Source organism: Sphingobacterium paramultivorum, assembly GCF_014109745.1.
Classification (GTDB): domain Bacteria; phylum Bacteroidota; class Bacteroidia; order Sphingobacteriales; family Sphingobacteriaceae; genus Sphingobacterium; species Sphingobacterium paramultivorum.
Map to the genome: position 1 here is coordinate 173,015 of NZ_CP058555.1, position 57,671 is coordinate 230,685.

Consider the following 57,671-nt stretch of genomic DNA (forward strand, 5'->3'; position numbering starts at 1 on the left):
TAAAAACTTCATCGCCAGCGGCACAACCATTGCTATCCTCTTCGAGAATCAGCAGGCAATTGGCCTGTGCGTACGATTGGAGGCGATAAGATTCTTGCGCGTGTAAAGGTTCAACAGCATGTCCATCGTATCGTGCCTTAAGGAAATGAGTTAAACCGGGCTTTTTACTATAAGCATGTGTTGTATGGGTTTTGATGGAACGTGTTCGTTGTGGAAGCTGCATCATACGTTCCAATGCGGGGGCCACATAGAGGTAAAAACAGGTTAGGGCAGAGGACGGATTGCCCGGTAGCCCAAACACCAGCTTTTCATTTTGTGTGCCAAAAAAGAGTGGTTTTCCCGGTTTTTGACGGATACGATGAAAACGCTGTTTAATACCGCAGGCCTTAGCCACATCCACGACATAGTCATAGTCGCCCACGCTAACACCACCAACTAAAAGAACAATATCTGCTTCATCCAATGCATGCTCCAAAGCTGCCTGGAGTTGGCTTCTGTCATCTGGTACATGACGACTTTCAACATGTAGTATGCCTTGCTGCTGCAATGCAGCTTTAAGCTGATAGGAGTTAGACTCATAAACTTCTCCATATCCAAGTGCCGTACCAATAGGTTTCAGTTCGTCTCCGGTGAGAATAAGTTGTATTCGTGGTGGCGCGGTAACAAGAACATCCCTGCATCCGATGCTTGCGAGATAGCCAATAGCAGCCGGAGTCAATGATGTTCCTTTGAGCATGGCGATACTGTCAGCCTGCACTTCTGACCCTTGGGGACGTACATTGTCCCCCAATTGGAGAGCTTCATCGCGAATCTGGATTGTATTTGCATCGCTCAAATCTACTTTTTCCTGCATCACTACTGTATCTGCGCCTTGAGGCAGAGGGGCTCCGGTATAAATGCGCATTGCCTGTCCTTCTGTCAATATTTTTTCGACCGTGGTGCCTGCAGGAATTTTGTCCACGACAGGAAGTTCCCCCTCTTTGTCGCTATAACGAATAGCGTAACCATCCATTGATGACTGCGGAAAAGCAGGGATTGACTGCCTGGCAACAACAGTTTGGGCCAAGGTATAGCCTAAGGCTTCCTCGAGGGGGAGCTGTATCTGTTTTGGCGCAGGCAGATGGTGATGGATAATATCTTTAGCCTGCTGAACACTGATAAACTGATGGGGGAGATTGAAATAATCGTCTTGTGTATCGATATCATACTTTGCGTCCTCATAATAAAATACTACACGATCTTCGGGAAATTGCTCGGCTACTTTTTTAGCCCCCTGTTGTCCCTCCAGACACATCAGATGCTCAAAATATTTTCTGTCAAAAAGTACCGGAGCGCCCCATATTCCTGAAAAACCGGTTGCTACAATACCTTTATCAGTACTATCGGCCAATTGAATAAGCTGCTGAAAGACATGTCGGTCCACGAAAGGCTGATCGCATAGACTGATTATACAACGATCCAGATTGGGATGATGTTTTAGCAGATCCCTTAAGCCTAAACCAATAGAGGTAGACATTCCTGTTGTCCAATGTGGATTGATTACCACAGCGACATTACTGTCCTTCAGAGCTGTGTTGATAGGGTCGGGATAAGCACCTATCACGACAGATACCTTGGCATTAGGTATCGCCAGCGCTTCCCTGCTGATACGGCGCAATAAAGTCTCACCTTCAAACTCGAGCAGCTGCTTCGGGAGGCCGAGCCGCGAAGAATTTCCGGCCGCCAATATGACTATACCTGTTTGCTTTATCATCCACCAATCGTTATCATACTCCGATTCTTGAGAAAATCGGTGTCTATATGTTCAAAATCTGTTGTTAATTGTCCCCCCAATTCCTTTGCTTTGGCGCTAATGGTAGCCTGGATCAATGGAAGCACTTCATCACCTGCGCGTAATGCTGTCAACAGATCGGTTTCACCTGTAGAGAATAGGCAATTTTTGAGTTTTCCATCTGCTGTAAGCCGTATCCGGTTACATCCTGCGCAAAAAGGGGCCGTCATTGTACTTATAATAGCAATACGCCCAACGTGTCCGGCAATCGAAAATGCTTTAGCGGTATCGTGTGGACCTGCAGTGATCGGTTCTATGGGATAGCTCCGCTGAATAGTCGCTAGAATATCGGCCTGTGTATACACCTGGTTGCTGCTCCACTTGTTCCCACTGAATGGCATAAATTCGATAAAACGGATTTCTATCGGCTTCCTCGCTGTCCATGCAACAAAATCTAAAATCTCATCGTCATTGATGCCTTTCATTACCACCATATTGATCTTGGTATGAATTCCATGTTCGAGCAAAAGGTCTATATTGGCACGTACACGGTCAAAATAATCCCTTCGTGTGATCTGAAAAAACCTTCCGGATTGCAAGGTGTCCAGGCTGATGTTGATGCTTTTGAATTTTGCGTCCACAAGCTGAGGCAACATGTCGTTGATACGGATTCCGTTGGTGGTCATATGAAGTTCAACCGGAAGTTTGGACAAACGTGCTATAATATTGGCTGCATCCTTGCGAACCAAGGGTTCACCTCCTGTAAGGCGGATTTTGCTGATTCCTTGATCGACAAACAATCGAGCCAATTGCTCAATTTCGTCCACCTGCATCAATTTCTCATTCGGGGTAAAGCTATACTCTTCCTCCGGCATGCAATAGAAACAACGGAGGTTGCAATTATCGGTAAGCGATATGCGTAGGTAGTTGTGTATCCGTCCAAATGTATCCGTCAGCATGATGTCTTCTAAATTATTGTGGGGTATTCAGTATGTATTTTCGTTTTGAGGAACTTTAATGAAGTTGCCGGCCTATTATTCAACACAGCCTTGATCTCTGCAACGATTGCTATAGCGATCTCTTCGGAAGTTTCGGCACCGATATCGAGTCCTACTGGGCCGTAAATAATGTTTCGTTGACTTTCGGTAGCGGTCACACCAGCCTCTTGCATATCGTCGAACATGCGTAGTAATTTGGTCTTTGGACCCAAAGAGCCAATATAACGTGTCGATGTGTGCATCAAGTTTTTAAGGAGTGTGAGATCGTAAGCATAGTTATGTGTCATCAACACAAAAACAGTCCATGGATCTATGCTTAATTTAGCTGTGATCTCAACTGCTGGTGCGGCAATAAGCTGATGAGCTCTTGGAAAGCGTGCGGTATTGACATGGCTGGCACGTCCGTCAACCACCGTAATTTCCCAGCCGAGCAGATGGGCTGTCTCTACCACAGGTTGCGCATCATTACCGGCACCGGCAATAACCATATGAATAGTAGGAACGAGGTACTCAATGAGTACTTCACTGCTTTGCCCATTTTCCTGAAAGGATGTGAGAACCGATTTTCCTTCCCTTTTGGCAAATTGGATATGCTCATTCAGTGGCGAATAGTGAGCGTCTAGGGCAAAAGCCTGCTCCTTCAGATCTTTAATAAGTAAGCGGGTTCCTTTTTGTTCCCCCTGTTTGTCTGTAGAAAAGAACGTAATCAACAAACCTTCTTCACGCTGTTGAAGCAAGCGTTGCAGCAAGGCGATGGGATGATCTGTTCGTTGCATGTTTACATATTCAAAAAGGATATGAACTATACCGTTGCATCCCAGTTGTAACCCGATTGACGAACCTTCCTCCGTATTTGTATCATAACTGACGAGGCGATTTTTCTGTTGATGGATAGCTAAGAGCGCTTTTTTTAGTGCATCTCCTTCAAGACATCCGCCGCTGATGGCTCCCGTCATTTGCCCGTCTTCTGTTACCAGCATGCGGGCCCCTGGTCTTCGATAGGAGGAACCTTCAACTTTAACCACAGTGGCAAGCACCATCCTGATATTTTCGGAAGCAGCTGCACTGGCAGCTAAAACAATGTCTTTAATCTCTTTCATGCAAATACGGGCAAGACAGTGGAACGCGGATATAATGATTAAATCAACAGCAATTTTGATACAATGCCGTTTATCAAATTTAATGAATTAGACGTTAAAAAACACCAAAACTGTAATAATGGTAAAAACATCCGTAAAATGTATAATTATTTGATTAATTTAAATAACGATTTTGTACCACTGAATAAACTGAGCGCTAGCGTATAAATAAGAAAGCTTATCCCATTTGAACCGATAAATATCGCTTACATAAACAAGAAAAAACAACGATTATGGCAAAATATTCAATTTTAGTAAATGGCAAAAAGCACGAAGTTGATGTGCTTGAGGATATGCCCTTGCTTTGGGTACTCCGTGATATCATTGGTCTTAAAGGGACCAAGTTTGGTTGTGGAAAAGCGCTATGTGGGGCCTGTACCGTACATCTCAACGATACTGCAATCCGATCCTGTTCATTTCCGGTCTCAGCGATCGGTGAGGGCAAAATTACAACAATCGAAGGACTTTCAGCGGAGGGTGATCACCCTGTTCAGGAGGCCTGGGAAAAATATGTCGTACCCCAATGCGGCTATTGCCAAACCGGACAGATCATGAATGCGGCAGCTCTTTTGAAGAAAAATGCGAAACCTTCAGTAGCCGAGATCGAGCAAGCAATGCAGGGCAATCTCTGTCGCTGCGGTACATATAATAGAATCAAAGCAGCCATTTTAGAAGCAGCCGGTACACCCGTTACAAACGGCTAGGTATTATCAAAAATATAAACAAGATGAAAATATTAGCTCCTTTTCAAAAAAGAAAAACCGATCGGGTCAATTCGGAGATTTTTACTGTTTCTAGACGCGACTTTTTAAAAGCCAGCGGCTTGCTTACTGGTGGCTTGGTTCTGGGTGTAAGCTTCTTTAGCTGTGATGACAAAGGTAAAAAAGTGGCTACTGTGGCTCCAAATGTATATTTAACAATTGGTTCAGATGGCAAAGTGACCATTGTCGCACATCGTTCAGAGATGGGACAAGGTATCCGCACGTCTCTTCCCCTTATTATTGCTGACGAATTGGGGGCCGACTGGACGAAGGTGGAAATCATCCAGGCTGAAGGGGATGAAAAAAAATATGGTAACCAAAACACAGACGGTTCCTTTTCAGTAAGGATGTTTTATAAACCCATGCGGGAAGCCGGTGCTATAGCGCGGTTACTCCTTCTTCGTGCTGCAGCCAAAGAATGGAACGTTGACGTAGACCAATTGGATACCAAAAATGGACAGGTTATCCAACGGGAATCCAGCAAGAAAAAGGATTTTGGCGATCTGGTAGAAACTGCAAAAACCCTCCCTATTCCGAAAGCCAGCGAAGTGAAACTGAAAGACAGACAGCAGTTCAATATGATCGGCAAAGAAACCCCGATCATTGATCTGCACAATATTGTCACCGGAAAAGCCGTGTTTGGAATTGATGCCGTTGTCGAAGGGATGAAAATTGCGGTCATTAAACGGTGCCCGGTCGTGGGCGGCAAAGTAAAAGCCGTAAACGACAGTAAAGCCCTGGCTGTGCCGGGTGTTCTCAAGGTGATTACGATCAAGGGTGCTGGACTGCCAGCCACCTTATCCAAACCATTGGCTGGGGTGGCTGTCATCGCCGAAAATACCTGGGCCGCCATAAAAGCCAGGGACTTGCTGGAGGTGGAATGGGAGATGGGCCCCAATGCCGGCTACGATTCAGCCAAACAGATCGAAGAACTTAAGCAGGTGGTGGCACAGGAGGGAACAATCCGTCGTAAACGTGGCGATTTCAACGCCGCAAAAGCGAATGCAAAAAAAGTTATTGAACACACGTATATTGCTCCCTACCTGGCTCATGCAACCATTGAGCCACCCTGTGCTTTGGCTGTCGTGAAAAACGGAAGCTGCGAAGTGTGGGCCTGTACACAGAATCCGCAGGGCGCACGTGATGCGGTTGCCACCGAACTGGGTATGGCAGTGGAGAAGGTGAAAATGAACGTAACCCTCTTGGGTGGCGGTTTTGGTAGAAAGTCAAAGCCTGACTTTATCCTGGAGGCAGCTATATTGGCCAAAGAATCTGGTCTGCCGATCAAGGTTCAGTGGACACGTGAGGATGATATTCGTCATGACTACTACCACGCCATGAGTGTACAGCGTATTGTCGCCACCATCGACAGCCAAAATAAATTGAGTGGCTGGGCCCATCATATTGCTAATCCGTCTATCTCTGCGACAGAGGATTTATCAGTGGTACAGCCCAGTGACGGCGAGTTAATGTTGGGAGCTTCAGATTTCCCTTACAATGTTCCAGCAATAAATATTGCTACGCATGATGCTAAAGCCCATCTGCGGATTGGCTGGTTGAGGTCTGTACGTAATATTCCACAGGTTTTTGCCGCTGCGACAATGCTCGATGAAATTGCTGAAGCAAGAGGAATGGATGCCGTTTCGAATGCCCTGGAGCTACTAGGTGAAGACCGCTACATTACCTTTGAGCAGGAACTGATCAAGACAAGCTATCCCAATTATGGCGAAAAGATCGAAGATTACCCTTGGGATACAGCACGCATGAAAAAGGTGATCGAGCGCGTAGCCAAGCTTTCCGGATGGGGTAAATCCATGCCAGCAGGTACTGCATTTGGCTTTGCGGCACATAAAAGCTTCTTAACCTACGTTGCCTGTGTGGTAGAGGTCAATGTGGATCAGAACAAGAAAATCAGTATTCCCAATGTCTACTATGTGGTGGACTGCGGATTAGCCGTCAATGTAGACCGTATCAAATCGCAATTTGAAGGTGGCGCACAATTTTCCGCAAGTCTGGCACTCAAAAGCACGATCACGGTAAAAGATGGTCAGGTAGAGCAGGGTAATTTTGACGGGTATCAGATTATTCGAATGCCCGATTCCCCAAAACAGATCCATGTGGATATTATCGATAGCGACGCAAAACCGACCGGAGTAGGAGAGCCTCCTGTACCGCCATTTACACCGGCACTCTGTAATGCGATTTATGCGGCAACAGGGAAGCGGATCTACACCTTGCCAATTGATCTAAGTATTTAAACACAATGCATTAAAGTAAGCACCATAAATTTAGTATATTTAATCTATGTGAACTAGAAACCATGGAATCCAACGCACTGCTCAATACGACCTTAAAACAGATTGACCTTGTCAAAGTGACGGATTGTATCCCAGCACATGTCATGGATAGCATATCGGTCGAAGAACCACTGGAGATCAGAATATGTACGTCAGTTGACGGAAAGGCCGAATATAAAAATATTTCGGTCACGATGCGGACACCTGGCCATGATGCAGAACTTGCTATAGGGTTTCTATTTACAGAAGGTTTTATTTCTGTTATTAGCCAGGTAACAGCTGTGGATCGTTTGGAAGCGCCCTGCACAAGAAATAACGACAATGTCGTTATTGTGAGACTGAACGACGGATTTACCCCCATAACAAGCGCTTTGGACCGAAATTTTTACACCACTTCAAGTTGCGGTGTTTGTGGAAAAGGTTCCATCGCAGCAATCAAAACTGTTAGTATTTTCAAGGATCTTGCGCCTATATCCTGTTCGATAGCATTAGATATACTCTATTGCTTGCCGGATCTGCTCCGTGCCGCACAGGGAAATTTCTCAGCCACCGGCGGTATACATGCTGCGGGTCTATTCAATTTACAGGGACAGCTCATCGCTTTACGGGAAGATGTAGGACGGCATAATGCACTTGATAAACTTGTGGGGCACGCATTGTCCGCCAATTTGTTGCCGTTGCAAAAACATATCCTGGTTTTGAGTGGCCGGGCGAGTTTTGAATTGGTACAAAAGGCAGCCATGGCCGGGATACAGATTATTGCAGCAATCGGTGCGCCATCAAGTCTAGCGGTTGAATTGGCCAAGGAATTCGATATCACTTTATTTGGTTTTTTACGCGACCATAGATGTAATATCTATAACCTGGCAGACCATGTTAAAATAGAAGGATTAGCGGGGATGCTCGACTACCCGACAGCATTAGATCAAAAAATAGAAAGATGAAAATAAGGATTAAAGATAATTCCGTTAGACTGCGATTGACGATGTCCGAAATTGATAAATTGGGCAATACAGGCGAAGTAGCCTCCCGAACCGAATTTATCAACCAGCCCTTTGTATACCGCATCCTGCAAACGGATACTGAAGAACTCATTGCTTCTTTTGTTGAAAATGAAATTGTAATTGGACTGTCTGCCAATATGGTAAAGGAATTGGTGGCGACAGAGCGGATAGGTTTCGACGGGCAGTCGGGACCAGTTAAAATTCTCGTGGAAAAGGATTTTGCCTGCATCGACAATACCCTGGAGGATCAGAGCGACAACTTTCCGAATCCCAATCTTAAATGCTAAGCACATAGAAAAATAGTGTGAACTGTCCCAAAATCTTATGTTATGGAAGAGAACAATAAGCAAAAATTGGAGCAATCAATCAAGAAGGAGCCACAGGCAGAAAATCCTTATAAGCTCTTGGATCTGAAATTGACACCCGTAGAAAAATCTGCGGCTGGAATTCCGGCTGTATTGGCGGCCTTTGCCGATCTTATAGAAGAGAAAACGCTTATCCGGGGTACCAAGGCGCTGTTCAAAATGAATCAGGTAGGCGGCTTCGACTGCCCGAGTTGCGCTTGGCCTGATCCAGACGATGAGCGTTCGCCAGTCGGTGAGTACTGTGAAAATGGCGCAAAAGCACTGGCAGAAGAAGCTACAACAAAAAGAGTCACCCCAGAGTTTTTTAAGAACAATTCAGTGTACGATCTCTCACAGCTCAGCGACTATGAGATCGGTAAGATGGGGCGGCTGACAGATCCGATGTATCTGCGCCCGGGAGGAACACATTATGAACCGATCAGCTGGGAAGGTGCTTTTCAAAAAATCGCCGAACAGCTCAATGCCTTGGAATCGCCGCATCAGGCCGCCTTTTATACTTCAGGCCGTACGTCCAATGAGGCTTCATTTGTCTACCAATTATTTGCCAAAGAATTTGGTACCAACAATATGCCGGATTGCTCTAACATGTGCCACGAAACCTCCGGTTCGGCACTTCGCCCCACCATTGGAATCGGTAAAGGCACAGTCAAACTGGACGATTTTTATGAAAGCGAGCTTATCGTTATCATCGGTCACAATCCAGGGACAAATGCACCTCGTATGATGAGTGCGCTGGAAAAGGCAAAAAAGAATGGAGCCAAAATCATTGCTATCAACCCGCTGCCCGAAGCTGGATTAATGGGGTTTCATAATCCGCAGCAGGTCAATGGGATCATCGGCAAAGGGGTGAGTTTGGCCGACCTTTATCTTCCCGTGAAGATCAATGGCGATATGGCACTCTTAAAAGCACTGGAACTTATTTTACTGGACCTCGAAGCTAAAAATCCGGGCCTGGTTATTCATTCCGATTTTATTAACAGCAAGACAACGGGCTACTCGGACTTTTTGGCGCAATTCAGTAAAGCGGACTATAATCTGGAGCATCTGAGCCAGCTAAGTGGCATTGCAATTCCCGATATGCAAAAAGCGGCTGAACTGCTCGCTTACAGAAATAAAATTATCTTTTGCTGGGGCATGGGCCTCACCCAGCAGCCCAACGGTGTTGATATGATTCGCGAGATCCTCAATATCTTGTTGATGAAAGGAAGTATCGGTATTAAAGGGGGCGGTGTCTGTCCCGTTCGGGGGCACAGTAATGTACAGGGAAACCGTACCATGCTGATCGATGAAAAACCTACCGACGAGCAGTTAGATAGGCTGCAGCAGTATTTTGGCTTTAATCCACCCCGTGAACATGGTTATGATGTAGTGCGTGCAATTAAAGCGATGCACGCCGAAAAAATCAAATTCCTGTTTTGCATGGGCGGGAATTTTTTGTCCGCCACACCCGACACAACATTTACGGCAAATGCACTTCGGAAGCTGAATTTATTGGTCGCTGTTTCCACCAAATTAAACCGTGGCCATCTGATCCATGGCAAGGAGGCGCTTATCCTACCGACTTACGGACGCAGTGACAAGGATATTGTGAACGGTGAAGTTCAGATCATCAGCACGGAAAACTCCATGGGTGTGGTTCAATCCTCTAAAGGGGTATTGGATGCTGTTTCTAAAAATCTGGTCAACGAAACACAGATCGTTTGCCGGATGGCAATGGCAACTTTAGGAGATCGGTCGGTAGTCGACTGGAAACGTTATCATGACAGCTACGACGCGGTACGTGATGCAATTGAGCAATGTATTCCCGGTTTTGAGAATTACAATGTGAGGGTCCGTCAGCGCGATGGATTCTATCTGCCGAATGGCGCCCGTGATGCACAATCTTTTTCGCATGAACTCGGAGGGCGAGCACCTTTCACATTAACGGATATCCCCGAAAACCATCTGGATGACGATGAGTATATGATGGCAACAACGCGAACCCATGATCAGTTCAATACCACAATCTATGGGCTGGACGACCGCTATCGGGGTATAAAAAATGAGCGACGTGTGGTATTTATGAATCAGAAAGATATTGATAAAGCTGGTTTTAAGGCCGGAGAAAGAGTTGATCTGTATAATTACGATGATGGTATAGAACGCGTAGCTCCCTTATTTTTGATCGTTTCCTACGCTATTCCTGAAAAAAATACGGTAACCTATTTCCCCGAGACGAATGTTTTGGTTTCAGTCAACAATGTCGTAAAAGAAAGCAATATGCCAGCTTCCAAATATGTGAAGATTAAAATAAAACGACATGACCCTGAGGTATACAAGAAAGTGGATGAAATGCTTTATCGTGGTGCACTTCAACGACCTTAATCTTTGTTGTTGATCATGGCTTTTACACTGTCGGCCTCGGCGGGAGTGTTGACATTGACAAGGGTATTGGCACGCGGGGCTTCAATAGTTAGGGCCTGATGTTGTATCAATGCCCGGCGTGGAGAAAGTTTATGTTGAGCCTGCATCTGCCGGAGTACGGGCAGACTACTGGGTTCCCATATTGCGAACAATGGCTCGGGCAAGCTGTCCTGTTGGCTTTTAAATGCGGTGGCGATCCTTCGAGGATCGCGATGTTGTATTAAATAGGCGATAGCCTCGGGGTCGACCAGAGGTAAATCACAGGCCACAACCAACCAGGCTCGATCGGGCCGAAATTCAAAAGCAGTCAGCATTCCACCCATAGGACCAATGTCTGTATAACGATCGGAAATCCATGCGTAGGTTGAAGTCATCTCCTTGCCGTCCGCTATTTCATCAAACTGTTCTACACGACAGGAAATGTATACCTCATCGCAATAATTCCCTAACATATCGGCCAAATGATAGACCTGTTCTTTGCCATGCCAATGCATCTTTTCTTTCGCACTTCCCATGCGTTGGCTTTTGCCGCCGATAAGTACCAGGCCGTTTAATGGAGGTAAGCGATTATCATTCGGAACTATCATGTTGTATTCAATGGATCAGTTGTATTGAAGTTACGTATTTCAACGCAAATTGGAAACATTCCCATCAACTATCTCAGGCTGTTTTCAACGCTAGTCAATCCCGACTTTACCGGCGTTGTCTCTAACAGTCCGGTCTCTACGAAAGAGGTCGCTCTTGGCGATACCGTAAGGATTGATAACCAAAAAATATCAGATTGGATGTATTTAGAGAAGGGAGTATTACGAGGAGGTTATACGATCCGTGCCATCTACTATTCGTTATCACTAAAAACAATGACTAATTTAAATTATAGACCTGCTTTTGATGATGGGACATGTAATGATTAGGATCAAGTTGTCTTGTAAAATGTATTTACATGGACGGGATCAAGATTTTAAGTATTACTGTAGCAGATTATCAAATTCACTCGTATTGTTGATATATCAATAATAAATAACCAAGAAGTTATGAAAATAAATTGCAGAATCCTACTTCCAGCCATCATTATTGTCGTTCTTAGCTCTTGCAAAAAAGATGAAAAGATAGCCATTGATAACCTTATCGGTAAATGGACCGTGGCAAATGATGATCCTAAAATGGCCGTAGATGGTTCCGTTACATACAAATTCAACTCAGATATGACCTGTATTAAGAATATCTACGATGCGCTTTCAAATCGAGATACTACTATTTACAGAACCTATGTATTAAGTAATGATAAGACTTTGGTGACGCTCTACGATGAACGCAAGATATATACAGAACAGTATCTGATAAAAAAATTGAATACGAAGGAAATGAAATGGGAGAACGCTTCCCCAAATGACGGTAACGAGAATAAGAGGTTAGTTCGATCTAACGATCAATAGAGTCTATTAACTTTTCAAATGAATGCGGGGCAGGAGTCAAGAAGATAATGGCAAATATGGGCATCGGATCTTCAGTCGCAATCATGACAATACGAACGGATATACAATTATATAAAAGTAAATTTTACCTTAAAGGCCGGTATTTATATAACATTCACCTTTTATTTATATTTGAGAAATAACTGGTACAATAACTGCTTAATTACATAAATGACTTTTAGAACCGTTTCGGAATGGTATTGGGAAAGGGAATCCATCTCAAAAAATCATTCAAAGAAATGTTCAGAAATAAGACCGCAAACTGTAATTCATAGATCGAAATGAGAAAGATTATCTGGAGAGGCTTGGTTTATAAATCCTGGGAAGATTGCACGATAGAACTGAAAAATGATGCCTATTATGTAAAATCGTCTATCATTGGCAACTATTTAAACCGTATTTATAATGTAGATTATGTTTTAAAAATAGACAGAAATTGGTGCATACAGGAATTTGAAATAAAAACAGAAATTGAAGGGCACAAAAATTTAATTATCGGGACAAATGCTGCAGGTTTATGGTCGATCAATGGAATTCCTAGACCGGAGTTCAATGAATTTCTCTTTATCGATATTTCGGTTACACCTTTTACAAATACATTGCCAATCAATAATTTGTTACTGGATATAGGGCAATCAAAGTCTATTGATGTCATATACATCAACATTCTTGAAAATGAAATAAAGCCAGTCAAACAGCTTTATAGCAGAAAGAAGAAGGATGAATATCTGTATGACAATCTTGATACCGTATTTTCCTCGTCGATCACAGTAGATCAGAAAGGCATTGTAAAGAGCTATCCAGGTCTATTTGAATTAGTTTTGGAAGATTAGGGAAGATAAAATAATCCTTATTCACGTGGGCCCTAAGAATCCAGCAACAGCTTCAGATCTTCAATCACTTTTGACCAATATGCTTTCGTCACTTCACGCTGGCTTTCATTTTTTAATTTATCAACATGAAATGAAATTGTTGTTTTATCTTGATTTTTCGAAGGAATAAATCTGATCTGTAAATTGGCGTCTTCTGTGAAATCTTTGTGCCTCCACTTTGTCCGGATATGTGAATATTTATTAAAAGTTGAAAAACCCTGGTCTACACCTTCAGACCAATAACTTAATCCCCGGTCTGAAAAAAAGACATTCCACAGTGTTTCCAGGTTTGCTAGCATAGTTTTTCTGATTCCGAACTGCCAGCCTGCATCTTTTGTTAATCCTACGTTATTTTTCATGTAATTGTGTTTCTTGTTAAAGGTGATTTCGTATTTGAATATAATTATTTCTTTTCAACAGAAGCAAATGCCCTGACCGGAAAAGTCCCCACACCTTTAAATTTTGGTGTAGCGGCTGTAAACGTAAAATTCTCAGCCGGTAATTTATTCAAATTGCAGAGATGTTCAACGATTAAAATCCCGGCACCCAATAGCACCGTATGAACAGATCTTGTTCTGCCATCCGTGTCATCTATATTATGGGAATCAATACCTACAAGTTTAACTTTACAGTCCCGAAGATACATTGCCGCCTGTTCGGTAAGAAACGGATGGTTCTGATAATATAGCTCCGTATTCCAATGTTTATCCCAGCCGGTCTGTATTAATACAGCCTTATTCCTGATTTCTCTATTTTTAAGATGATCTTCTGTAATTTTCAGGGTTTCTGTAAATGGTATATGGATCATCACAGCATCCAGCTGCGCAAAATCTTTTAATACTGTTTGAGCTGTGTCTTTGCCATCCGCAAATCTATGAAATGGACAATCGATATAAGTTCCGGTGTTAGTGACCATCTCTATTTTTCCAATCTGAAAAGATGTATCGCTATCATAGTTCTGTTTTGATTGTTCCCTGGAGAGATAGTCGCAAATAATCGGTGCGGGTAGCCCCTTGTAAGTGATCAGGCCATCCTCTATTGTATGACTTAAATCTATTAAGAAATCTTCCGCTACACTTTCATCAATTGGCTTACGTTTATGGGGTTCAATGAGGATTTCTTTGTTAAGGATATTAACTTTACCTACCATGAGCAACTGCATATCTTCAACGATGTAGTCCGCCAGGGCACTGTCAATGATATCGTCTCCAGATATATCTAATCTGAAATCTTCCCCTTTGATACTACCGCCGTTCGTAAAGAATATCTCGAAGTCAAATTTCACTCTTTTTTCCATAAATGATTTCAATTTTACTATGGCATAATAATTTTAATTAAATAATGTAATCGATTATCTTCCAAATTTTATATTTTAAAAATTCAATAATTGATGCATATTCTTGACAATGTAGATAAAATCTTATTAATGAAAATAGTAAAGATTCTTCAATTGGATATATTAAATTTGTTAAACATACCCGAAATACACAAAAATGAAAATTAAACCAAATTATAGATTTTACAGTCTCCTGGTTTTATTGCTGTTCTCGGTACGGTACTTACCTGCCCAGGCTACTCGTGCCGATTACAATTATTTTATGGAGGAGTTTCAAAGACTTTTTAATGAAAAAAAATCAGACGAGATTTACGGGCAATCGTCCGCCACTTATCAATCTAAAATTTCAAAAGAAAAGTTTTCGTTGGGAATGCGGAAGTTTGTGGCAAATGTGGGCATGATGCAATATTTTTCTTTTGTTGATTCTACTAAAAACGGGTATAATTATACCATTCAATTTGAAAACTCCGAACAATTATTTTCTGTTCTGCTTGATAATGAGAAACAGGTTCTAAGGATGAATTTTAAGGAACTGCCATTTTTCATAGAAAATAAGAATTTCAAAGCAGAAAGTAATAATCCGTTAAAAGACTCCATAGATTTGCTGGTGGAAAAAATCGTCAGGCCTTATATTCAAAAGGGTGCTGCCACAGGTATTATGTTAGCGGTAATTGATGGAAAGCGACAAAGAAAATATAGTTATGGAGCTATTGCTAAGACAAGTAAACAACTTCCAGATGCTTCCAAAAGTATTTTTGAGATTGGGTCAGTTACAAAAATTTTCACCTCACTTTTATTGGCAAAAGAAGTAGTTGAAGACAATATGCAATTAGAGGATCCGATCAGTAAATACCTGCCCGATTCCATTCCTCGTTTAGCATGGGATGGTCATCCGATCACACTTGTGCAATTATCAAATCATACCGCTGGATTTCCTCGGCTCCCGGATAATATTTTTACGACTAATGCCGTTCCGGCAGATCCTTATAGTCATTATAAGGTTGATTCACTCTTCCATTTCCTTAAAAATTATCATGTTTCGTCTCAGACCGGAGTCAGATTTTCTTATTCAAATTTAGGCGCTGGGGTTTTAGGTGTAGCATTAGAACGTCATAGTAACAAAAGTTTTGGACAATTGGTCATTGATAATATTTGTTTGCCCTTGGGAATGAAAAATACATCACTAGGGGATACCGACGTGGTACAAGGATACGATGAAAAAGGTAGGCCAACGTCGTATTGGCACTTGGGATCTTTGGCGGGGTCTGGTGCCATAAGATCTACATTGGACGATATGATTATTTTTATGAAGGCACAGTTAGGCTTCAAAAATAAACTGACAAAGGCCATTCATTTGACACATCAGCTGACTTTTGCAGATAAGGATCAAACTATGGCATTGGGTTGGCGTGTTAAAAAGGCTGGAAGTAAGGCGATATTTCATCATTCTGGAGGTACAGGTGGATTTAGGTCTTTTGTGGCATTTGATGATAAATCTCAAAAAGCAATTATTATTCTGTCCAATGTTGCCTTGGATGTTACTGCTGTCGGATTTTCGATATTTGAAAATTACCTAGACCAATCTCCTATTGAAAGATAATGGCTTGCGCAATAATCAGAGACGCATTTTCAAATTTTTAAGAAGGCCTCGGTCTATGATTGAAACCTAGCGGCCATTGCTGCGTTGCCGGTACGTTTATTTTTTCGAGTTTACACCAGTGTTTGAATATGGACTTTGTCGTTACCTAGTTTTAGAAATCGGCAATAATGATCTTTTTCATGCCCATAATTTTTTTGAATGCGCCTGGTCTTTTGTTGAGTTCCGCCCAGTTTTCAGGACAAACCTGCCAGCTTAATCCGTATTTGTCTTTCAGCCACCCGCAAACGCTCTCCTGTCCTCCACCCGATGTAAGTGCTTCCCAATAGTAGTCTATTTCAGTCTGGTCTTTACATGGGATCATCAGGGAAATAGCCTCGTTAAATTTGAATATCGGGCCGGCATTGATCCCGATGAGACGCATTCCAAGAATCTCAAACTCAACGGTAAGCACCTTTCCGGCAAAATCCTTCTGGAAATCAGCCAGTCCCTCGGCTTCTGAGTTCGGGTAATACGTAATATTGATTATTTTTCCATTTTTGAAAACCGAAAGGTAGTATTCCGCGGCTTCCTGTGCGTTGCTGTCAAACCAAAGGTTTGGAATTATCTTTTGCATAGCTTTATATTTTTTGGTTATTTTTTTCTTTTTCAGTATAGTCTACATTTGATAACCCTCTGTTCCATTTTATCTGGATTTTGATCATTTGCAGTCTTATAAATTTAACGGATTTGTTCTTCGGTCGACTTAGCATAGGATAAGAAATAGAATTGCATATCTAACGCATTGCATCGCGTTGATAGTCTGATAGACAGGATAATTTTTCGAACAAGATATTTTGAAAGCGGATTTTTCGCCCGGGATCAAACTGCGGGAAGTACCTCAAGTTTGATGGATAAAATAATAAAATTTATGGGGGGTAACCAAAAGATATTTCAACTATATTAGCTGAAGGGGAGGTAGTATAATAAATTGGCTTGTCTGACTAATTTTAAATAGCAGTAGCTAAATATGAATAGACAAATTACACTAAACAACTTAGAAGACAATACGTTCTTTTGGTATACGTATATTAAATGGTTCAATGGGTACGATGACATCAACGAGATCAACATTGACGAAGCACTAGAAGTAATCGGAATTGACAAAGAAAAATTAGCTGAATGGGAAGAACAATTTTTTTCGATAGATAAAGATGGAGAATCTTTAAAATTTATCGGAGGAAATTTAGTGGAAGATATAACTTTCTTAATTGAATTTCAAGATCATGAAATTATATTTTTTCTTAACGACATTTACTTTGGAAATTTGGGAGGACATTTTGAAGCATGGTTTCTAACTTGGGATGAACATTTATCACTCCGGCAGTTTGAACATTTATTTCTGCTTATGTTACCCATGACGGCAATTGAACAACATCAAAAAGACAATGCGAAGCAGATTATACATGACCATTTAAAAGCAATACCAAAGTTTGAACAAAATGCAGAATATATTTCTAGTTGTATATTAAACGGACTTTTAATTGACGAGCTCTTTTTTGAATTCGATGAAGTGGGTACCGTAAATAATCAAAATCATAGTGTTCGAAATATTCGAAAATATCCAAGATATCGAGAAAACGTAATTGAATTAAATAAAGTCTTGAAAAAATTGTGAAATTCAAAATTGCAACTCCTTTTTGCGAGCAGGAAATAGGCAATGATGATTTATGTTGGATCGACTATTGACCTGTTGTTAGCTACTAAAGTCCATAATGGATGCTGTCAGAGCTACCTTGGCTCATCATAGCGACGTACTATTTCAATTTTTTAACGGCCTTATTTTCTACGAGCGACTTCATTTGTGTCACCGCTACTTTATTCAGTTGCATAAGCCGTTCATTTTGTGGTACTCCTTGTTAAATTAATAACGCGTTTATACTTTCCATGTTGCTTAGCACGACCAACTGTTCTATAACCGCGTAGTCCCGGATATTGCCTTTCTTATCAGGATTTGCATCTCTCCATTCCTTAGCGGTCATTCCAAATAGTGCAACATTGAGCAGATCGGCTTCATTTGCATAAACGAAACTCACTTGCTGTTTTGTAATTTCTGCTGGAATGAGATTTTCCTTTATTGCATCAGTATGAATGTGATAATTTACTTTTGCTAGTGTCCTCTGTAAGTCCCAGTTTAATTTCAAACGATTGTTTTCATCGTCTTTTAAACGTTGAAACTCCTTTATTATATAAAGTTTAAACTCGATTGAAATCCAGGAAGCGAAAAAGTTCCCCCGTATCTCCCAGCTTTAGAAATTATACCAATTGCATTGGTATTTTCTATCCAGCGTTTGGGAGTCATCACAAAACTATTGAGACCAGCTTGTTTTCTAAACCCGTCGAATTCGACGGGTTTAAAATTGGGATTATATATACTTTCCCAAAAACCTAAGAGTTCAATTGTATTGCGATTTCTCATCCAGTTTTTAATTAAATCGTCAGTATGTGCCGAATCTTTGTGTCTGGCAATATCGGTAAGTGATATGTGATCATTTTGATGTTCTTGATACAGGAGAATATCTACTCCCTGTACATTAATCTTTTTATTCTTTGCCATATATTTAGATTTGATAAGTTCTTCCCGTCAGCTCGAGAAAACTAGACGGCATATTGGCTATTAAAATTTTATTTTACTTTTTATGAAGATAAATATACTAAAAAAAATAGTAATACATAAATAGATATATATATATATAAAGATTTAGAATAAAACCTAAAGAAAGGTCTAAAATTCCCTGTTTTTTTTTGGTACCTCCCTTATAGAAAGATGCTTAAAAGTGCTATCGATATTTATCCTAATCTTATCTGTTCATGGCCGTTGAAATCTTGGATCGGTTAAAAAGTCATTGTCTGTTAACGTTTTTAAAAAAGCTATAATTTTGCTTCTTTCACTAGAAGAAAGCGTAATACCTATTTTGCCATTTTGTTGTAACTCCCCATCTAGATTAGAATTCTGCTTTATGCCTTCAGCATAATGGTCTAGCACCTCTTCCAGTGTTCCGAGTCTTCCATCATGCATATAGGGCGCCGTGACTTCAATATTTCGGAGTGAGGGCACACGAAACTTTCCTATATCACTTGCCAAATGTGTCGAACTACTTTTCCCCGAGTCTCGGGATATGAGGTCTAGACCGTTATTACGGTAACTCATATCTGTGAATAATGGCTCCCGATGACATACGCTGCAATTTTTTTTAAATAATGTATACCCTTGTTTCTCCGTATCCGTAAAGATGCCACCATTTTCATGCCTTGTATATTTGTCGTAACGTGAATTAGCAGATACGAGCATAGTCATAAACTGTGCAAGTGCGTTCAGCATTTTTGTCGAATCTATAGCTGTTGAACCAAAAGCAGCTTTAAAAAATCCTTTATAATTGCTGTTCGACTGAAGTTTTTCAACTGCGCCCACCATGCTGTTGGCGATTTCACAAGGATTGGTAATGGCATTGTGAGATGATAGTGGCAATTCTTTGATGCGTCCATCCCACATAAATTCCTTTTGCCAGGCAAGATTAAATAGTGCCGGAGCATTTCTTGTTCCGGTACATTGTTTCATACCTTGACTCAACGCCTTATTCTCGTCTGAAAAAGCTGCGGCTGCATGATGGCAGCTTGCGCACGAAATGGAATTGTTTAGGGAAAGCACCCGATCATAGAAGAGAAGCCTTCCAAGTTGGAATCCGGCTGGGGTTATCTGTTGTTGACCGAATGGAGCATTTGGGACGGGAAAGTTGGGCGGTACAGTAAAGTCTAGCTTTACGGATGCTGTATCATAATTTAAATGAGAAGGTCGGATATGGTATCCCACAAAAATAATGATCAAATTTATGAAAGCTATACTAGCTACGATTATCGTTTTCTTATTCATTCAGCCTCCATGATAGGTTTAAGAATACGCCTATCGATATAAAATGTACCGAAGGGGATAAGGCAGGCAAGTAATACTTTCCAAGTTGTTTGTCTGAATCTCCAGTGCCTTTCGATCCCCACACTAAGTGTTGATATAATAAACCATAAAAAGAGCATACCATGGATTGGTCCAAGCGCTTTAACCAGCATGGGCTGTTGTCCCCAATATTTTAATGGTACCGCAATAAAGACAAGGATAAGAAGCGAAATACCTTCCAGATAACTGAGCAGCCGCAGGCGGCCCAACTGTGTTTTAAAAATTTGACTTAACATTTGTACGTTGAAAATTAGTAGCGTATAATGAATTGATTTAGAATGAGTGTAGATAGGGGCGTGCTGCCAGGGGAGAAAACGGCCATGGAATCGCAATTAGTATAATAAGTAATGCTGCGGAAAACCACCATAGCATGGTTTGATATTTGGCTTGGTCTTCCTGCATACGTTTGGCTTTAGCTGAACCGATCGTAATCAACACGATTGCCACTACCGCAAGCGAAATATGGATATATTTGAAGAAAACATGCGGATTAGCCATCGAACCCAATCCGTCAGTCGTTTTAGCTAGGACAATAGGACTTTGGATATAAAGTGCCATTCCGATTAATAACTGAATATGGGCAATGGTTGCAGTCCAGTGACGAACAGCATTGGTCTTGGGACTGAATTTTTTTTTCAATCTCAATCCACTGAACGCAGTGAATATGGCATAAATTAGACTACCTAAGACAAACCATCGAATAGCTGAATGACAAACAAGAAAAAAGTAATACATAACATTTTTTTATGGATAATAGATAAAAGATCAAGGCTCGTTATTTTGCCTAATTTATAAAAAATACTAACTAGTATGTTTTCATCTAAATGCCTAAATGATGAAATTTCTCACTTAAAAATTGCTTCAGTGTTAGGTAAATAAAATTACATACTAACTAGTATGTTTGCAAACATATTAAAAGAATCTAGTGTTTTGATTTTCCTCGAGTCATTTTACCGTCAAAAACATTTTACATACAGTTAGCCCTTAATAGCTAAAGAATAGAGATGAAGTGACTACTTCCTTTAATTTTTCAGTTTTACTTAAGAATGACAAGTGGGGGTGACAAGTGGTGCATTTGCTGTGTATATTTGCGACATACTAATTGGTATGTTTATGTCAAAAGCACAGGCAACAAGATCCGATATTCTCAGAAGAGCAATGGAATTGATATACAAGCAGGGTTTTCAATCGACAAGTATTGATGACATCCTGGCTACAACACAGGTGACTAAAGGAGCCTTTTACTATCATTTCAAAAATAAAGAAGAGATGGGTATAGCGTTGATAGATGAAGCTATGCATACGGAGATTTGGCCAGACATTCAAAATTCACTGTCATCAAGCTCAAATTTTAGAGATAACATTTATAAAATGATGGATAAACTTCTCTTTAAACATCCGTTTATGACGGTTGAGCATGGCTGTCCGGCTGTAAATCTCATTCAGGAGATGGCTCCGCTGAATGATGCATTTCGGTTAGCGTTGAAAAAATCGTTGAATAAATGGGAGAGAGCGATCGAAGCTGAGATCATACGGGGGCAGGAGACAGGACAGTTAGCGCGTTCGCATGATGCCAAACAGATAGCGCTTCATATCATAACATTATACCATGGTGTCAGAAATATGGGCAAGTTATTGGGTAAACCCTATTATGTATCATTTTTAAGCGAATTCCGACAATACCTGGATTCATTGAAGTAAAATTTTTTATAAAAACATACTTTATAGTATGTTTTGGTGAGTTATTAAAATCTAATTTTTACGTATTAAAACATACTGATTAGTATGTTAAAAAAATATCATGCGCAATAAAAACCTTTTTATATTCAAAAACATACCATGTAGTATGTTTAATTCTTGAAATCAATATTTATCCATGTTTGCACGAATACCAGCTCAGTCATCAATCACAAAATATCTATAAAATAATGCCATACAGAAATTCTATATTACTTATCTGGGTACTCACCATTGTTATTAATGGTTTAATCCTGCTTACTTTTTTTATGCCAAAAGTAAGCTTGGTAGCAGGCTGTGATTATTCCAGCCTGCCCATGCTCAATGCAATTTTAAATGGTTTAACCTTCTTTTCGCTACTATTTGCATTGTTTGCAGTTCGTCGTAAAGACATACTCCTGCATCGAAGTTCAATATTTCTTGCCTTCTCCTTTACCTCCTTATTCCTGTTTTCTTATTTGCTTTATCATTTCTCTATGCCCTCTACCAGTTATAAAGGAGATGGCATATTGCGAGAGATTTACTACTTTATTTTGGTCACGCACGTTGTGCTGGCAGCCGTCATTGTGCCTCTTGGGCTCCTAGCCATGGCTTTTGCGCTAAACAATAGAATTAATCAGCATCGCAAGATTGCCCGGTGGACCATGCCGATCTGGTTGTATGTCAGCTTTACTGGCGTGGTCGTATACTTACTGATTAATCCGTACTACCAGCACTGAATAACTCAAGAAATTCAGCAGTCACTCATATTCTTACACATTTCTATTATATCAAATCAAATTTTTATGAAAAAAAATCTGTTACTCGGAATTGCAATTCCAGTTATCATATTTTCTTCCTGCAAACCAGGTCATCAACCTGTTCAGGAGCCCAGTGTTCCTGAGGTTCCAGTGCTGGTTCTAAACAAGACCGATACGGTCGTTTATACAGAATATCCTGCACAGCTAGAGGGGCTTACTGATGTCGAGATCCGCCCCCAGGTGAATGGAATCCTGGAAAGGGTTTTGGTTCAGGAAGGTGCCTATGTGGAAAAGGGCCAAGCACTCTTCCTGATCGATTCACGCCCATACCGGGAAGCATATAACGATGCGAAAGCGCAGCTATCCATAGCGCAGGCCGAAGTACAGACCGCAAAAATTGAAGTCGAAAAGCTAAAAGCGCTCGTTGATAATCGAGTCGTATCAAACTATCAGCTGAAAACAGCACAGGCTAGCTATGACGCAGCGGTAGCGGGTGAACGAAAAGCGATGGCAAAAATAGAAAATGCCAAAATCACCTTAAATTTTACTACCATTAAAGCTCCCGTAAGTGGCTATATCGGCCGTCTCGGAAAGAAAACCGGTAGTCTTGTTGCTCCGTCCGATGCCCAGTCATTGACCTATCTTTCCGACAATAGGGAGGTTCACGCTTATTTTTCTGTTGGAGAAGCTGATTTTGTCGCCTTTAAGGATGGTCTGCAAGGTCGTTCAATCGACGAAAAGTTAAAGAACAGTGCTGCGGTAAATCTGGTGCTTTCTGGTGGAGCTGATTATTCCGTAACGGGTCGGCTTGATATGGTTGATGCAGCATTCGACAGGTCTACTGGAGCAATCACCCTAAGGGCTACCTTTCCCAATAGGCAAGGTTTGCTTCGTTCAGGCAATTCAGGCCGTATTAGACTTGGCCTGAGGCAGCATGGTGTAGTTGCTGTACCCCAGGCAGCTACGTTCGAAATGCAGGACAAGCTCTTTGCCTATGTCGTTGACCAGCACAACAAAACCCGGCAGGTTGCATTAACGGTTACCGGAGCTGCCGGAAACAGCTATTACATTTCCAACGGCCTGACTAGTGGGGACAGACTTATTTTAAAAGGGCTGGAGTCCCTTAAAGATGGAATGGCTGTTAAGCCCGAGATATCATCCGATAAAATGGCGAGCAACTAGTCACCTTATTTTACTTATGCTAAAGACTATTATACCATGTTAAAAATTTTTATTGATAAGCCAGTTATCGCTACTGTAGTTTCCATCATGCTGGTCATTCTTGGCGCGGTAGGTCTGATGGATCTACCTATACAACAGTTTCCGGATATAGCACCTCCAGTGGTTCAGGTTTCGGCCAATTATCCCGGTGCCAACGCCGAAACGATGGTGCGTGCGGTAGCGCCACCGCTGGAGGAAGCCATTAATGGAGTTGAAAATATGACCTATATGAGTTCCACTTCGAGCAACGACGGTACACTCATCATATCCGTATACTTCAAGCTGGGCACAGATCCCGACCAGGCCGCTGTAAATGTACAGAATCGAGTTTCATCTGCTACGGGATTGCTTCCTCCAGAAGTTGTCCAGGCCGGTACTACCACCCAAAAGGTACAAAATTCGCTTATTATGGCGATTAATTTGATGAGTGATAAGCCCGAACTATACGATGCAACATATCTGACCAATTATGCTCAGATCAACATCATTCCGGAGTTAAAACGTATACAGGGCGTTGGCCAAGTCACTTTTTACGGCAGTAATAGAGATTATTCGATGCGGATATGGCTCAATCCGGCGCAAATGGCCGCTTACAACATTACACCAACAGAAGTGATGGCCGCCGTCAAAAGTAAAAATCAGGAAGCGGCACCGGGAAGGTTTGGTGAATCAAGCGACAGATCTTTCGAATATGTACTCAAATATGCGGGTAAGTATACTAGACCCGAGGACTATGGGAATATGATCATCAGAACGAATGGAGATGGCAGTATGCTCAAACTTAAAGATGTCGCCAAAGTGGAACTGGGCAGTTACACCTACAATTCATTAAATACCGTACACGATAAAAAAAGTGTGCTATTCCAGGTCATACAGCTTCCTGGCACCAATTCGAGAGAAATACAGACGAAGGTGGCCGAATTTTTGAAAAAAGCTGAAAAAGATTTTCCACGGGGGATCAAGCAGCAGATACTCTACAATACCAAGGATATGCTTGATCAATCCATTGATCAGGTAGAGCATACACTTCTGGAAGCCTTTATTCTTGTTTTTATAGTCGTATATCTATTCCTGCAGGATTTCCGGTCCACACTGATTCCGGCTATTGCAGTTCCCGTGGCGGTTATAGGTACGTTTTTCTTTATGTCTGTCTTCGGGTTCTCTATCAACCTGCTCACCCTATTTGCACTCGTATTGGCCATAGGTATAGTCGTAGACGATGCCATTGTCGTTGTTGAGGCAGTACATTCCAAACTGGAAAATAAAAATATGACAGCCAAAAAAGCAACGATGTCCGCGATGCACGAGATTACTGGTGCCATCATCTCGATTACTTTGGTTATGGCAGCAGTATTTCTTCCCGTTGGCTTTATGAAAGGGTCCGCAGGTGTGTTTTACCGTCAGTTTGCCTTTACTTTAGCTATTGCAATTGTTATTTCTGCATTGAATGCTTTGACCCTCAGTCCAGCATTATGTGCCTTATTGTTGAAAGATGTCAATCATGGTCATGCTGAAGAGCCCACAAATTTTAAACAGCGTTTTTTCTACGCTTTCAATAAAGGCTTTGAAAATATAACAGCTAAGTATGTTATAGCAGTGAAAAAGCTGATCAAGTTTAAATGGGCAAGTCTCGCTGGGTTAGCGCTTGTTGTTGTAATTACGGGCTGGCTTATTCGTCGGACTCCGACAGGTTTTATACCGTCAGAAGATTTGGGTTTTATTGCAATTTCGGTCAATCTTCCCCCGGGTTCGTCCATGAATAGGACGCAGGCAGTCCTTGATGAGGCGGCCGATAAGGTGCGGGATATGAAAGCGAAATTTGCATTCAATGAAGTAGCAGGTTTCAATGTGTTGACAAATTCCACCAGTCCGTCATCCGGAGTAGCCTTTTTCAGGATGAAAAAGGATGGTGAGCGCGGATCAATGAACGATGTCTCTGCTAACATTGCTGAAATTCAAAAACGGCTCAATACAATAAAGGGAGCCCAATGCTTTGTGTTTTCTTTTCCTACCGTTCCTGGATTTAGCAATGTGGATGCGCTGGATCTGGTCCTCGAGGACAAAGCCGGCGGCAAGCTGGATAAATTTGGTGGTATTGCCAACAAATTTATTGCCGAGTTGAGCAAACGCAAAGAAATAGCTGTCGCATTTACCACTTTCCGTGCAGATTATCCACAGTACGAGATGATTCTAGACCACGAAAAAATCGAACAATTGGAGGTGGATGAAAAAGATGTTTTGGGAACAATGCAATCTTTCTTCGGCAGTGCGCAAGTTTCCGATTTCAATCGCTTTGGTAAGTATTATCGGGTCATGGTACAGGCCGATAAACAGGAACGTGCAGATCCGGCTTCGATGAACGAAGTCTATGTCAAGAACAGATCTGGCAAGATGGTTCCCGTAAAAACAATGGTCAGTTTGAAAAGAGTCTTTGGTCCAGAGGTGATTACACGATATAACCTTTTCAACTCGATCGGTGTCAATGCTGTGCCCAAAGCGGGCTTTAGTACCGGTGACGCTATCCTCGCTGTCCGGGAAGTCGCAGCTGATGTATTGCCATCAGGTTACTCGTATGAATTTTCGGGAATGACTAGGGAAGAGATCTCGTCCGGGGGCCAGTCCGTGATTATTTTTTCGCTCTCTCTACTATTTGTTTATTTCCTGCTGTGTGCCCAGTATAACAGCTATATCCTTCCTTTGGCCGTAGTTTTTTCAGTTCCAACAGGTATAATAGGCGTTTTTGCAGCTATCGGAATTGCAGGCATTGACAATAATATCTATATCCAAGTGGCACTGATTATGCTGATTGGGCTACTTGCCAAAAATGCAATCCTGATCGTCGAATTTGCGGTACAGCGCAGACATGCAGGGCTTACATTGTTGCAGGCCGCATTAGAGGCAGCCAAACTGCGTGTCCGTCCTATTATTATGACCTCAATCGCATTCGTCGCTGGTATTTCCCCTATGATGCGGGCCACTGGACCGTCCGCGATGGGAAACCATTCGATCAGTATAGGTGCTGCAGGGGGAATGATCAGTGGTGTCATTCTGGGATTGTTTATCATACCGGTGCTGTTCGTTGTGTTTCAGGCTCTGCAGGAGAAAATATCGGGTAGGAAAACGCAACCAACACCAGCGATCCAACATGCTATAGAAGCTTAAGACAAATAAAAGAGACAATTTATGAGCTATTTAACTAAAAACTATCGTCAAATTATTCTTATCACTGCATTACTAGGCACCTTGGTTGGCTGTGCGATCACTAAAGACGTCCAGTTGCCCAAACCAGAACTTCCTGCGGCTTTCCGTGGAGAGACCGATAAAGATACGCTTGGTATCGCAATGCTGCCATGGAAGAGTTTTTTCACGGATAAAGTGTTGCAGGTAATGATCGATAGTACCCTGAAGAAAAACTTTGACATGCAGGTCGCGCTGAAAAATATCGAATCAGCACATCTGCTTGTACGGCAGTCAAAATGGAACAATCTACCTGTTGTCAGTCTCAATGCAACGGGAAATACAAGTAATCCTTCTAATTACAGCCTCAACGGGATGACGGCAAGTCAGTTTTTAGGGGCCAATCATATCGAGGATTATTCCTTAGGAGCCAGTTTGACTTGGGAAGCCGATGTATGGGGAAAGATCCGTAATTCCAACAAAGCCGTGCTTGCCGCTTATTTACAGAGTGATGAGGCTCGTAAAGCCTTGCAGACCGATCTTATTATCAGTGTTTCAAAAGGCTATTATAATCTTCTTATGCTAGATCAGCAGCGTCGTGTCGCAGTAGCGAATATGGCATTAAATGATAGTACTTTGCGTATTACAAATGTGCAGTATAAAATGGGGCAGGCCACCTATTTGGCGGTTCAGCAAGCAGAGGCACAGCGACTGGCAGTCGCGGAGCTGATCCCGCAACTTGAAAAGGAAATCATATTGCAGGAGAATGCGCTACATGTGCTTGCTGGTGAATTGCCGGGTATACAGCTGGGGCGTACTGTGCTTCATGAGATTAAGTTTCCGGAGCAGCTCTCTACTGGTGTGCCCATTGATATGGTTCGGCGACGACCAGATGTCCGGAGCCGCGAGCTGGACCTGGTGATTGCGAATGCAAAAGTAGGCATCAGCAAAGCGCAGATGTATCCTGCACTTCGAATTACTGCCGCAGGCGGAGTGGGGGCACTGAAAGCAAGCGATTGGTTCAATATTCCGGGAGCACTCTTTGGTACTGTGGGCGGAACTATCTTACAGCCATTACTCCAGCATAAGGAACTTAGCACACAGTATAAGATAGCTGCTATTGAACGAGAGAAAACAATTGTTGCATTTCAAAAAACAGTCTTGGGAGCGGTTGGAGAGGTCTCCGATGCCATAGTAAAGATCGAGAAGCTGAAACAGCAGCAGTACATTACAGCCCAACGTGTCAATACACTGCAGCAGGCAACAGCAAATGCCAATACCCTTTTCGTGAATGGCATGGCAAACTATCTCGAAGTGATTACAGCACAGGTTAATGTATTGCAGAGCGAACTTGACCTCGCATCTGTCCGACGTCAGGAGCTGTCTGCCATTGCCGACCTGTATCGCAGTCTGGGTGGCGGTGTAGAATGATAGAACAAAAATCACCTTTTACAATAAAAAACAATAATGATGATACAAGAAGAATTAAGAAATCAAACCGCCTCACCGCACCAACAATTGGAGAAATTGGTTGTCGCCAGATTAAAGTCGATCCGTAGCAATGCGGAATACGCAGATCTGTTGAAAATATTTTATAGCTATTTCAAGAATTTAGAAGAAGCCATTGCTCCATATATCACTGCGAATATATTGGCAGATTATCCCGAAAGGCGACATGCCGTTAGTCTTGCTGAGGATATCGTGGACTTAGGTGGAGATCTGAACGAACTTCCAGAAGTACATGTCCCTACCATCGACAGTATGGCAAAGGCGCTGGGTGCACTTTACGTCATGGAGGGTTCCGTGATGGGCGGGATGGTCATTGTTCAAATGCTTGGGAAATACGGAATAACTGAAGGAGTATCGTTCTTCTCCGGCTATGGTTCAGAAACAAATCAGAAATGGAATGTCTTTATTGATGTTTTGCGTGCAAATATTTCGGAAGAACATGCTGCAGATGCCATTTATGCGGCACGAGAAACGTTTGCCCGATTTGCTGATGCATTTCAAATCTGATTATCTATGGTGTCCCCGTTGTTTTTTGGTGTCAGCGGGGCGCCATTTAAGTATTCTAAAAATATGTGTTATGATTGTTATGATTTTTTTCCAAAAGAGATTAAGCTTAAAAATAGAAACCCTTGGAAGCCTTGGTCATCTTTTCGACTGTTTTATTCTCGTCGGGAATGACGTTGAGGTACTCGACGAGTTTGCTCTTTATCTGGAAAAGATGGATAAAACCGTTTATATCTGCTCCGAGATAGGTGAAGTAGCGCAACTAATCACAAAAGATGTAAAAAGCCTTATTTCTTAACAAATGGTAATGGTAGCTTGATGAGATCATCCGAACTTTATAAATAAAAGGAAATGAAAAATCAGCAAGTATTACTGACCGGAGTTACCGGTTTTTTAGGTGCACATACGGCCATTCAATTGCTCAATAAAGGCTATGAGGTGATAGGTACACTACGGAACAGAGATCGCATATCATCGATAAAGGAGGTGATTGGCCAACATACCGATCATTTGGATAAGCTGCACTTTGCAGTCGCAGATTTAAACGATGCAAGTATCTGGAACGATCTTGCAAAAGGAGTGGACTTTATCCAGCATGTTGCATCACCTTTCCCGACAACACTGCCCAAGAATGAGGATGAATTAATCGTACCTGCAAAAAACGGTACGTTAAATATTTTGAGTGCCGCGGTAGACAACAATGTTAAGCGGGTTGTGATGACCTCTTCTTTAGCCGCTATTGCTTATGGTAGACAAAATAAAGAACCCAACAAAATTTTAACGGAAAGCGATTGGACGGATATAAGCCGCGAGAGTGATCTTACGCCCTATTATAAAAGTAAAACCATCGCCGAGAAGGCCGCCTGGGATTTTATCAGACAAGATGCTAGCTCGCTGGAATTGGTTACGGTATGTCCAGGGGCTATTTTGGGGCCGGTGATCGAAAAAGATTATGGTACTTCTGCAGAGATCGTTGTCGCCTTGATGAACGGGAGTTATCCCGCTTTGCCTAAGATCGGTTTCGATCTTGTCGATGTCCGTTCTGTAGCAGATCTCCTTATTTTGGCCATGGAAAGCCCGGACGCAACCGGCAATAGGTATATCGCTGCCACGGGGTATTTAACGCTCAAGGCTGTTGCGCTCATCCTTAAAGATCATTTTCCGGGACATAAAATTCCTACAGCAGAATTTCCTAACTTTATAACAAGGATGCTGGCGCAATTTCGCCCCGAGCTCAAACCGGTTTTGTTGGAGATGGTTCGGAGGAAAACAGATATCAGTAAAGCGCAGAGAGAACTGGGATGGAAGCCCATTCCGGTCAAGGAAGCGGTAATCGCCTGCGCAAACAGTCTATTGGAACTACAAATCGTAAAAAATAATGGAAAAACTTAGGGCTGCACTTGCTTTTGGAGGAATACTTGCTGCAAGCGATATTGATCTGCTTGCTGCGAGTTTTAAATTACGCCAGGTAAAAGCGGGTACCTATATCGAAGAACTCCATGAAGTAGCGTCTGAGATTCTCTTTGTTGAAAGCGGTATCTTACGTTTGCTGGGTGCGGATATATCAGGCAATGATGTCACGAAGCATTTTATCAAGGAGCACCAATTTTTCGCAAATCTTGAAAGTTACTATACTAGGCAGCCGGCTACAGAGGCTATTCAGGCAGTTGTTGCCAGCAAGATCTATACGATAGCTTTTTCAGCTTTTGAACGGTATTTTCAGACCATTCCAAATCTATATGTTTATTTCAAAACCTTTAGTGAGGCTTCATTGCTTCAAAAAATAAAGGATAATGATTTTCTGAATTATGGCGATGCGAAAACCAAATACTTGGAACTTTTACGACGTTACCCAGCGATCGTTCAACAGGTTCCACAGCAATATATCGCTTCTTATCTCAAGATTACGCCGCAGTCCTTGAGCAGAATAAGGAAAGAGCTCACTTAAATGCGATCGCTCTTATTTTTCAATCCATTCCCGAAATGTCGCCGTATTGCTTTGACTGGTTTTTAAATAAGTTTCAAATTCTTTTAATTTGATAGCAAGCGTATTTTTTTTATATCGTTCGATCTTTTCGATGTAAGGTTTGTGAACAAATTCACTTCGGTTGATACGGAAAAAGTCCAAAGGGTTGAGTTGCTCCTCAATTTCTTTCAATGTAGTTTCAGTAAGTAGATGTTTCTTACCTTTGGTATCGTAAGCAAAAATAATTCCTTCATCGGCTTCAAAAAACAAAATGTTTTCTGTTTCTAAGAAATAAATCCCTTGATTCGTATTGATGGAAAAACGTTTTTTATACTGTTTTTGGATGAAATTTTGCTGAAAAAATTTGGTTAGATTGACGATTGCCTTTTCTTCATTTGAAGTAGCATTTCCAAGTAAAAGATATTTGTCCCACGCTTTTAGAAATCGTTCTTTAGAGAAAGGTTTCAGTAAATATGCGATACCATTGCCATCAAAAGCATCCATCCAAAATTGGTCGTAAGCCGTGGTGAAAATGATAGGACACGAAATATAAACTTGCTGGTAAATCTCAAAAGCATTTCCGTCCAAAAGTTCAATATCCGAAAAAATAAGGTCAGGTTGGTGGCTTTTCAAAAAAAACACAGCAGATTGAACTGTATCTAATTCGGCGATGATTTCGGTTGAGGAATTTACTTCTTCAATAAATCTTTTTAGCTTTTTTCGAGCCGGAATTTCGTCTTCTATGATGAGTATTTTTGTCATTTACTTTGTTTATGAATAATAGGGACAGTTGCAGAAAATTCTTTTTCGGTTTGATGAATTTCAATTGGTTTTTTTGAAAGCAATTGATATTGTTCTTTCAGGTTTTTCAGTGCTCGTCCTGATGTTAGCTTTGTATTTCGCTTCAGATTTATATTATTTGAAACAAAAATATTTTCATCAATATTTATTTTGATATAAACAGGATTTTCTTGTGAACCTATATTGTGTTGAAGTGCATTTTCGATTAATAATTGCAAAGTAAGCGGAACAATAAAACCTTTTGCATTTTGGGTTTCGATGTTTAGCTTATAGGCATTTCCATACTTATACTGAATGAGTTTGAAATATTGTTTAGCAAAATCGATTTCCTGATCAATATCTGTCAATTCCTTATCTGATGCTTGCAATACATAACGATAAATTTCGGCAAATTCGTTCAGAAAATCAGATGCTTTTTGTTTGTCTTCTTCAATTAATTGATCCAATACATTTAGATTATTGAACAAAAAATGCGGATTAAGTTGTGCTTTGAGTTGATTGATTTTACTTTCTGCCAAAGATTGGTTATATATTGCTAGTTTTTGTTGGTGTTTTTTATTTTTATTGAAATAGTGATAGGCAAGGAAAAAACTACCGTAAATAACGCCATTCAAAAAATCAGAAAACAAGGAAAGAGTAAAGGCTTGTTGGTTGAAATTTCGCTCTATATTTCCAAAAGCAAATGCTATCAATAATCCTATCAACTGCATAGAAATTACAAATGAAAGCAACGAAGTGCCAAAAATTTTCAGCATTGTTTGATTACTGAACGTATCTGTTCCTTGCCATTTTCGAATGAAGAAAAGAATAATCAAAAACAAAATTCCTGCTCCAATTACTGTAGCCAAAGCTGCTTCTGGCGTGAATATGTAAGCATTTATTTGCCGTCTTACTGCTATTCGCGTGTAAATGGATTGTATGTAAGCGAACAGTAAAATGAACAGCAAAAAATGTCGGATTTGATATATTTTGTGGATGATATTCTTCATTGAAGTTTGATAGGACAATTTACAAAAAAAAAATAGTCCTGAGATGTTGCAGGACTATTTTTTATGCTGAAACTAATTAATTTTTCTTTTCGGGAAATGAAGCCATGACGTTTCCTGTTTCATCATAGAAATCTAGTTTTGCATTGTTTTCTTTGTCCACATAAAACATCGCTTTTGGCATGCCTTTGTCATCAAAAAGAAACAATCCGTTGTTTTGACTTCTGGATTTACCAAGCATTACTCGTGGAACGCCACCAAGTATTCCTTGTGCTTCATATTCTTTGTATTTTTCTTCCATTGCTTTTGGATCTTTTTTGCGAAGTACTTCAAGTTCTTGCATGATTTCCATTGTTTTGAGTTGCGATTCTTTGTCTGGTCGATCGTTGAACGCCAACGTACTGCTAACAGATCGTTTGTCGCCTTTTCCAATATCTTGTGTCAGTAATTGCATTACTTGGTCGCCATCATATTGGTCGTAAGTCAGAGAAAGCCCCGCCGAATGTCCGTTTTCTGTTTTTCTTCCGTCATAGATAAATCCGCCACATTCTATGCCTTCTTCGTTAAAGAATAACATTCCCGAACGTTTTTTTCGGTCTGCGTTGGTCGGGCGATTATTGATTTTGCTAGTTCCGTTCGGAAAACGATCTACATTGGTAATAACCATTTTTACCGTTCCGTCTTTTTCCACAATGTTGATACGTTCTACATCTATTTCACTAAATTTTTGGTTTCCTGATTTTTTAAATGCAGTTAATGAAATCAATGTAATTCCTATAACAGTTGCAACTGCGAAAATTCTTAAAAATACTAATTCTCTGTTCATCTTTTTTGATTTTAATTGTTTGATGAAGCAAAAATATTATGGTGCTGTTTTTTATTCAATAACAAAACAATGAACGCAGGAAAAAATCGAATTAACTGAGGAAATTAGGCGTTGAGATCAATCAGACGTCGGTCTGATTGCAGTGGCAAGCGATGGACAGATGGGGTTAGCTTTTAATAGGGAAAGGATGATACGGGCTTGGATGGACGAAAGTAAGAAGCCGCACATTTATTTAATTTTTTTTAATTCATCCAGCAATTTATTCTGCTTGATAATGAAAGTATTCAGGCTATCTGTTTTTAGAGGATGCGCATTTTGATATTTTTCAATTTCAGGTAGCGTTTTTCTGATTTTAAAAGCAGTATACGTGCTAACCAGATTTTCATTATTTTTAGTTATTTGACTGATATGATCTGTTATATTTTTTACTTTAAGATCGTATCGATCAGCACTGGCACTAATTTTGAATTATTTAGTTTTGGATATAGCTAGTTAGGGTGAGATTACAATAGGAGGGTAGGCTTCAGGTCATCTTTACAATAAAAAATAACCATTTTTGCCTGTTGAATTCTTATTTGAAGGTGAGTTCTCGGAAATGAGATTTAATAGATCATTATATTTTTCTAACAAGCCAATATATTTATTCATCCAGAAATAAACAGAATTATTATCGGCATCTGTATTTTTTACAGAAGAAGCATCTTGTGCACTAAGCACGTGACGATGGTTTTTTACTAACGTTTCCGGTAGTTCGGCCGTGAAATCGTGTCCAATTATATTACCAACTTCTAAGAGAATTTGAAGATTCAAATTTTCTTGTTCAAACCAATTATATATTGTTCTTCTACTTACTTTAAGCTTTCGGGATAATTCGCTAATCCCAATACGTTCCATTCGAAGAACCTGTTTTAGAATATTTCCTACGTGTATGCCCATAATAAAAAAATGTTAAAGTTGATCTAATTAGTCTCACAAAAGTCTAGCTCTTCATATTTGGAATTATTACTGATGAAATCTGGTAGAATTTCTTTCATTTTTTTTACCATTTCATAGTCATTGTTCAAGCTATTTAAGCACAATAATTCCTCTGTAACCTGATGAACATAATTAAAGCTATAATCAATAATTTTAGATATTTTAATCTTTTGATGATGGGTCGGAATAGTTTCTTCTTCTAAAAGGAGTAACTCCTCATATAACTTTTCTCCGGGTCGTAGTCCGGTAAAAACAATTTTGATATCCTTATCAGGCGTCATGCCGGCAAGTTTGATCATGTTCTTTGCCAGATCAACAATCTTAACCGGGTCTCCCATATCAAAAATAAAGATTTCACCTCCATTTCCCATTGCTGCAGCTTCCAATACCAATTGTACAGATTCAGGAATAGTCATAAAATATCTGGTTATTTCTGGATGGGTAACTGTTATTGGGCCACCCTTTTCTATCTGAGCTTTAAATCTCGGAATGACAGATCCGTTTGACCCCATAACATTCCCGAAACGGGTCGTAATAAATTTAGTTTTTGGTTTAAGTAAACTCTTAAAATTTGCTCTAACGTTCTCCGAAGCTGATAATATATTATTGTTATTTAGCGATTGGATATACATTTCTGCAAGACGTTTAGAAGCTCCCATAATATTAGTGGGTTTTACAGCTTTGTCTGTAGAAATCATAATAAACTTTTCTACCTCATGATCTATCGAAAGCTCGGATATGTTTTTCGTACCTAATACGTTGGTTAATATAGCTTCTGCAGGATTATTTTCCATCATCGGAACATGTTTATAAGCCGCTGCGTGAAAAACAATCTGTGGTTTAAATTCTTCAAACAGTGTTTTCATTCGGCTTTTGTTCTGGATGTTGGCCATGAATATTTTGGTTTTACCTTCGGGATAATAATCTTGAATTTCAAGCTGAAGTTCGTGTAAAGGTGTTTCTGCCTGATCGCAGAGGATGATATACTCTGGTTTATAGTTTAAAACCTGACGTACAATTTCGGAGCCTATTGAGCCTGCTGCTCCGGTAATCAAAACTCTCTTTCCGTTTATCTCTTTTGATACATTATTCTTTTTGAGGATAATAGGTTCCCGTTGTAAAAGATCTTCAATTTTCAAGTCCTGTATCTGATTAGGACTTAATTTACCATATAGCCATTTATCAGAAGACGGCACTGTAACTACTTTAATACCCAGTTCTATACATTTTTCAATTGCTTTCTTTTTTCCATTAATATTTAGATCGTTGCCAACTAATAAAACTTTATTGATAGCATATTTTTTCTTAAGAGTTTCTATGCAAAATGACGGATATACATTTTTTTGTTCTATATGTTTGTTTATTTTATCCAGATCATCATCAATAAAACCAAAGACATTTATAGGTGTTTCCTGACAGGTATCCAATGCTTTTTTCACCAGAATTGAGGTGCTGTCAGTTCCATAAATTAAAATATTATCCTTTATATTTCCGGGTTGTAAATCTTTTAAATATCCAAAAATGTGTTTGACGGCTATTCTCAAAATAATTAACAAGGATGAAGAAATAAAAAAGTTCAATAACAGTACTTTGTCAAACCATTTCCACGGAAGTTTAAAATATGGAGCAACAAACAAATTACTGATAAGCATAAAACCAATACTGCTTATTAGCACTGCCATGAATACGCGGAAGATATCTTCTGTATTGGAATATCTTATGATTCCTGTATGAATTCTCATGTTGATAAACACGTAAATAGAGATCACACTGTAAAGTCCTATATATAGGATATTGCTGGTGTAAAACAATTCAGCAGATTCAGTTTTTTTTGTCAGCAATAAAGACATAAAGAGTGTCCAGATTACGATTAACTGATCGATCAATAATATCAGCCATCTTGAATGTACTTTATTGCTAAATAATAACTTTTTCATAATAAGAGTAATTTTAGATAAATGATAGAGAGGAAAATAAGGTAATGAAAGCTCTGTATAAAGGGAAATAGTCGATTGCTATTTTTTTATCAATTCCGCGCTTATCAAGCAAATAGTTGTATGCTTTGCGGTTTGCAATGAACCGGAAACTTTTATAGTTTAAGAACAGATCTGAAAAAGCCGATTTCCATCGGAACAGGGAATCTTCTTTAAAGCCGAGCCCCCCACCTAGATGAAGAAACTTCATTCCCCTTTCCCGTCCAATAATGGTAATTTCATCAACTAGAAATTTTGCAGGAGATTGATTTAAATATGATGCTTTAGTAGCAACCAAATGTGCCTGAATAATGCCGTGAGAAAAAGAGATGATCATTGCACATGTAATTTCATCACCTAAATAAACCAATAATAATCTGCAATCAAACTCTTTTGAATGAATTAGGTTTGTAAAGTATTGTTTATCAAATAAATAGTATTCAGTTGAGCCGATTCGACGCATGTTTTCTGTATAGATATCAATGAATGTATCAATATCTTCCTGTCGTTTTGATTCCTTTACGAAGTATCCTTTATTCCGGCACCTTTTGATCGCTCTAGTGGCAGACCGATCGTACTTTTTACGCTGAACATCTAAAGGTAAATTCAGATCGAGTGCAACAGTAAGTCCATTTTCATGAACCCCCTCAAATTCTTTCATCAAAATATACTGATCAAAAAAAGGGTTCAATCGGGAGAATACGGAGACTATCTGTTCGTTTTTCAGAAATTTTAAAAATGACTTTTTAAAATTATTGATTAATCCTTCATCCAGGTGTTCGAATTTTTTACTTGCAATTGGTCCAGGATATCCATACACAGAGCTTAAATCAAAAAATGGCGAATCAGGGATAACTCTTTTGAGGAACGGAAAGGCTATGAAATTTTCACCTTCTTCATAAATCAAGAGTATAGGATTACCACTATTGTCTAAAGAATGATAATGCCAGGTATGATAAAAATCGTGTACAAAAGAGCGTTTAATGTAAGAATTCCATTCGCTTCTTTCGTTAAGGGTAAGTAATTTAATCATGGGGTACATTTTTAGGTGGTCACAAGACCAAGAGGTTAATCAAATACTAACATATATCAGCTAATATTGGAGTATTGCATTATTTAACGGCATAAAGTCGTATCTGTATAAGGTGAAATACTCAATCTTATTATTAGGATCGATTCCTATACGATCAACTAAGGAATTATATATTGGCTCATTGGCGCCATACGTAGGCTTTCCATTGCTCTTTGTGAAAAAGAGTAATTAATTTTCTCATGATAGTAAGTGAACTAAGGTTAGATGGGAAACTCTTTTTTATTTAATTTCATTTTAATAAATCCATTTACTTCATTGGAGCCTACTGCAACAAAACCCATTCTTTCGTAAGTTTTATAAGCAGGAATATTTAATGGATTTACCTCTAATAAGACACATTTTAAACCTAGTTCGAAAAAAGCATACTTTAATATAAGCTTTGTAGCTTGCTTGCCTATTCCGTTTCCCCATAAGCTTTTTTCACCTATGAATATATGAAAGGATGCCAGTCCATTATTTATAGTTAATAACTGAATATTTCCTATGTATTGATTGTTTTCTTTAAGACAAATTGCAAACCGTCGTTCATCCTTATTCTCTAATTTGCCTTTTATCCATTCCTGTTCAGTTTCTAAAGAAACGTATCTATCAGGTTTAAATTCAGTATATTTCCAGATGTCAGAATCATTTCTCCACTGATAAGAGACATTTGCATCGCTTAAAACCAATGGTCTTATATAAACTAAATTATCCATCCTATTTTTTTAAAAGATTTAAAGTAAATTCATAATGTGAATCAAAAAATAAAGAGGCTAGTAAATAGAACTAAGATGCTAGTTCATGTATTATATCTTTCAACACACAAACTATTCGTTCCATATCTTTTATAGTATACCGATGATCTATTGGTAGTGGGACAAGGTGTTTTGCCAGATGATTTTCAAACATCTGTTCGTTTGTCCACTTAAAAACATTAGGCCAATAGGTAGGAACAAATATTTTATTCGCTATAAGTTTAGTTTTAACTTTATCATTTGAAATAAGAAGAGGGTATACCATAGGAACAGCATCTAAAGGTATTTCAATATCAAGTTCATTTATTAGAGCCAAATTTTCCTGCAGATAATTATAGTTTTGTTTTCTTATTTTTTCACTGTTTTGATAATTAATTCCAGAAAGAATTTTCTGCGTTACAACAGACATCTTTTTTATATCGTTGTTTTCAAGACTTTTATCGTTTTCAACAAAATCCCCATATGAATTTTCACTCCCAACATCGATACTCTTTATAAGATGTAACAATCTATCAAAAGATATGTCCGTTTCTATGTTCAATCGGAGACTACTATTAAGTTGCAAGTAAGCACCATCAGAGACGCCAAAAAACTTTCTGCATGAATATATTGTATCGATGTTATCTATTGGTTTTGAAAAGAAGGCCTGCGAATTATCAACAATTAAATTTTTAACGTTTTTGCTTAATTTTTCTACTGTATGCTGTTTTATGCCAAAATAGTTGGTATACAAAAAGCATTCAGTATATCCAATTTCAAAATCAACAATAGGGTCTAACTGTTTATCCAGTGTATAAAACTCATATGGAACTGCCAATTTTAACATAGGTTCCAATATCGTATCACACGTAAAATAGGGTATATAAATTTTAGTATACCCCTTAACCTTCAATATATATTCTAATGCATTTCTGGTTGTATTTAATTTTATGAGTGAAGGATAGTATTCTTCGCCATTTGAGAGTTGTAACTGAAAAAAGCCTCCAATGGTTTTCTGAAGTTCTTTTTGATCTTTCATAAAAATTGGAAGTTAAATTTTCTCAAAAAACTATTAACCTTGACTCGATAAATACATTCTTTTATGAGGAGGTTGATAAAACTCGTACAAATCTGATGGAATTCTGGCGTTGTAACCAACAACTTGCCTTAAGCTTTCACTTAAAGATTCTCCAAATTCATAACCTAAATATCTTGGAAAATCAAACATCGGCTTAAAGAATGGTTTGGTGAAACTTAATGTTAATACTTTTCTAGCATTTTCAGTATAATTTTTACCGGCAGCATGCCATAAGTTAGAATCAAACAAGATAATACTGCCTTTTTTTGTTATCGCCCTGTCAGCGTGTTTGTAAAAATATTCCTCACTTGGTTTAATATCTTCTTTGTGTGAGCCTGAAAGTAAATAAGTAGCACCATTCTCTTCTGTAAAATGATCAAGCAACACAATCATTTGGATCATCATTTTCATATTTCCGGTAAAACTTCTCAAATCCCGATGAATATTTTGAACATACGGCCTATCGTTTTTCATGTTAATAACCGCGCTAAACCCATTTAAAATATAGTTTCCACCTAAAAAGAAGCGTATTTCCTTATCACAAAACATTTGTTCTAAAAAATGTAAACTAAAATTGTCACATTCCAATAAATGATGAAGGGTTCCCTCCATATTTGTTTCAATACCGTTTTGGGTTTGGATTTCTCTTCTTTGCAAATAAGCCGGTTCCAGGTCATTAATAATTTGAGTAATCAGCTCTTCATTAAGAGCGTTTTCATATATAACCCAACCAAACTGATCAATTGCATTCTCAAAGTCACTAATAGTAGCTCCAGAGTAATTAAATATATTTTTCAAAGCATACAGATTTAATGGTTAAAAATTTATTTTTTTTAGAAAACCCGGTATTTTGAAATCGGATTGTTTTTATTTAATGTCCATTTCAGGGTAACGGTACAAGGGGAAATAATTTATATTTAAATCGTTCTTTCTTTCCTTGATCAGATCATTGTATACGACTGTATCCGATACAAATTTCCAGGTAGAATCTTCGAGAAACAGATTTGAAAAGGATGATTTGAATTTAAATAAGGAGTCTTCCCGACCTCCCAAACCACCGCCCAGGTGAAAATACTTCATTCCTAGCTGCCTACCTATTATACTTATTTCGTCCGTGAGTAACTTACTGGGCGATTGATTAACATAATCGACTGCTGTGGCAGACAGATGGTTTCGTATTATGCCTCCACAACACATAATAATTGCGCCGCAAATCATTTTAATTCCATCATACATCACGATTAACTTGCAACTATCCTCTTTAATAATTGCTGCAAAATAATCTTCGTTGAAAAAATAGCTTTTTTCTGCTTTCAGCCGGTGCATGTTCTCATTGTACATGGCCGTAAATAAACTTATTTCATCTCCGGTTTTAGCTTCTTTAATAATGTAAGGCATCTTTCTCAAGTGTCTGATTTGTCTGCCCATCCTTTTTTCATAGCCTGTTCTTTGCTCTTCAATAGAAATGGATAAGTCCATGTATACAGTTTTACCATTGTTGGAAATACCTCCTATTTTTTCAATCAACACTTTCTGGTCAATAAAAGGATTAAGTCTACAGAAAACACAGATATATCTTCCAGTGTTCATGAAGTTTAAGAAGAAATACTTGAAATTTTCAAGTATCTGGTCACTTATTTCTGCAAATTTTCTATTAGAAATCGGCCCTGAATAACCATATACAGAAGTCAGGTCATATAAACCTGAATTTTCAATTTCTCTTTTTAGCAGAGGTAGCACAATAAACACATCCGATTCTTCGTAAACGAAAAGAAATGGATCCCCGTTTTTCTCTAATGAATGATAGTGCCAGGTATGATAAAAATCATAGTTTACAGAATTATGGACATATGCTGTCCATTCTTCCGATTGTTGAAAATTGATCAAGCGATATGCCATGACTTATAATATTTTTAAAGAACTACAGTTTTTTAGATGTACAAGCTAGCCAACGTTCATGATTTTCAGCATTTCTGCATTGACAAGGTTCACATCAAATTTCTCTTTGGCGAATTTTCGACCATTGATACCATATGAGATAATATCTCGGGTATTATTTATGTAGTGCTCCATTTTGGAAGCAAGCGCTGGAATATTTTTTACCGGAACCAAAAAACCATTAGTACAGGAAGGTGAAACATTTACAGTTTCACGACATCCAACAGAATCGCTGGTAATGATGGCCCTTCCCATGGCCATGCCTTCTAGGATACATCTGGGAACACCTTCTCCATAATACGAAGGGAGTACAACGATGGATGAATTTTTTATATACGGTCTTACGTCATCCACTTGCCCAATATATTCTAAGGTATCTCCAGATTGAATTTTGAAATACAGTTCTTTGTTAATGGAGTCAATGTTATCATCAAAAGAACCAATAAGCCTGAATTTTATATCCGGGTATTTGGATCTGATGGTTTTCGCGGCTTCAAAAAACTCATTTACACCTTTTGCATTGATAAGGCGGGATATCATTAGAAAACTGATATTAGTAGTTTCTGGTTCAGAATAATCATAATGGCCCAAATCCACACCAGAACCATTTACTACAAATGCCTGATGTTTAATTCCGATTATACCTGATTCTATTAATTTATTATAATCATCTCGGTTCTGAAAAATGATTCTGACCCTCCGGTTTTCCATCAGGCTTAACTTAAGCAGTGTTTTGGTTATCAGGCTCACTATACTTTTTTTAGAACTATTATCGGTGAAATTATACCCCAGTCCGGTTAACATCGGAGTTATACAATCTATTCCACAAAGCTTTGCTATAATAGTTCCATAGATTACAGGTTTAAATGTGTAGGGAAAGAAAATATCCGGTCTTAGTTTCCTGATAACCTTGTATAATTGAATCATGTATGTAAGATCGGAGAGGATCGATACATTACTTCCGTTCAGATGATTTTCAAAAACAGTTACTCCAAGATTCTTTAGCTTTTCTTGAACATGCTGTTGTGAAATTTTTGGGGTATAAACAAACACCTCATTCTTCTTGATAAGTTCTTCAATGAGTTTACCCCTAAAATCAAGTAATGTACGCGGAGAATCGCACGCTATCAATACTTTTTTTCTATTTTCTGCCATAATAGTGGAATTAAAAAGAATTATACATGAACCAAAAGGCCACCTGACTTACAGTCAGATGGCCTTGCAATTAAATGTTTTAACTTACTTCTGTTGATTATAAAGTTGCGCCAGCACCTTTCATCACAATAGATGGAACATTTGCTGCAGCACTAAGTACTGATTTATATTCGTAAGTAGGTACCCAATTTGAAGGGGCCGTAGTAATTTTGTTTTTTCCAGAGTTATCAAATATATTGGTATTTTCACCGCTGATAACACCTGCTACAGGACTAAGTTCTGTTCTGATCGGAAGCGTAGTGTTTTTGAAATAACTATTTTCCACTCTTACAATTGCCCCCATAAAAGAGCTAACAAATCCTGCATTGTCATAATAGTTATTGAAAGTATGAACAGTTCCATATCTTACATTCGGACAACGTTCTGAAACATTATAGAAATAGTTGTTATGTACAGTAACACGAAGTTTACCAACAGATTCAGGTTCGTTGTAACTAAAACCGATCAGCATAGCTTTATGGTTGTCGTACAGCTTATTCCATGATAGTGTAACGTAATCAGCACCAGTTCCTACGTCCAACAATCCATCATAGTAATCCCAGTCGCTTACCCGTTCTGATGAAAGGTCACAGTGATCTACCCACACGTGGTGTGCACCACCTTTGATAATTATATTTGAATATGTTTTAACTTTGCTGATTGTCATATTCCGGATAATGATATTGCTCTTCCCGTAGATAAACAAACTTGCACCAATCAGTTTAGATCCGTTAAGGCCCAGAATCGTTTTATTAGATTGTACTCTAAGTAATCCAGATCCTGTAATTGTACCAGAAACTTGTATAATTAATGGTGCCGAGGATGAAACAGCACTTTGAAGCGCTGAAAAAGTTGACACAGTTACCGTCTGGCCGCCTGCACCTCCTGTTGTTTTACCATTTACAGAAGCATATCCGATAGGTTCATTAGTAGATACTGGAGGATCTGTGGTACCGGTTGGCGGAACTACTGGAGGTAATGTAATGCTTTGATTTCCTACAGTATAGGTGTATTTCTTACGATTGGTTCTCGGATCTGAGTTATCAGAAGCCGAAAGAAACAAGAAGCCCGATTTATGACTGAAACGACCTTTACCTAAGTTTCTGATTTCCTGGTGTACAGAGTGCGAAGGGCCTATTTCAACACCATTTTCAAATACTCTTACGGTTGATGCAGTTGGCTTATCGTTTGTGTCGCTTATTAAATTGGCGTCCATCGGAATTCGTACCGAAAATCCGCCATCGGAAATACCTTTTGAAACATTTACTGTGAATACAGAAGTTGAAGTTGTTGAAACAACACTTTGTAAATCCACATCGTTAGGCGCATCAATTGTTAGGTTTTCTACCCCTTCTTTTTGACATTGACTAAAGGTGAAAATTGTAAACAGTAGTGAGCTAAATACTAGCACTTTTGTAATTAATTTTGTTTTCTTCTGCATGAATTTGTGTTTTAAATTTACATCTTGGGCGCAAACCTAAAGGATTTGTAAATTAAAACACAATGCAGATAATGAAGTAGTTATCTAATTTAATTTTGAATATTTTTTTGTTAAGACTTGATATTTAGTTAGTTGTGGTTTTTCAAATTTTTGTTTTCGAGTAAAATTATTCAAGTTGTTAAAAAACCTTATGTTACAGTATTATGACAAACCATTTGCGGTTTGTATAATTTTTGTCTGATTTTGATAAGACACTGTATAATAGTTGTTGTACCATTTTACAAAATTTTTCACCCCTGTTCCCACACTTGTTATCGGTTGATAATGAAGGTTATTGGTTAAATCATTAATGTCAGCAGAAGTTTCGGCAACATCTCCGGCTTGCATAGGCAAAAAAGCTTTATTGGCTTTAATTCCAGTATGTTTTTCGATTTCATTAATAAAATTTAACAAACTTACCGGTTCTCCTCTTCCAATGTTATAAACAACGTAAGGTACTTTTGAAGTCGCAGGATCAGGGCTTTTCGCATTCCAATTTGGATTTGCTTGTGCGGGAGTATCAATTACTCGAACTATGCCTTCGACAATGTCGTCAATATAAGTAAAATCTCTACTCATCTCACCGCTATTGAAAACTTCTATTTCTTCACCTTCCATTATTGCTTTAGTAAAAATATATAAAGCCATATCTGGTCTACCCCAAGGACCGTAAACTGTAAAAAATCTTAAACCTGTCGTTGGCAAATTGAACAAATAGCTATAGGCATGAGCCATTAATTCATTACTTTTCTTAGATGCAGCATATAGTGAAATGGGATGATTTACGCTTTCATGTGTAGAAAAAGGCATTACCTTATTTAATCCATACACACTTGATGAGCTGGCATAAAGTAAGTGTTTAATTTTAAAATTTCTACAGCACTCTAAAACATTCAAAAAACCTTTTATATTAGTCTCTACATAAACTTCAGGGTTTGTGATACTGTATCTTACACCTGCTTGTGCAGCAAGGTTGCAAACAGCATCAAACTGAAAAGTTTCAAAACAAGTCGCTAAACTTTCACTATCACAAATATCCAATTTAATAAAAGTATAGCTTGGATATTTAGTACTTATCCTACTTATACCATATTCTAGTTCTGTCACATCTATTCCTGTTTCTATAAGTCTATCGTGTTTTAAGTTGACATCATAGTAATCATTGATGTTATCTATACCTACTACTGTATCTCCTCTTTCTAACAAACGTTTGGCTAAATGGAAGCCAATAAATCCGGCCGTGCCTGTGACTAAAATTTTCATAAGATATAAGTTTATAGATGAATTATAGATTGTTTGAGTCTTTTTATTAAAAGTTATAAGCTATTTACCCGGTGCAACTCTTCCAGAATGGAACTAATAAATAGCTCAGGACTGCGATCTTTGAGGTAGTCTTGCCTGCTATCGTTTTTCTGGCTGGGATAATCAGCGAGCGCAAACCCTATAGCTGATGTTAAAGAGTTGATATTATTGGGTTCAACTTTAAGAATAGAAGGTATTTTTTCAATGCCGCCGGCGCAAAGGGTTGAAACAACGGAGTCATTTACTGCCATCATTTCAAGCAAAACATTTGGAAATCCTTCTTTAATAGATGAGACAACACATAGTTTTGCTTTTTTATAATATGGTATTGGATTATCAACATGCCCCATTAGGATTACTCGATCTTGTAGACCGGTGTCTTTTATTAAAGTATTGAGATTTTTCCTTTCTTTGCCTTCTCCTAATATCAATAACTTTAGGTTCTCATGCTGTTGTGCAATTTTTTCAAATGCATGGATTAGTATTGAAAAGCCCTTTTCAGGAATTAACCTGCCGGCTGAGCAAATAAATTCTGAATCTGTCAGACTTTCATCTATAGAGGCTTCTGCTTTTCTTAATATATGATTTAGGTCAATCGGATTTTCTATTATTACAGCCTTATCGTTTGGGATAAATTTATTTTGGGCTAATAGCTGATTACGCATAATTCCCGTTTGGCAGACGATTAAATTAACGGCTGGATAACCTAATTTATAAGCTATCTGATAGCTTAATTTTTTGAGACCTGTATAACGGGTAAATACCGAAGTACATTCACGGACAATCAGGTTTGATTTTAGGTACCCAACGCGTTTGAGTAGGCCTAAATATGAATTTAGGTAAGGATTTGTGCTTATGATCGTGTAATCTTTTCTGTAAGGGTACAGCTCTTTAACAAGTTTTAAAAAGCCGATCAACATCGCCCCTTTAGTTAAATGCTTTACCTCCTGTTTTTTTGGTATGAAAAGGCGAGAATCAAATATATGTTTCAGAAATATTAATGGACTGTTTGTTACACCTGCTGCCATACACAGGATATTTTCTGCTCCACCTGCAGTATCAGACATTGATACAAATAATAATCTATTTGAAATCGTATCCATCCTTTGAAAATAATCACATTTTTCAGCTAACATTATGCGCCAATATTTAGTAAAGAACTTTTTTTAATAATCTATGTACGGGAGTAATGGGAGAATGTGTTCTTCTCTTTCCATCTACAACAATCAAATTGTCTCCAAAGCTGATATTATGCATACCTTCCAAATAAGGGGCTTCCGGAAATAATTCAAAATCAGGATCTGATTTAAATGAATGTTCAGAAAGTTCAGAAATCTTATTAATAATTATGGATCCTCCGTAACGGATTTCCAGATTCTGAGTTGGGCGGTAAAGTTGCCCGTTTACTATAAATAAGTTTCCGGCACTCCTGCAATTTTTTGAACTTACCGGAATGGGGTTTAATGCATGTGGTTTAAATTCCTCCTCTAATGAATCTGAATAGTATATGTATAGATTATTTAACATGCCATCTATATTGGTAAATAGCCAATGTTTTCCCTTGTAGTAGATAATCGAAGTATCTACATAGCGTGGCCCCACTAGCAAAACCCTTTTCTTCTTCAACTCGGTCGAGTTTTCATGATCCAGCTGATACAGACTTACTTCACCTGCATCTGCTGTTTCTGGAATGCAATAAAAATTTGACTTTTCTTCAAAAATGTATGGGTATGAAAAGTGTATCCCTTTTGGTGTAAGGCCAGATATCCTTTGTTTAGTGCTAAAATTAAAATTTTTAATTCTTGAAATTTTGCCTTTAATTTTCCAAAAGTTAAGCTCCTCATAGTAGATGAAAAGACTGGAATTAATTTTGACAACAAAGGGGTCTGCCGAATAATGGGCTTCATCCTCCTCCAGCCATACTACTTTTCCATTAAATCTTTTTCTCCGGATTAAATCTGCAGCAGATTGTTTAACAAATCCTATATTCCATTTGTCTGCACCAAAATACCTGTCAATTACGTTTTTCATGTTTTCATCAAGATTAAATAACAAGAATTTCATTATCCAAACCTGATTATGCAAATTCTTAAAAGGTTCTGTTTATTTAGTATTTATGTTTAGATCACAAGGTATGCATCTACATGTTTCTTACACGAAGTTCCTATATGGTAGTGCTGTTTAAATGAATTCAGGCTATTTTCTTTTATCTTTTGTTTATCTGGATAGAAAACGGCTCTTTTTATCGTTTGATAATATGAATCCACACTATTATCATTGCTCAAGAAGCCGGTGTCCTCATTCTTAATCATATCTTTAACACCACCGGCCTTAGTACAAATCGATATACATCCAACTGATAATGCCTCAATTAAGGATATAGGCATCCCTTCATAAAAGCTTGATAAGCAGAAAAAGTCTGCCATACTTAGAAAATCAGCGATATTTTCTTTTCCTCCAAGAAACTCAACGTAAGGGTCGTCTTTTATCAGTGAATAAAGATGATGATATAAGGATTCATCACGAACATCACCGATTATTAATAGTTTGCATTTTTTCTCTTCATTTGTATTAAACTTTTGTACAGCTTCAATTAATAGCTGCTGGTTTTTCACTTTCATAATCCTTCCCACATGAATTAAAAGGAAAGAGTTTATATTTTCTTTATATCTTTTAATAAGTACAGGATATTCATCAGTCAGAGTTAAAAATGGACGACCATTTTCAATTACAATAACATTATCCAAACCATAATATTTCTGAAATGATTTGCCTCCATCATTTGAAACTGCGACAGGAATTACCTTATTCTTCTTGTAAAGAGTTTTACGAAATGCCTTAATTAAAAAATTCGGACATTCGGATTCGGCTGTTGAATGGATGGTGTGAAAAAACTTGCAATTACCACTCATAAATCTATACAAAAGCAAATACTCAAAAGCATTTAAGTGCGTGTGAACTATATCCGCTTTTTGCTTAACCAGCCAACTGGTCAATTTAAAAAGTACCCGGAAATTTAGACCTTTGCCCTTGTGTAGGGATAAATAACTTATCTTCCCACTGATTTCATTAAGAAAAGTTGTATCAGCATCATTATCACAAAGAGAAATTAAATATATTTGATACTGATCATTCTTTGCCAACTCATTACATAAGTCGACAACAAAACGCTCTGCTCCACCTCTTCTAAGTGCACCTATAATGTGAACGATTTTCATTTTGCTGATGAGTTTTAGAATCGTATTAATTGACTGGTTTATCCAATCGCAATTTTTCTTAAAGTCAGAAATATGATTTTCAGATCAATCCATAAATCATGATTATTGATGTATTTCAGATTTTGTGTAATTTTTAATGGGATTATTTCTTCTATATAGAAATGCTCTGGATCATTGGATTTTTCCAAAAGTTCGCATTCGTCAGAAAATTCAATTGATGCCCAATCGGTAATTCCCGGTTTAACGGAGAGTACCCTAATTTGCTCCTCGTTATAAAGATTTACATATTTACGAACCTCAGGGCGGGGACCAACAAAACTCATATGGCCTTTTAGTATATTTAATAACTGAGGTAATTCATCAAGTTTATATTTTCTTAACCAATATCCAATTTTTGTGATACGAGTATCGTGATTGCCTATGGTAAGTAGTTGTTGATCTGTCTGATGCACATACATAGTTCTGAATTTGAACAGCGGAAAATCTTCCACGTTCTTTCCCACCCTGATCTGACGATAGAATATTCCTCCATTCGAATCTAGAAGTATTAGTATAGCAATTACTACAAAAACCGGACTAAGTACAATTAGGCCAAATGAGGCTAATAAAATATCAAATATGCGTTTGGTGTCCATGTCCAAAAATTCTTGTTGAAACGATTGCTTTTCTTGTTTTCTTATTTTTATCTTTAGCCTCTGCCTGTGCTGGTTTGTTTACTTGAATTTGTACGGTGGCAATTACCGATTCAATAATAAATTGTATTTCGGCATCTGAAAGCTGAGGGTAAAGAGGCAAAGAAATTTCACATGAGTATTGCTTATAGGCGACTGGATAATCTTCTATATGATACCCAAGGTTTTTAAAATAAGTAAGCATAGGCATCGGTATAAAATGTACGTTGGCGGCTACACCTAGTTGGGCCAAATCATCTATTATCCGATCCCGCTGTGCTTCGGTAATACCCATTATTCGTAGTGGAAACAAATGGTGGGAAGATTCTCTCTCATTATCCTGCAAAGGGGGCTTTATAAACCAATCCATTTGTTCCAAGCCCTTACAATATTTTGAAGCTATTTCTTTACGCTTAGGCAATAACTCATTAGTGTATTTTTTTATTTGTGCCAAACCAATAGCAGCACATATATCTGGCATATTAATTTTTAACCCTTGAAATAATATATCATAACGCCAACCACCACCTTTTGATTTAGCCAAGGCATCTTTGTTTTGTCCATTAAGTGTATATATCTTTAGATATTCATATTCTGTCATTGCATTAAAACTGCGAGGAAGATTTAAACAAATACAGCCCCCTTCAGCTGTAGTGATATTTTTTACTGCATGAAATGAGAATATAGCTATATCGCTCATTTTAGCCGAAGACAAACCGTTATACGTTGCACCGATAGAATGGGCTGCATCTGCGATCAATAAGATACGTCCTAAAAGTTGTTGTTTATCAGACTCTGCTGTAAACATATTATTCACCTCCGATTCCAGAATAATAGCTTTTAGTTCAACATAATTACATGGCCATCCTGCAATGTCTACAGCTATAATAGCTTTTGTTTTCGCAGTTATGGCTTTTCTGACTTTTTCAGGATCTATACAAAAATCATCGTTGATATCTACCATTACAGGAATAGCACCACAATGCAAAACACTTAAAGCGGTTGCACAATAAGTGTAAGCTGGTATAATTACTTCATCTCCCTCTTTAATCCCAAACCATTTTAACATCAGTATTGCTCCGGATGTCCAGGAATTTACACAAACTGCTGCATCAGAATTGGTAAGTTTAACTATTTCTTGCTCGAAAGATTTAACTTTAGGTCCGGTTGTAATCCACTTATCTTGAAGTGTTTGTACTACTTGGTCAATAACCGATTGATCAATAAACGGAGGTGAAAATGGAATATTCATAATTCTAAAATTTAAGGTGGTTAAATGTCTGTTTCAGTAAAAGAAAGGACATTGATTATGCATTATGCAATATCAAATCTTTCCATTTTGGCAGAATGTTTTCTATAGAATTTATTTGAGTTATTAACTGCGCATTGCTAGCAACTTTTACTCTAAGGCTTTCATCGGCTAATAAATTATCCATTGCGGAAGTAAGTTTACCAGTATTATTTGCCTCTATTAAAATTCCATTTGCTTCATTTTCTATTATTTCTGATGGGCCAAACTCACAATCCATGGCAATACAAGGACAGCCAAAACTCATCGCTTCTATTAAAGCATTTGGGTATCCTTCATTTCTGGATGGTAGAACAAACAATTCGGCTTGATTATAATAATCCTGCAGATTATCTTTTGGTCCAATTAGTTTAGCCCGTTTTTGCATACCCAATTTTTCAATTTGGTTGGATAGGTTTTCATATTCACTTCCGCCACCAACAATTAATAAATCAACGTCATCAGCTTTAATTTTACTATAGGCCTCAATTAGTTGGTCAAATCCCTTAATATAGGAAAGACGACCAACTCCTAAGATGAACTTCTTGTTGTTTACCGGTTTAACAGAGGGCGATTTAAATACATTTAAAGGATTTCGGATAATTTTAAAATTATTTAATCTTTTAAAAGATTTATGGTTTCTAATGCAGTCCTCTATTCCTTTGGCTGGTATAACTATAGCCTTAGATTTTTTATATATGATATAGGAAATTCTTTTTAAAAAGAAGTTGAATGAATTAATCGTATGAACAGGGGTAGTTCGTTCCGAAACTATAAAGGGTGTTTTAATTAAAGAGCAAGCTAAACCGGTCCATAAATTTGCTGTGGTCATAAAAGAAATAACACAAGTTGGCTTTTCTTTAATAAGCAAATTAGACAATCGTAGAAATATTAATAATGCATATTTAATACGGTTAAAAATATTTTCCTTCTCCCTCTTTTCTAATAAATTAATCATCTTGACATGAGATGAAATTTGATAACCTGGTTCGGCTTCATTGAGACAAACAACAAAAACGCTCAATCCTTGTTTACTAAATTCATTTGCCAATATAGATAACACTCTTTCTGCCCCTCCACTATGAAGGTTATTAATAACAAAAAATAACTTATTTTTCATATGTGTTTAATCTGTCTTTTATCTGTCATTAACTTGTTCCGAGTTACCGGAATGGAATACACACGCGGGATTTGTTAACCATGAGTGTTTCATAGTTGACAAGTATCTGGAAAACTTCAATGATCAAAATATTTAATGGGGCAATACCAACGATTAAAAGCATTAAAAAAAGCCATACATGCCTGAAACAATGCTTTTTTTTTAGTTAAAGAAGAAGTAAAGGGTATTATTATTCGGTGCTAAATGTATTTATTGGGTGCCAAATTTTTATAAAATCCAAATTCTTGATACCACTTAGACAATATATATATTCTCCAAATAAAAGATGAATAGTCATGCTTTCCTTCTAAATGCTTTTTAAAAATATCTTTAAACCTGGGTACATTTAAGATAGGAATCTGACGTAAAAAATCGTCTGTTAGATTTTCTTCAAATTCACTACGCAGTTCATTTCTTATCCAGCCGGCTAAAGGCACAGCAAATCCTCTTTTGGGTTGGTCAAATACTTCTTCAGGAATGTATTCTTTCAGAATATCCTTTAATATTTTTTTTCTTCGGCCTTTTTCGTAACGAAATGATATAGGAAGTGTTCTTGCAAACTCAATGATATTATAGTCAAGAAATGGGCTTCTTACTTCTACTGAATGAGCCATACTGGCACGATCTACTTTTACATTACTATCGTTTTCTAACCACAATTTAATATTTAAATCAGCTGTTGCCTGTAACAAATCTTTCGACCATATTTTATAGCCATTATAGTGGGACAACCAATTAAAGTTTCTCTTCTTTAGAAGAGAGTCATATCCAACAAATATACCTGCAATGAAATCATATTTTGAAGCAGCATTGAGTATTCCTTTATAGGAAAGTGCGCGGGCACCCAGGAAATTAAAACTTAATACGCTGGCGGCCATTTTTCTCAAAAAATAGGGTACAAACGTAATTTTATCTGCGTAAGGCACTAATCTAAAATGGTTGTATCCAAAGAAACTTTCATCCCCCCCATCTCCAGACAAGACCATGGTAACAGATTGCTTCGTTATTTTATTCAACAGTAAAGAAGGCAATGCAGAGCTATCTGCAAAAGGTTCATCGAACACTTTTACTAATTGGGGAATCATTTCTAAAATATCTGTTGCTTTACAAATTGTTTCTGTATGTTCAGAACCTATAATTTTTGCATATTCTGCAGCGATCTTGCTTTCATCATATTCCGGATCCTCAAAGCCTATCGAAAATGTTTTGATAGGATCCTTTGAAACCGTTGAAGCAATACTGGATATTAGAGCAGAATCTATTCCTCCGGAGAGAAATGATCCAAAAGGCACATCTGCTTGCAATCTTATTTTTACGGCATCTTTTAACAGATTGTGCAACTTCTCTTTGGCCTCATTATAAGATAAGCCCACTTCGGCGACCTCCTTCAGATTCCAGTACTCTTTAACTTCGTATTTTTGTCTGTCCAAATCAATCTCCAGATTATTTCCAGGAGGTAATTTATAGACATTTTGATAGATCGTGTATGGGCTGGGGATATAACCGCAGTCCAAATACATCGATATAGCTTCATCGTTTATTTGTTTGTGTTGGCTTATTGGACGTAACTGGCTGCAAATTTCAAGTTCACCGTCCTTCCATGAATAATAAAAGGGTTTTACACCTAAGCGGTCGCGTGAACAAAATATTTTTCTTGATGTGGCATCATATATAGCAAAAGCGAACATTCCGTTTAGTTTCGGCACTAAAGCAGCTCCCCATTCTTTATAACCTTTTAATAACACCTCCGTATCGCTGGTTGTATCAAAAGTATACCCTAGAGCTATTAAATCTGTTTTTATCTCCTGAAAGTTATAAATTTCACCATTGAACACTATAACAAGGTCTTCAAATGTCATAGGTTGATGTGAACGAACATTTAAATCTAAAATGGATAGTCGTAAATGTCCAAAAGTCAAATCAAATACTTTTTGAATCCCTAAATAGTCCGGTCCACGGAATTGTATAGATTCCAGTTTTAATTTTACGGCCTCCTCTTCAATAGGAATATTGGTTAAATAAATTCCACACATACTAAAATGCATTTATATTTAGATACTCAACCTGATAGTTCTTGACTTGGTGAAGATCTAAATGTTTCTTTTCGGATACTTTCTTACCCAGATCTATTTGAATATATAGCCACATCGAAACAAATAATACCAGGTTATTTTCAAAATAATTATGATTGGTAAGCATGTACATTACTAAAGAAAATGAAACCAGAAAAATTACCGGATTATCATGAAACATTCTTATGCCATTAATTAAAAAAGACCCATATATCCATAAAAAATAGAGAAGGACAAAAAAGCCAGCTTCACCAATAACCATTAAAAAAGTGTTGTGTACACCATTTTTTACGGTGTAAGTATTGTATTCAGGTCCAAAAATTTCTCCGCTAAAGGAATGGTATCCATTACCCAAGATTGGATTGTTTAAAATTTGATTATAATAATGGGACCAGGTTTCTGTTCTCGATTCTTCTTTTAAATCATCATTTACTTTTCCTTCAAGTATTCCTGAAAATGCATGCATTCTTTTCGTACTTAAATCCAGTTTATCTCCAAATGAAAGAAACAGACCAAATAAAACAATACCTACTAGTATTTTATATACATTTTTATAATTGATTAGCAAAGATATCAAATTGACTAATATCCAGATAAATAAGAAAGTCCTGGAGAAAGTAAGAAAGCCGGCCATTGAAAATAGTAATTGGCCAATGATTTTTAATTTTTTGTTATTTATTGAAAAACTTAGAGAATAACCTAATATACAAGCATAGCCAGCTGCATTAGGGTTAATATAATACCCTCTATATCTGCCACCAATACCTTCAATAAAAATAGATTCAAAAATTATACTTAAACAGCCTATTAAAAGTACTATATATATATCTTCCTTTGTGGTATCGCTTACAACACTTGCCCCCATAACTATGACAATAAAATATTTAATAAGCGTTACTAAATAACCATCGTCATTTTGTGCACTGACTATTATCGATATCAAAAAGAATAAAAGACCGAATACGATAAATGGAACTATTGGCTTCTTATTCTCACTTAAAAAATAATAAACGATTAGGAGAAGGAAGGTGCTGTAGCTTAAAAGCTGACCAATTGCGGCATTAACTTTAACCAAGAAATAACTTGGAAGATTGCAGAAAACTAAGAATAAAATAATAATCTTAAGATATTTCATATCGGAAATTATTTAATGTATAATTATATTTTCTAACCGCTTACAATATGGTTCTTATAGTACTAAAAGCATTTTGTAGACTGTGATCTCTAACTTCAAATAGGAAATATTTTTTAAGATAATAGAGAAGCAACTTGATTTTTTGAACGCGGGAATATTTGAAAATTTCAATAATCAAGTACAAATCGTCAAGTGTTTTTTGTTTTAAACTTTTTGCTTTTAACATGCTCCAGATGCCTCCTGGATGTTTTCTATAGCAGCACATTATTTCGGGTAAAACATAGATTTTCTTTCCGGAAGTAAATGTTAAATAAAGTTTAAGAAATCTGTCTGGGGCATTAAATTTAAAGAACCAATCTGTTGAGTAAATTTCTCTAATTTCGGGCGTATTTCTGAAAAGAATTGTATTGAGAACTGTTTCAAAATCATTATCGAATAATATATCCTCAAACGAATAGATTATTGGTTTTGGATTTAAATTCATATAATATATTTCATTATTTTCTTTAATTCTTTTTGAATAATGACAACACATGATATACTCTTGATTTTGTTCTAAAAAATCAACTTGTTTTTGCAGTTTTAAAGGGTCTGTCCAATAATCATCTCCATCGCATTGGGTCAAATATTTACCTTTTACCTCTTTATTCAGTCTTACCGCGTTCTTGTGGACACCCACGTTAGATTCTGAAGTAATTAATTTTATTTTATCAGGATGTTTTAGCACATATTCCTCTACAATTTTTCTGGTATTATCGGTAGAACAATCTTCCCCGATAAGAATCTCAAATTTAAAAGAAGTTTGCTGCATCAAGTAGCCCTCAATAGCCTGTGCTATATACTTCTCATGATTGTAAGTTACACAGCAGATGCTAACCATCACTTCAGTTTCTGAACTTTTCATAGCTGGTTTACTTTTTTTCATGACCATTTATGACTTTTTCTATTCGATTGGCAATCAATTCTCCAAAGCCTTTTTGTGTATTGATGGTTTTCACAGGATATTTCTGTGCTCTCAATAATATACGTGAAATCATATCCAGATCGGGGATGGTGAGTGTATCATACAGGGGCAGGCAAACAATTCTCTTTACCACAGAATCGCATACGGGCATTCTTTTACGGTTTACAAACGGTAATGTAGCCAAAGAAGGAAAAAAATACCTTCTGCAATATACACCTGCCAATTCAAGTTTGACAATACAATCATGCATCAGTTCTTCTGAATCAAACAGAATCGGACAGTAGGCGTAATTGTAATCGGGAGCAGAATCAATGAACTGAAATTTAACTTTTAACTTTTTCAGGTTCTCTCGGTAATGCAGAGACAAAGATCTTCTCTTTTCCAGAATGGCATCAATATGTTCCAGGTTACACAACCCCATAGCTGCATGAAATTCTGAGTTTTTCGCATTAATGCCTACCAGCGCAATGGTGTCCGGGCCGCAATATCCGAAATTACGTATAAATGCCATTTTCTCTAACAACTCTGGTTTTTTAGTGAAAACAGCTCCTCCTTCTATGGTATGAAACAATTTAGTTGCGTGAAAGCTTGTGATACTAATATCTCCATATGCAAAGACTGACCTGTTCTTATATTTTGTTCCGAAACAATGGGCTGCATCATATATCACCTTTAAACCATATTTATCAGCAATATTTTGTATTGCATCAATATTACATGGGTTGCCATACACATGGGTTGCCAAAATCGCGGAAGTTCTAGGGGTAATTGCTGCTTCGATTTTATCTGGATCAATATTGAACGTATCCGGATCGATATCCACATATACTGGTTTGCAGCCCTGCCATACAATACTATTCGTTGTAGCAACAAAAGAGAATGGAGTTGTAATAATTTCTCCCTTCAATTCCAATGCTCTGATAGCCATCTGGAGAGCAATAGTACCATTGGATACATATAATAAATAATCCACATTTAGGTAATGCTTGAGTTTAAGTTCCAAATCATTAACTAGAGGGCCGTTATTGGTTAACCATTGGCGGTCCCAAATACTTTTTACATAGTTTTCAAATTCCTCTATTTTAGGAAGAAATGGCTTAGTTACTGGTATCATCTTTTTAGTATTAATTGTTTAAAATCTATTATTGCTGTAAGGTTTATAAGATTGCTGATACTTAAATAAGTAAGAGCGTAAAACAGAGCACTTATGATAATCCGTGTCAAATTGTTAATATTAAAAGAATCCACTAAGAAAGAATCAAGAAGATAAGTTGAAATACCAATAAAGACAGCCAAGATTATGGTGGGTAAAATGTCGAATATCTGTTCTTTGACCGGATAGTTAATCATCTTTCCGCTATAGATTGTGTTGATGTAGAATCCAATAAAATTAAAGGATAATTGAAAATATAACAGACCATAAATACCAAATGGTATTACACTCAAAATGCCTATTACACTTAGTGCTTTTTTTATAACCTCCAGTTTTAAAAACAAATCGCTCCGGCCTTTTACCTTTAAAATATTTAAATTATATGCATGAAGGGGCTGCATTACACCTGCAATGCAAAGTATTTGAAAATAAGGTACTGCTGGCAACCATTTATCGGTTAATAAAAAACTAAAAAGAGGCTGAGCTGCTACACTCATAAAAATCAATATGGGAGCATTCCAAAAAATAACCTGCTGCATCACTTTTTTGTTTACCCTTTTCAATTGCACATTATTATGGGATATTTCTGAAAACATCGGATAGGTAACTTTATTGACAGCTGCTGAAATATTTGCTGTTGGTAGCTGACTGATAGAATCGGCCCGGGAATAATATCCTAGTTGAGTAGCAGAGTAAAATTTACCTATAATCAGTGTATATATATTCTGGTAAAGGGTGTCAAGTATTCCCGATAGGGTCATTTTATAACCAAAATCAAAATGACGGTTAAAA

Annotated in this window: 55 protein-coding genes (2 of these 55 running past the window's edge); 19 read left to right on the forward strand and 36 right to left on the reverse strand. The window is 38.1% G+C overall.

The features are described 5' to 3' along the window. The 3 genes in view from HS960_RS00725 to HS960_RS00735 are tightly spaced (at most 8 nt apart) and all read right to left on the reverse strand, a layout consistent with a single transcriptional unit that may run on beyond the window. Positions 1–1,753: the 5' portion of an NTP transferase domain-containing protein gene (locus HS960_RS00725; protein WP_228280145.1), read on the reverse strand. Its footprint begins 17 nt before the window's first position; only the first 1,753 of its 1,770 coding nucleotides appear in the window; the start codon lies at positions 1,751–1,753; its stop codon lies beyond the left edge, outside the window. Continuing rightward, positions 1,750–2,730, reverse strand: a complete 981-nt coding sequence (gene moaA, locus HS960_RS00730) for a GTP 3',8-cyclase MoaA (RefSeq protein WP_182331012.1) — start codon at positions 2,728–2,730, stop codon at positions 1,750–1,752. Before moaA ends, HS960_RS00725 begins: the two co-directional genes overlap by 4 nt. Positions 2,731–2,738: 8 nt before the next feature. Then, a complete protein-coding gene (locus HS960_RS00735; RefSeq protein ID WP_182331013.1) occupies positions 2,739–3,869 on the reverse strand; it encodes an XdhC family protein in 1,131 nt (376 codons plus the stop codon). Positions 3,870–4,141: 272 nt separating this feature from the next. Here HS960_RS00735 and HS960_RS00740 point away from each other — a divergent pair, with 272 nt between their 5' ends. The 5 genes from HS960_RS00740 (at position 4,142) to HS960_RS00760 (ending at position 10,699) form a co-directional block, all read left to right on the forward strand. Then, entirely contained in the window at positions 4,142–4,612 is a 471-nt protein-coding gene (locus HS960_RS00740; RefSeq protein ID WP_182331014.1) for a (2Fe-2S)-binding protein, read from the forward strand. Between the two features lie 23 nt (positions 4,613–4,635). Further along, positions 4,636–6,927, forward strand: coding sequence for a xanthine dehydrogenase family protein molybdopterin-binding subunit (locus tag HS960_RS00745; RefSeq protein ID WP_182331015.1), 2,292 nt, complete (start codon positions 4,636–4,638; stop codon positions 6,925–6,927). 62 nt (positions 6,928–6,989) lie between these two features. Continuing rightward, positions 6,990–7,910 carry a formate dehydrogenase accessory sulfurtransferase FdhD gene (gene fdhD, locus HS960_RS00750; protein WP_182331016.1) on the forward strand — a complete coding sequence of 307 codons (921 nt, stop codon included), beginning with the start codon at positions 6,990–6,992 and terminating at the stop codon, positions 7,908–7,910. After that, complete coding sequence (locus HS960_RS00755) at positions 7,907–8,257, forward strand: DUF7009 family protein (RefSeq protein ID WP_075993700.1); 351 nt, start codon at positions 7,907–7,909, stop codon at positions 8,255–8,257. The genes fdhD and HS960_RS00755 overlap by 4 nt, the downstream gene beginning before the upstream one ends. A gap of 42 nt (positions 8,258–8,299) precedes the next feature. Continuing rightward, on the forward strand, positions 8,300–10,699 hold the full coding sequence (locus HS960_RS00760; RefSeq protein WP_182331017.1) for an FdhF/YdeP family oxidoreductase: 2,400 nt from the start codon (positions 8,300–8,302) through the stop codon (positions 10,697–10,699). On the opposite strand, the gene HS960_RS00765 is transcribed toward HS960_RS00760, so the two are convergent. After that, positions 10,696–11,325 carry an NTP transferase domain-containing protein gene (locus HS960_RS00765; protein WP_182331018.1) on the reverse strand — a complete coding sequence of 210 codons (630 nt, stop codon included), beginning with the start codon at positions 11,323–11,325 and terminating at the stop codon, positions 10,696–10,698. The two genes, HS960_RS00760 and HS960_RS00765, sit on opposite strands and share 4 nt — an antisense overlap. A 24-nt stretch (positions 11,326–11,349) precedes the next feature. Here HS960_RS00765 and HS960_RS27085 point away from each other — a divergent pair, with 24 nt between their 5' ends. The 3 genes from HS960_RS27085 (at position 11,350) to HS960_RS00780 (ending at position 13,046) form a co-directional block, all read left to right on the forward strand. After that, positions 11,350–11,652 carry a DUF2314 domain-containing protein gene (locus tag HS960_RS27085; RefSeq protein WP_182331019.1) on the forward strand — a complete coding sequence of 101 codons (303 nt, stop codon included), beginning with the start codon at positions 11,350–11,352 and terminating at the stop codon, positions 11,650–11,652. A gap of 120 nt (positions 11,653–11,772) precedes the next feature. Continuing rightward, a complete protein-coding gene (locus HS960_RS00775; protein ID WP_182331020.1) occupies positions 11,773–12,174 on the forward strand; it encodes a hypothetical protein in 402 nt (133 codons plus the stop codon). 320 nt (positions 12,175–12,494) lie between these two features. Next, positions 12,495–13,046, forward strand: a complete 552-nt coding sequence (locus HS960_RS00780) for a putative glycolipid-binding domain-containing protein (protein WP_182331021.1) — start codon at positions 12,495–12,497, stop codon at positions 13,044–13,046. 32 nt (positions 13,047–13,078) lie between these two features. Here the strand turns inward: HS960_RS00780 and HS960_RS00785 are convergent, their stop codons facing one another. Further along, positions 13,079–13,444 carry an SRPBCC domain-containing protein gene (locus HS960_RS00785; protein WP_182331022.1) on the reverse strand — a complete coding sequence of 122 codons (366 nt, stop codon included), beginning with the start codon at positions 13,442–13,444 and terminating at the stop codon, positions 13,079–13,081. A gap of 44 nt (positions 13,445–13,488) precedes the next feature. Next, positions 13,489–14,382, reverse strand: coding sequence for a cyclase family protein (locus tag HS960_RS00790; RefSeq protein ID WP_182331023.1), 894 nt, complete (start codon positions 14,380–14,382; stop codon positions 13,489–13,491). Positions 14,383–14,578: 196 nt separating this feature from the next. Here HS960_RS00790 and HS960_RS00795 point away from each other — a divergent pair, with 196 nt between their 5' ends. Then, positions 14,579–16,021 carry a serine hydrolase gene (locus tag HS960_RS00795; RefSeq protein WP_182331024.1) on the forward strand — a complete coding sequence of 481 codons (1,443 nt, stop codon included), beginning with the start codon at positions 14,579–14,581 and terminating at the stop codon, positions 16,019–16,021. Positions 16,022–16,172: 151 nt separating this feature from the next. Here the strand turns inward: HS960_RS00795 and HS960_RS00800 are convergent, their stop codons facing one another. Continuing rightward, positions 16,173–16,634 carry a VOC family protein gene (locus HS960_RS00800; protein WP_182331025.1) on the reverse strand — a complete coding sequence of 154 codons (462 nt, stop codon included), beginning with the start codon at positions 16,632–16,634 and terminating at the stop codon, positions 16,173–16,175. A 393-nt stretch (positions 16,635–17,027) separates the two neighbouring features. Between HS960_RS00800 and HS960_RS00805 the strand changes: the two genes are divergently transcribed. Beyond that, complete coding sequence (locus HS960_RS00805; RefSeq protein WP_182331026.1) at positions 17,028–17,675, forward strand: Imm19 family immunity protein; 648 nt, start codon at positions 17,028–17,030, stop codon at positions 17,673–17,675. A gap of 241 nt (positions 17,676–17,916) precedes the next feature. On the opposite strand, the gene HS960_RS26845 is transcribed toward HS960_RS00805, so the two are convergent. The 5 genes from HS960_RS26845 to HS960_RS00825 all read right to left on the reverse strand — a co-directional run bounded on the left by HS960_RS26845 (position 17,917) and on the right by HS960_RS00825 (position 20,741). After that, on the reverse strand, positions 17,917–18,201 hold the full coding sequence (locus HS960_RS26845; RefSeq protein ID WP_228280147.1) for a hypothetical protein: 285 nt from the start codon (positions 18,199–18,201) through the stop codon (positions 17,917–17,919). 41 nt (positions 18,202–18,242) lie between these two features. Beyond that, positions 18,243–18,614 carry a KilA-N domain-containing protein gene (locus HS960_RS26850; RefSeq protein ID WP_228280149.1) on the reverse strand — a complete coding sequence of 124 codons (372 nt, stop codon included), beginning with the start codon at positions 18,612–18,614 and terminating at the stop codon, positions 18,243–18,245. A gap of 252 nt (positions 18,615–18,866) precedes the next feature. After that, a complete protein-coding gene (locus tag HS960_RS00815; RefSeq protein ID WP_182331027.1) occupies positions 18,867–19,928 on the reverse strand; it encodes a cytochrome-c peroxidase in 1,062 nt (353 codons plus the stop codon). Beyond that, positions 19,925–20,242 carry a DUF3817 domain-containing protein gene (locus HS960_RS00820; protein WP_182331028.1) on the reverse strand — a complete coding sequence of 106 codons (318 nt, stop codon included), beginning with the start codon at positions 20,240–20,242 and terminating at the stop codon, positions 19,925–19,927. Before HS960_RS00820 ends, HS960_RS00815 begins: the two co-directional genes overlap by 4 nt. Positions 20,243–20,279: 37 nt before the next feature. Then, positions 20,280–20,741: a hypothetical protein gene (locus HS960_RS00825; RefSeq protein ID WP_182331029.1), complete on the reverse strand. Its 462-nt coding sequence runs from the start codon at positions 20,739–20,741 to the stop codon at positions 20,280–20,282. A gap of 378 nt (positions 20,742–21,119) precedes the next feature. On the opposite strand from HS960_RS00825, the gene HS960_RS00830 reads away from it, so the two are divergent. From HS960_RS00830 to HS960_RS00870, 9 genes are all read left to right on the forward strand, one after another. Continuing rightward, the gene (locus tag HS960_RS00830) at positions 21,120–21,707 is read left to right on the forward strand and encodes a TetR/AcrR family transcriptional regulator (RefSeq protein WP_159728141.1); all 588 of its coding nucleotides are present in this window, start codon (positions 21,120–21,122) and stop codon (positions 21,705–21,707) included. A gap of 227 nt (positions 21,708–21,934) precedes the next feature. Continuing rightward, positions 21,935–22,462, forward strand: coding sequence for a DUF420 domain-containing protein (locus HS960_RS00835; RefSeq protein ID WP_153847674.1), 528 nt, complete (start codon positions 21,935–21,937; stop codon positions 22,460–22,462). Between the two features lie 66 nt (positions 22,463–22,528). Then, a complete protein-coding gene (locus HS960_RS00840) occupies positions 22,529–23,665 on the forward strand; it encodes an efflux RND transporter periplasmic adaptor subunit (protein WP_153847673.1) in 1,137 nt (378 codons plus the stop codon). A 36-nt stretch (positions 23,666–23,701) separates the two neighbouring features. Further along, positions 23,702–26,866, forward strand: coding sequence for an efflux RND transporter permease subunit (locus tag HS960_RS00845; RefSeq protein ID WP_182331030.1), 3,165 nt, complete (start codon positions 23,702–23,704; stop codon positions 26,864–26,866). Positions 26,867–26,887: 21 nt separating this feature from the next. Next, positions 26,888–28,312, forward strand: coding sequence for an efflux transporter outer membrane subunit (locus HS960_RS00850; RefSeq protein WP_182331031.1), 1,425 nt, complete (start codon positions 26,888–26,890; stop codon positions 28,310–28,312). 36 nt (positions 28,313–28,348) lie between these two features. After that, positions 28,349–28,897: a biliverdin-producing heme oxygenase gene (locus HS960_RS00855; RefSeq protein WP_228280151.1), complete on the forward strand. Its 549-nt coding sequence runs from the start codon at positions 28,349–28,351 to the stop codon at positions 28,895–28,897. Positions 28,898–28,967: 70 nt separating this feature from the next. After that, positions 28,968–29,192: a hypothetical protein gene (locus tag HS960_RS00860; RefSeq protein ID WP_153847670.1), complete on the forward strand. Its 225-nt coding sequence runs from the start codon at positions 28,968–28,970 to the stop codon at positions 29,190–29,192. 53 nt (positions 29,193–29,245) lie between these two features. Beyond that, positions 29,246–30,286 carry an SDR family oxidoreductase gene (locus HS960_RS00865; protein ID WP_153847669.1) on the forward strand — a complete coding sequence of 347 codons (1,041 nt, stop codon included), beginning with the start codon at positions 29,246–29,248 and terminating at the stop codon, positions 30,284–30,286. Next, a complete protein-coding gene (locus tag HS960_RS00870; RefSeq protein WP_153847668.1) occupies positions 30,273–30,842 on the forward strand; it encodes a Crp/Fnr family transcriptional regulator in 570 nt (189 codons plus the stop codon). The genes HS960_RS00865 and HS960_RS00870 overlap by 14 nt, the downstream gene beginning before the upstream one ends. Before the next feature lie 12 nt (positions 30,843–30,854). On the opposite strand, the gene HS960_RS00875 is transcribed toward HS960_RS00870, so the two are convergent. The 24 genes from HS960_RS00875 to HS960_RS00990 form a co-directional block, all read right to left on the reverse strand. Then, on the reverse strand, positions 30,855–31,622 hold the full coding sequence (locus tag HS960_RS00875) for a LytR/AlgR family response regulator transcription factor (protein ID WP_153847667.1): 768 nt from the start codon (positions 31,620–31,622) through the stop codon (positions 30,855–30,857). Further along, on the reverse strand, positions 31,619–32,650 hold the full coding sequence (locus HS960_RS00880) for a sensor histidine kinase (RefSeq protein ID WP_153847666.1): 1,032 nt from the start codon (positions 32,648–32,650) through the stop codon (positions 31,619–31,621). Before HS960_RS00880 ends, HS960_RS00875 begins: the two co-directional genes overlap by 4 nt. Positions 32,651–32,726: 76 nt before the next feature. Beyond that, positions 32,727–33,473, reverse strand: a complete 747-nt coding sequence (locus HS960_RS00885; protein ID WP_153847665.1) for a hypothetical protein — start codon at positions 33,471–33,473, stop codon at positions 32,727–32,729. A gap of 534 nt (positions 33,474–34,007) precedes the next feature. Next, positions 34,008–34,409, reverse strand: a complete 402-nt coding sequence (locus HS960_RS00890) for a helix-turn-helix domain-containing protein (protein WP_182331032.1) — start codon at positions 34,407–34,409, stop codon at positions 34,008–34,010. 23 nt (positions 34,410–34,432) lie between these two features. After that, entirely contained in the window at positions 34,433–36,385 is a 1,953-nt protein-coding gene (locus HS960_RS00895) for a polysaccharide biosynthesis protein (RefSeq protein ID WP_153847663.1), read from the reverse strand. Between the two features lie 13 nt (positions 36,386–36,398). After that, positions 36,399–37,454 carry a GNAT family N-acetyltransferase gene (locus HS960_RS00900; protein WP_159728129.1) on the reverse strand — a complete coding sequence of 352 codons (1,056 nt, stop codon included), beginning with the start codon at positions 37,452–37,454 and terminating at the stop codon, positions 36,399–36,401. Positions 37,455–37,714: 260 nt separating this feature from the next. Then, positions 37,715–38,209, reverse strand: coding sequence for a GNAT family N-acetyltransferase (locus HS960_RS00905; protein WP_121125665.1), 495 nt, complete (start codon positions 38,207–38,209; stop codon positions 37,715–37,717). 70 nt (positions 38,210–38,279) lie between these two features. Continuing rightward, complete coding sequence (locus tag HS960_RS00910; protein ID WP_182331033.1) at positions 38,280–39,266, reverse strand: aspartate aminotransferase family protein; 987 nt, start codon at positions 39,264–39,266, stop codon at positions 38,280–38,282. Positions 39,267–39,299: 33 nt separating this feature from the next. Beyond that, positions 39,300–40,103: a phytanoyl-CoA dioxygenase family protein gene (locus HS960_RS00915; protein ID WP_153847661.1), complete on the reverse strand. Its 804-nt coding sequence runs from the start codon at positions 40,101–40,103 to the stop codon at positions 39,300–39,302. 69 nt (positions 40,104–40,172) lie between these two features. Next, positions 40,173–41,204, reverse strand: coding sequence for a GNAT family N-acetyltransferase (locus tag HS960_RS00920; protein WP_182331034.1), 1,032 nt, complete (start codon positions 41,202–41,204; stop codon positions 40,173–40,175). A gap of 45 nt (positions 41,205–41,249) precedes the next feature. Then, the gene (locus HS960_RS00925) at positions 41,250–42,398 is read right to left on the reverse strand and encodes a glycosyltransferase family 4 protein (RefSeq protein WP_153847659.1); all 1,149 of its coding nucleotides are present in this window, start codon (positions 42,396–42,398) and stop codon (positions 41,250–41,252) included. A 97-nt stretch (positions 42,399–42,495) separates the two neighbouring features. Continuing rightward, positions 42,496–43,878, reverse strand: a complete 1,383-nt coding sequence (locus tag HS960_RS00930; RefSeq protein WP_153847658.1) for a pectate lyase family protein — start codon at positions 43,876–43,878, stop codon at positions 42,496–42,498. Between the two features lie 201 nt (positions 43,879–44,079). Beyond that, a complete protein-coding gene (locus HS960_RS00935; RefSeq protein ID WP_182331035.1) occupies positions 44,080–45,180 on the reverse strand; it encodes an NAD-dependent epimerase in 1,101 nt (366 codons plus the stop codon). Between the two features lie 53 nt (positions 45,181–45,233). After that, entirely contained in the window at positions 45,234–46,355 is a 1,122-nt protein-coding gene (locus HS960_RS00940; RefSeq protein ID WP_153847656.1) for a glycosyltransferase, read from the reverse strand. A 13-nt stretch (positions 46,356–46,368) separates the two neighbouring features. Continuing rightward, complete coding sequence (locus HS960_RS00945; RefSeq protein WP_153847655.1) at positions 46,369–47,283, reverse strand: glucosamine inositolphosphorylceramide transferase family protein; 915 nt, start codon at positions 47,281–47,283, stop codon at positions 46,369–46,371. Between the two features lie 56 nt (positions 47,284–47,339). Further along, entirely contained in the window at positions 47,340–48,437 is a 1,098-nt protein-coding gene (locus HS960_RS00950) for a glycosyltransferase family 4 protein (protein ID WP_153847654.1), read from the reverse strand. A gap of 38 nt (positions 48,438–48,475) precedes the next feature. Continuing rightward, positions 48,476–49,072 (reverse strand): sugar transferase, encoded by a 597-nt coding sequence (locus HS960_RS00955; protein ID WP_121125655.1) that lies wholly within the window; start codon positions 49,070–49,072, stop codon positions 48,476–48,478. Continuing rightward, positions 49,050–50,360, reverse strand: a complete 1,311-nt coding sequence (locus HS960_RS00960) for a DegT/DnrJ/EryC1/StrS family aminotransferase (RefSeq protein ID WP_153847653.1) — start codon at positions 50,358–50,360, stop codon at positions 49,050–49,052. Before HS960_RS00960 ends, HS960_RS00955 begins: the two co-directional genes overlap by 23 nt. Positions 50,361–50,415: 55 nt before the next feature. Further along, complete coding sequence (locus HS960_RS00965) at positions 50,416–51,516, reverse strand: glycosyltransferase (protein ID WP_182331036.1); 1,101 nt, start codon at positions 51,514–51,516, stop codon at positions 50,416–50,418. Between the two features lie 239 nt (positions 51,517–51,755). Further along, positions 51,756–53,600 carry an asparagine synthase (glutamine-hydrolyzing) gene (gene asnB / locus HS960_RS00970; RefSeq protein ID WP_313181371.1) on the reverse strand — a complete coding sequence of 615 codons (1,845 nt, stop codon included), beginning with the start codon at positions 53,598–53,600 and terminating at the stop codon, positions 51,756–51,758. Continuing rightward, positions 53,590–54,762, reverse strand: coding sequence for an O-antigen ligase family protein (locus HS960_RS00975; protein WP_153847650.1), 1,173 nt, complete (start codon positions 54,760–54,762; stop codon positions 53,590–53,592). Before HS960_RS00975 ends, asnB begins: the two co-directional genes overlap by 11 nt. A gap of 40 nt (positions 54,763–54,802) precedes the next feature. Then, positions 54,803–55,687: a glycosyltransferase family 2 protein gene (locus HS960_RS00980; protein ID WP_228280153.1), complete on the reverse strand. Its 885-nt coding sequence runs from the start codon at positions 55,685–55,687 to the stop codon at positions 54,803–54,805. Then, complete coding sequence (locus tag HS960_RS00985) at positions 55,674–56,840, reverse strand: DegT/DnrJ/EryC1/StrS family aminotransferase (RefSeq protein ID WP_159728121.1); 1,167 nt, start codon at positions 56,838–56,840, stop codon at positions 55,674–55,676. The genes HS960_RS00980 and HS960_RS00985 overlap by 14 nt, the downstream gene beginning before the upstream one ends. Continuing rightward, positions 56,837–57,671 carry the 3' portion of a lipopolysaccharide biosynthesis protein gene (locus HS960_RS00990; protein WP_159728119.1) on the reverse strand. Its footprint extends 608 nt past the window's final position, so only the last 835 of its 1,443 coding nucleotides appear in the window; its start codon lies off the right edge, out of view — the gene reads right to left on this strand; it ends in the stop codon at positions 56,837–56,839. The genes HS960_RS00985 and HS960_RS00990 overlap by 4 nt, the downstream gene beginning before the upstream one ends.

What these genes read in the sequence shown, in the direction of transcription:
- moaA (WP_182331012.1), bottom strand. Translation starts at nt 2,730, where the DNA reads ATGCTGACGGATACATTTGGACGGATACACAACTACCTACGCATATCG.
- HS960_RS00735 (WP_182331013.1), bottom strand. Translation starts at nt 3,869, where the DNA reads ATGAAAGAGATTAAAGACATTGTTTTAGCTGCCAGTGCAGCTGCTTCC.
- HS960_RS00740 (WP_182331014.1), top strand. Translation starts at nt 4,142, where the DNA reads ATGGCAAAATATTCAATTTTAGTAAATGGCAAAAAGCACGAAGTTGAT.
- HS960_RS00745 (WP_182331015.1), top strand. Translation starts at nt 4,636, where the DNA reads ATGAAAATATTAGCTCCTTTTCAAAAAAGAAAAACCGATCGGGTCAAT.
- fdhD (WP_182331016.1), top strand. Translation starts at nt 6,990, where the DNA reads ATGGAATCCAACGCACTGCTCAATACGACCTTAAAACAGATTGACCTT.
- HS960_RS00755 (WP_075993700.1), top strand. Translation starts at nt 7,907, where the DNA reads ATGAAAATAAGGATTAAAGATAATTCCGTTAGACTGCGATTGACGATG.
- HS960_RS00760 (WP_182331017.1), top strand. Translation starts at nt 8,300, where the DNA reads ATGGAAGAGAACAATAAGCAAAAATTGGAGCAATCAATCAAGAAGGAG.
- HS960_RS00765 (WP_182331018.1), bottom strand. Translation starts at nt 11,325, where the DNA reads ATGATAGTTCCGAATGATAATCGCTTACCTCCATTAAACGGCCTGGTA.
- HS960_RS00775 (WP_182331020.1), top strand. Translation starts at nt 11,773, where the DNA reads ATGAAAATAAATTGCAGAATCCTACTTCCAGCCATCATTATTGTCGTT.
- HS960_RS00780 (WP_182331021.1), top strand. Translation starts at nt 12,495, where the DNA reads ATGAGAAAGATTATCTGGAGAGGCTTGGTTTATAAATCCTGGGAAGAT.
- HS960_RS00785 (WP_182331022.1), bottom strand. Translation starts at nt 13,444, where the DNA reads ATGAAAAATAACGTAGGATTAACAAAAGATGCAGGCTGGCAGTTCGGA.
- HS960_RS00790 (WP_182331023.1), bottom strand. Translation starts at nt 14,382, where the DNA reads ATGGAAAAAAGAGTGAAATTTGACTTCGAGATATTCTTTACGAACGGC.
- HS960_RS00795 (WP_182331024.1), top strand. Translation starts at nt 14,579, where the DNA reads ATGAAAATTAAACCAAATTATAGATTTTACAGTCTCCTGGTTTTATTG.
- HS960_RS00800 (WP_182331025.1), bottom strand. Translation starts at nt 16,634, where the DNA reads ATGCAAAAGATAATTCCAAACCTTTGGTTTGACAGCAACGCACAGGAA.
- HS960_RS00805 (WP_182331026.1), top strand. Translation starts at nt 17,028, where the DNA reads ATGAATAGACAAATTACACTAAACAACTTAGAAGACAATACGTTCTTT.
- HS960_RS26850 (WP_228280149.1), bottom strand. Translation starts at nt 18,614, where the DNA reads ATGGCAAAGAATAAAAAGATTAATGTACAGGGAGTAGATATTCTCCTG.
- HS960_RS00815 (WP_182331027.1), bottom strand. Translation starts at nt 19,928, where the DNA reads ATGAATAAGAAAACGATAATCGTAGCTAGTATAGCTTTCATAAATTTG.
- HS960_RS00820 (WP_182331028.1), bottom strand. Translation starts at nt 20,242, where the DNA reads ATGTTAAGTCAAATTTTTAAAACACAGTTGGGCCGCCTGCGGCTGCTC.
- HS960_RS00825 (WP_182331029.1), bottom strand. Translation starts at nt 20,741, where the DNA reads ATGTATTACTTTTTTCTTGTTTGTCATTCAGCTATTCGATGGTTTGTC.
- HS960_RS00830 (WP_159728141.1), top strand. Translation starts at nt 21,120, where the DNA reads ATGTCAAAAGCACAGGCAACAAGATCCGATATTCTCAGAAGAGCAATG.
- HS960_RS00835 (WP_153847674.1), top strand. Translation starts at nt 21,935, where the DNA reads ATGCCATACAGAAATTCTATATTACTTATCTGGGTACTCACCATTGTT.
- HS960_RS00840 (WP_153847673.1), top strand. Translation starts at nt 22,529, where the DNA reads ATGAAAAAAAATCTGTTACTCGGAATTGCAATTCCAGTTATCATATTT.
- HS960_RS00845 (WP_182331030.1), top strand. Translation starts at nt 23,702, where the DNA reads ATGTTAAAAATTTTTATTGATAAGCCAGTTATCGCTACTGTAGTTTCC.
- HS960_RS00850 (WP_182331031.1), top strand. Translation starts at nt 26,888, where the DNA reads ATGAGCTATTTAACTAAAAACTATCGTCAAATTATTCTTATCACTGCA.
- HS960_RS00855 (WP_228280151.1), top strand. Translation starts at nt 28,349, where the DNA reads ATGATGATACAAGAAGAATTAAGAAATCAAACCGCCTCACCGCACCAA.
- HS960_RS00860 (WP_153847670.1), top strand. Translation starts at nt 28,968, where the DNA reads ATGATTGTTATGATTTTTTTCCAAAAGAGATTAAGCTTAAAAATAGAA.
- HS960_RS00865 (WP_153847669.1), top strand. Translation starts at nt 29,246, where the DNA reads ATGAAAAATCAGCAAGTATTACTGACCGGAGTTACCGGTTTTTTAGGT.
- HS960_RS00870 (WP_153847668.1), top strand. Translation starts at nt 30,273, where the DNA reads ATGGAAAAACTTAGGGCTGCACTTGCTTTTGGAGGAATACTTGCTGCA.
- HS960_RS00875 (WP_153847667.1), bottom strand. Translation starts at nt 31,622, where the DNA reads ATGACAAAAATACTCATCATAGAAGACGAAATTCCGGCTCGAAAAAAG.
- HS960_RS00880 (WP_153847666.1), bottom strand. Translation starts at nt 32,650, where the DNA reads ATGAAGAATATCATCCACAAAATATATCAAATCCGACATTTTTTGCTG.
- HS960_RS00885 (WP_153847665.1), bottom strand. Translation starts at nt 33,473, where the DNA reads ATGAACAGAGAATTAGTATTTTTAAGAATTTTCGCAGTTGCAACTGTT.
- HS960_RS00890 (WP_182331032.1), bottom strand. Translation starts at nt 34,409, where the DNA reads ATGGGCATACACGTAGGAAATATTCTAAAACAGGTTCTTCGAATGGAA.
- HS960_RS00895 (WP_153847663.1), bottom strand. Translation starts at nt 36,385, where the DNA reads ATGAAAAAGTTATTATTTAGCAATAAAGTACATTCAAGATGGCTGATA.
- HS960_RS00900 (WP_159728129.1), bottom strand. Translation starts at nt 37,454, where the DNA reads ATGATTAAATTACTTACCCTTAACGAAAGAAGCGAATGGAATTCTTAC.
- HS960_RS00905 (WP_121125665.1), bottom strand. Translation starts at nt 38,209, where the DNA reads ATGGATAATTTAGTTTATATAAGACCATTGGTTTTAAGCGATGCAAAT.
- HS960_RS00910 (WP_182331033.1), bottom strand. Translation starts at nt 39,266, where the DNA reads ATGAAAGATCAAAAAGAACTTCAGAAAACCATTGGAGGCTTTTTTCAG.
- HS960_RS00920 (WP_182331034.1), bottom strand. Translation starts at nt 41,204, where the DNA reads ATGGCATATCGCTTGATCAATTTTCAACAATCGGAAGAATGGACAGCA.
- HS960_RS00925 (WP_153847659.1), bottom strand. Translation starts at nt 42,398, where the DNA reads ATGGCAGAAAATAGAAAAAAAGTATTGATAGCGTGCGATTCTCCGCGT.
- HS960_RS00930 (WP_153847658.1), bottom strand. Translation starts at nt 43,878, where the DNA reads ATGCAGAAGAAAACAAAATTAATTACAAAAGTGCTAGTATTTAGCTCA.
- HS960_RS00935 (WP_182331035.1), bottom strand. Translation starts at nt 45,180, where the DNA reads ATGAAAATTTTAGTCACAGGCACGGCCGGATTTATTGGCTTCCATTTA.
- HS960_RS00940 (WP_153847656.1), bottom strand. Translation starts at nt 46,355, where the DNA reads ATGTTAGCTGAAAAATGTGATTATTTTCAAAGGATGGATACGATTTCA.
- HS960_RS00945 (WP_153847655.1), bottom strand. Translation starts at nt 47,283, where the DNA reads ATGAAATTCTTGTTATTTAATCTTGATGAAAACATGAAAAACGTAATT.
- HS960_RS00950 (WP_153847654.1), bottom strand. Translation starts at nt 48,437, where the DNA reads ATGAAAATCGTTCACATTATAGGTGCACTTAGAAGAGGTGGAGCAGAG.
- HS960_RS00955 (WP_121125655.1), bottom strand. Translation starts at nt 49,072, where the DNA reads ATGGACACCAAACGCATATTTGATATTTTATTAGCCTCATTTGGCCTA.
- HS960_RS00960 (WP_153847653.1), bottom strand. Translation starts at nt 50,360, where the DNA reads ATGAATATTCCATTTTCACCTCCGTTTATTGATCAATCGGTTATTGAC.
- HS960_RS00965 (WP_182331036.1), bottom strand. Translation starts at nt 51,516, where the DNA reads ATGAAAAATAAGTTATTTTTTGTTATTAATAACCTTCATAGTGGAGGG.
- asnB (WP_313181371.1), bottom strand. Translation starts at nt 53,600, where the DNA reads ATGCATTTTAGTATGTGTGGAATTTATTTAACCAATATTCCTATTGAA.
- HS960_RS00975 (WP_153847650.1), bottom strand. Translation starts at nt 54,762, where the DNA reads ATGAAATATCTTAAGATTATTATTTTATTCTTAGTTTTCTGCAATCTT.
- HS960_RS00980 (WP_228280153.1), bottom strand. Translation starts at nt 55,687, where the DNA reads ATGAAAAAAAGTAAACCAGCTATGAAAAGTTCAGAAACTGAAGTGATG.
- HS960_RS00985 (WP_159728121.1), bottom strand. Translation starts at nt 56,840, where the DNA reads ATGATACCAGTAACTAAGCCATTTCTTCCTAAAATAGAGGAATTTGAA.